This is a genomic window from Phormidesmis priestleyi BC1401, assembly GCF_001650195.1.
In the GTDB taxonomy this organism is placed as follows: Bacteria; Cyanobacteriota; Cyanobacteriia; order Leptolyngbyales; family Leptolyngbyaceae; genus Phormidesmis_A; species Phormidesmis_A priestleyi_B.
This window is the reverse complement of record NZ_LXYR01000021.1, coordinates 1-57671: the sequence shown is the minus strand read 5'-3', so window position 1 is coordinate 57671 and position 57671 is coordinate 1. Positions and strand designations below refer to the sequence as shown.

Genomic DNA, 57671 nt, shown 5'->3' with positions numbered 1-57671 from the left:
CACGGAATCAATTCTTTCGTCTTCGCCAGGAATCACTTGGGTCATCGGTTCTCCTGATTTAATGAATGGGTCTCTATCAAAAAAAGCAGACGAGGGTCTGCCTTTAAGAGGGTTTAACGTCAGTTTCCTAGCTTACCAGCTTAATAGCGTCTAGGAGGACGACCACCGCCACCACCTGATGGTCCTCTGTCTTCGCGAGGCTTCGCTTTGTTTACTTTGAGATCGCGACCCATCCACTCTGCTCCGTCTAATGCTGCGATCGCGGCATCTTCTTCGGCATCGGTGCCCATTTCAACAAACCCAAACCCACGCATCCGTCCAGTCTCTCGATCGGTCGGAAGCTGCACCCGCTTAACCGTCCCATACTCAGCAAAGATCTCAGTTAGGTCCTCTTGCTTGACCTCATAAGAGAGATTGCCCACGTAAATTGACATGAAATTGTCTCCAGAATCCAAAAAAAGTGTGGAGAGTTAGATTCGGAGAGACGCTGATGAACACGAATTACACAGCCGAAAATAATTCCTGGTGACAGCCTAGCACAGGAAATAGGTTAGGGAACACGTCAAATCATCACGATTTGCCTACGACTTTCTTTAAGTCATGGTTCCCACATGGTTCAGAAGAAGCGCTACGCTGAATAGCAAGGTAGTAAAAGAGGTTTTTGGATTCGATGAGTTCTATTCAAGAAGTGTTTCTAGAGACAGACTGGGATGATGCGGCGCAAGCTCGACAGAAGCGAGACGAGCGCATTTTAGACCTGCAATCAACTGGGTTAGTGTGTGTCGGAACCGATCTCTACAATATCGTGAATGGTCGGCGCGTTTTTGTCTTGGCTGCATCGTCGCCACCGCCCCTAGATCCGATTCGAGACGAAAACTCCAGACCTCGATCGCTGCGTCCGCAACGGCGTGACCCTTCAGAATCCCGCAAAATGAATCATCCTCTCCCTCAGTATGAGGTTCGCTAAGAAGATGGGCAGTTTGAGTGGATCGGTCGTGAAAGTTTTGTAAAGTTAGGTTTCTTGTGCTAATAGCTCCGGGAGACTTCTCTCTAAGCTGTAGAAAGAATCATAACTGTTCAGGAAGTCAACATCTTTGCGGAGATGCGATCGAGGGGGTGACAACTCGCTCAGTCAATCCTCAATTCGCAGCAGCCTAAGTCACTTGGGTTTAGGGGTGCCTCTTTCAATAAAGCAGCGGTGATCATGACTGTCCCTATCAACTGGGTTCGGTCGTTTTACGTCTTAAGGAAAATTTGGAGTTTATGAATTCTGATATTGGGCTACCTGCTTCAACCTCAGCACCCCTGTCTGAGAACATCTCTACCTTAAACTCACCCCTTACCAGTGGAGCGATTCAAGATCCGATTTCCACTGGTTTAGCGCTTACGTCCTCTTCATCTCTTAGTGATTCCACGCTTCAACCTTTCACAGGGTCTGCGCACCAAGCTGCTTTAACCAGCTCCACTGATTCGTTGCCGACTGTTCAAGTGCAGGTCGCCCCGATCGATTTGATGTCGTTAGGGATGCCTGCTGCATTGCTTCCTCAGCCGACTTCCAAAATCTCTACAGACCCCATCACGCCTCAATCACTGGATGTAGGAATTGCGCCAGTTGTGCCGCCTCCTCTCTCGGCAACGATTATGGGAGAGATTGCGTTTATTGACTCCAGTTTGCCCAATTATGAAAGCCTGGCGGCTGAAGTTCGTTCAGGAGTCACCGTCGTGATTTTGGAGGGCGATCGAGACGGCATTGCTCAAATCACTCAAGTGTTAAAGAGCGCTAAAAATATTTCTGCAATTCACCTGATCTCACCGGGTGATGCAGGAGTCTTAAAGCTTGGAGTGACTCAGCTAACCACCAGTTCACTCGATATTTATCGAGCTAGCCTACGACGTTGGGCATCTGCGCTAACCCCCGACGCTGACATCTTGCTTTATGGGTCTAACGTGGGCGCAGGGATGGTTGGCGATGAATTTATGAAAAAGTTGAGTAAGCTGACCGCAGCCGATATTGCCGCATCTACTGATCAGACAGGCAGCGCGAAGCTCGGAGGAAACTGGAATTTAGAAAAAACGGTGCTAGAGATTGATACGGGTGAAATTGCGGCGAAAGTTGCGTTTCAAGCCCCGCTGACTTCGACCTATAGCGGAGTTTTCAACCTCTCTCTGGCTAGCTGATGCAGTCTAGAAGAAGTGAAGTATGGAGCCTTACTCACTTTTCACTGCTCATGTAAAGCGATCTCAACGAAATATAGGGATTTTAGGTGTTGCTGAATGCAGATATGAAATGCCCTCCTCACGCAGTGGGGCGAGAGCTTTGCCCAACCCTTCTCCCTAGGGAGGAAGGGAGCCAGAACTCTTGTCCCCTCTCCATTAGGGAGAGGGCTAGGGTGAGGGTAAAACCTGTGCTTCATCGATCGATTCAGCAACGCCGAATTTTATAAGTGAGTTTCCTCAAGAAAAAATTACAGATTCTTCTTCAGTAGTTTCCTGAGTCATCACTGCCCCTCAGGTGGTGTTCTAGACAAGGTAGTCTCAAGATCAGACAGAGCGACCAGACTCAAATCGATTGATGAGTAAGCCCAGCACGATATCGTGCATCTGAATCGACTTGGAAAAGCAAATGGTCTTTCGGGTTAATCGCTTAATTCGAGTTCGTAACGTCAGATGGCTACGTTCGATCTTTTACGTGTTGATTTTCCCGACCTGGTGTTGAGCGTTGAGGTGTCTTTCGCAAGCGCCCCAACCGTCCGTGTAAAATTCTCAATTCCGGATGGCTCCTTCATCCCACTGCAATTGGGGCACTTTACAGGTTCGAGTACCATTAGAGCCTTTCCAGTATTGGAGATAACGTTTCCTGAAACCATGTCTCATTCTAAGAAAACCTTGTTCAGAACATTACAATCTCCCGCTCAACATGATTCGCAGATTGCCAGAACCTTATTGCAATGGGCACCCCTTAAATATCGCGAGTCGCTGTATTGCCTCAAGGCAAGGCGACGCTGGCAATTTTCTTACTCGATATGCAGCGAGTCATGGACGCAGTAGCCGTCAACAGATAATGACTTATAGCTTAAAATCTGGGCTAAGTTCTCGATAGATTTGAATGAGTTGGTCAACAGTTTGAGCAGGAGAAAACTTCTCTCTAACATATTCGGTTGCTCTTTTGCCCCGTTCAATAGCATCTTGGGGACAATCGAGGCAAACCCGCATAGCTGCCGCTAATTCTTCAACGTTTTCTCGCTCACACAGGAAGTTGTGCGACCCTGCCATTTCTGGTAAACCGCCAACATTGGCAGCGATCGAGCAGGTTGCCACGCTAGAGGCTTCAAGCACGACATAGCCAGCGGGTTCTTGCCAACGAGAAGGTGCGACCAGCGCAAGCGACGATCGAACGATCGGCAATATTTTGGGTTGAGAGTAGTTCCCTAAAAACTCAACGCAGTTTGAAATGTCGAGCGCTGCTGCTAAGTCTCGGAGCGCTTTGACTTCTCCGCCATCTCCAATAATCAACACGCGAAAGTCTTTGTTTTGAGCCTGAAGCAGTTGAGTTGCTTTTAGAAGTAAATCAACGCCTTTATCTGAGTTGAGCCGCCCGACATAAACAAACGAATGCGGTTTAGATAATTCATTGACTGTTTTGTGAGCACCTTGATCCTGAGCTTGGATGGGATTATATAAGGTTTCCACCTTCCAAGGGAAGCTGTGGGAATCTGCTAAAAATTGACTACAGGCAGTGTGGCGATCGACAACCAATGCTGTTAAAAAACGAGTCGCTAGTTTAGCGAGTTTTACGACTGTATGCAACTTCCACTTTAAAGGATAGTTAGACTTAGGTAATGAGTGAATAAACTCTGCTTTTAGCCTCTGTGATAAAGGCATTTCTTGATAAGTAAAGTGAATGGATGAGTAGAATAAATAATGATATTTAATGACAACTCTTTTGATGAGAATCTTACACAAACACGCAAAGAACAAGTGATTAGAATTCATGTGAACGAAATCAGCCCAAAGAATAGCGCCGACCCATTGTTGCAACGAACTGTCAGTCGTTGAAATTACTTTAGTTTCAATTCCTCTCAAGTTTAGCTCTGTCTGAATTGACTGAATATAAGTCAGAACCCCAGAAATTTCATCTCTACGATGAGTGTGTTGAATCAATAGTTTCATCTTAAGTTTCATCTTATTTTTTTAAGTTTAGATGACGACTCCAGAGATAAAATGGGCTGGCTACGCTACTGGTCAATAGCTCCATTTGACAAGCGGTGGACAGGTCTTTTTTGAGTAATTTTTGATGTTTGACAAAATAAGAAACTGTTTTGATGAGATCATTGGTGAGGTAAACCGGAAAAGCCAGGGGACGCTGCCAAGCGCTGAGGCGCATCATGCGGATGTGATGTTTGGCTAATCCAATTCCTCGCACTAGGTTTAGAAGATACGTGCGCTCTAATCGCCAAGCCGGAATTTGATGATAGAGGTGCTGTTCTGGGTTATACCAAATTTCCCAGCCTGCTTTTTGAATGTGCACGATCGCTGCAATGTCTTCGCTCGTTAACATTGACTGGGTGGTACGTCCTGACAGAAACGGTTTTTGAGGAACACTTTCTAGCCACGCCTGCCGTCGCACGACGAGTCCTGCTCCGGGGGGAAGGACTTTTGTGTAAAGATGTGGGGTTGAACCTCGCTCGACGATCGCCAAAAAAATAGCAACGTGCTTAAATTCTGGTGATGGTTCAACTTCAAATTCGCCGTGAATCTGCCCTCCAAAGGCTCCTGCTTGTGGATGAGTTTGGGCAAATTTGTAGGCGTTTGCAAGCCAGGTTTCATCTGGGAGAGTGTCATCGTCGAGAAAGCCAACGAGATTGCCTTGTGCTTCTTGAACTGCCCGAAGTCTAGCAAAAGCGACTCCTTGCTGAGGCTCAACCAAATAGCGCAGTGTCGTTGCAGAAAAGCGACTCTTTTGATAATCGTCAATGACTTGCTGAATGTGATCGGTGCTGTTGTTGTCAACGACCACAATCTCCCACTGAATGCCTTGGAGATTGACCTGCGAGTGCAGCCGCTCTAATACTTGCTTGATCCGATTCGCTCCGTTGTAGGTGCAAATAGCAACTGTAAAATCTAGCATTATTTATAAATAGAATTAGAGACTAAAATGCTTGAGAAGAATCGACCAATTAGAGACAAGACTGCGTTTTTGCAACTGGATGGGGCTGCTGATTGACTGGCAACAGATTTTTCTTAAGCAGATAGAAAGGGCTGAACAAGCTACCGATTAAAGCCTGCATCTCACAGGCGGCGACCACATCAGTTTTAAGTATTTTGTGATGGCGAACAAAGGAGCTAGTAATCTTGCAGAGGTCGCTGACTAAATACACGATCGTCATCACAGGGCGCTGCCAGGGCACAAAGCGGAGCATTCTCAAACGATGACGGCTCAGACCTAACGTGTGAAAAAAGTTGAGCAAATAATCTCTCTCCAAGCGCCGTGCAGGGATGTGGTGCTCAATTTGCATCGTCGGATGATGCCAAATTTCCCAGCCTGCTTTGCGGAGGTAGAACAAAGCTTCGATCTCTTCACTTTTTGTCGGTAGCCGATCGCCCGTCGGACCCTGAAGAACGAGATGAGTCGGAACGCTCTCTAGCCACGCTTGCCGCCGCACAACGAGTCCTGCCCCAGCAGGCAGTCCTTTTTTATAAGTGTCGTAGCAATACTGTTGAGTGTTTCCTTTGATTGCTAGATATGCCGAGATTTTCTCAAAGTTTTTCGGGATTTCTGTCTCAAAAACGCCCCGAATCCGACTGCCAAATGCTCCAGCTTTAGGGTTGACCTGCCCAAAAGCAACGGCGGAAGCCACCCAATCTTCAGAGGGCAGATTGTCGTCATCTAAAAAACCGATGAGGCGACCCTCGGCTTCTTGAATAGCGCGGCGACGGGCGATCGCGGCTCCTTGCTGAGGTTCAAACACATAGCGCAATGGGCACTGACCTACCCAAGTGGCTTGATAGCTCTGAATGACTCGTGCAGTGTCGTCGTTGCTGTTGTTATCGACTACGAGCACTTCCCAAGCGATCGTCTTGGTTTGAATCTGAGTTCGCAGGCGATCGAGGACGAGGGGAAGACGCTTTGCCCCGTTAAATGTGCGGATGGCGACGGTGAAATCCAGCATGGTAACTATGGTGAGGGGTTTGATTAGAATCGTGGAATCGCTGGTGACGAATCACGTTGCACCCTACTGATAAGTTGCCCAAGCTGGATAGGTTTCTACACAGGCATCAGCCTTTCTAAATTAGCTAAAAACGGTGACCTTCACCCGATCGCTAAACAAAATGTTCCCTTCGGCATCCATGCTGAAGTCTTGCCCCGGCTCTAGACCTCGATCGATGAGACGTTTGTAGACGGTGATCGAGGTGATTTTTCTGATTTCTCGCATCACATAGCCAGGAACCGTGTTTTCGATTGCCCAGCAAAACGACAGTGGATCTTGCCAAACAAGGCGTTCGAGGCTGACGATCACCATTCCGGCTACGTCGCGCAGAGTCAGCCGACTTCTCAGACTGGCGATCACCTCTTTGCCAATCGTCGTGCTGCGAGTTGCGAAGGCACTGGTTAATCGACTCAGGTCGGTTTCAAGTTCTAGAGAATTACTTTGTTGCACTGCATCTATCTCCAATGGGTGCTGTCTACTCCCTTAAGAGGGAGTTAAGATTTCGTAAAGTATACCCTGGGATAGATTTTCGATGATTAGGAAATAAGCAAGTTCAGTAAGACTTTTTGAGATGAAAGGTCAGAAGATGGTTGTGCACGGCTTCGAGAATGTTGATTAAATTTCATTAAGTAACTCAAAAGCCTTGAAAGTATCTATTGTTTCAATACCCTCAAGGCTTTTTAACTGGATCTAAATCGTTTTATCGACGATTGACAAACCAGCGCACAAATAGCTTCTCCATCTCAATCCATACAAACATCAGGGCGCTGAAACCGATGCAAACTCCAAGCTCGTTTAAGGTGAGGTAGTGAGTGCCAAAGAAGCTTCGCAGGGGGGCGACGTAGATCAACAGCAGTTGCAGAATTGTGGTGATGATGACAGCACCCCAAACATAGGGATTAGTGCGCGGGTCTAGCTCGATCGTCAATTTAGAATTTGAGCGAATGGCGATCGCGTGTCCCATTTGAGCAATGCACAGGGTTGTGAACACCATCGTTTTCCAGCGATCGGCATCTAAACCGTTGCCAAAATGTTGAGTGGTGTATTGGTAAGATCCCACCATGAGAGTGATGGTCAACACTGCCAAGACGATGCCGATGCGAATCATGTAAGCGCCCAAACCGCGAGAAAAAATGTTTTCATCTGGGTGATTGGGAGGACGATTCATCACATTGGATTCGGCAGGCTCGACCGCTAGCGCTAAAGCGGGCAATCCATCAGTCACGAGGTTCATCCACAAAATCTGGAGGGGAGACAGAGGAACGCCCCCGATCGGCAATAGCAGCGGCGAGGCGGCGATCGTCAACACTTCGCCAATGTTAGAGCCGAGAATGTATTTGATAAAGCGACGAATGTTGGTGTAGACCACGCGACCTTCTTCGGTGGCAGCGACGATCGTGGCGAAGTTATCGTCTAACAAGACCATATCGCTGGCTTCTTTGCTGACATCGGTTCCGGTGATGCCCATTGCAATCCCAATATCGGCTTGCTTGAGGGCAGGAGCGTCGTTTACCCCGTCACCCGTCATCGCAACAATTTTGCCTTTACGCTGAAGCGCCTGCACGATTCGCAGTTTGTGTTCGGGGGCAACACGAGCATAGATGCTAACGCGATCGACGTGCCGTTCGAGTTCTGGCAAGTCCATTTTTTCGAGGTCGCGTCCAATCAGCACTTCGTCGCCGGGTTTAGAGATCCCCAGGTTTTCGGCGATCGCTTGGGCGGTGAGTTGATGATCTCCCGTGATCATCACCGGACGGATCCCGGCTGTGCGGCAACGAGCCACAGCATCCCGGACTTCTAGCCGAGGGGCATCGAGCATATCGACCAAGCCGAGCCAGATTAAGTCATTTTCTGCCGAGTCCGAACCTTCAGGTGGAACAGTATCTAACGGTTTATAGGCAAATCCTAAAACTCGTAACCCTCTGGCAGCAAGTTGATTATTGCGTTCTAGAACTTGGCTGCGCTGCTCATCGGTTAGACCCTGAACCCGATCGCCATACTGAATCTTCTGGCATCGTTCTAAAACTAACTCTGGCGACCCTTTGGTAAACATCAAGTAGGGCGTTGCCAAAAAGCCTGTTTCTGATTGCAGCAGGTTAGCGGCATCTTGAACAATCACGCTCATGCGCTTCCGCTCTGAGGTGAACGGAATCTCAGACACACGCGGCAGTTTGCTGTTCCACTGGTCTTGCTCTAATCCGGCTTTGGCGGCGACGACCAGCAGTGCGCCTTCGGTAGGGTCGCCCAAAATTGTCCACTTTCCGTTTTCTGCTTGCAAGAGTGAATCGTTGCAGAGTGTGCAGGCAAGCAGGAGAGATCGCACTTCTGGATACTCGATCGGGTCGGCAACCTGCCCTTGAATCAGAAATTTGCCTTCAGGCACATAGCCTTCTCCGGTCACACTGGGCGAAAAGCTGGCAGTATGAAACGATTGCACCACCATTTTGTTTTGCGTCAATGTTCCAGTTTTGTCAGAGCAAATTGTGGTGACAGAACCCAGAGTTTCGACTGCCGGGAGTTTGCGAATCAGAGCATTGCGGCGCACCATTCGCTGAGTGCCGATCGCCAAAGTCACGGTGATTACCGCAGGCAACCCTTCTGGCACAACGGCGACTGCCATACTCAACGACACTTGCAGCAATTCTCGAAGCGGCGCAAAGCTTCTAGCTGCAATTAGCCCCCCAATCACCACGACACCCACCAGAATCAGCGCCCCAGTCACCAACGCTTGACTGAGTTGATCCATTCGCTGCTGTAGAGGAGTCGGCTCGGTCTCGACAGCTTGCAGCATGGTAGCGATTTTGCCGAGTTCGGTTCGCATCCCGGTGCCTGTCACGACGACGGTGCCGCGACCTTGAACGACTTCAGTGCCCTGGTAGACTAGATTTAAGCGATCGCCGAGCGAAGTCTCTTCTGGCAGGTGCAGGTCGGCTTGTTTGTTGACAGCCTGAGCCTCTCCCGTTAGGGCAGATTCTCGGATTTGCAGGTTTGAGGTTTCGATCAGTCGCCCATCGGCTGCTAATTGAACTCCTGCTTCCACCATCATCACATCGCCCGGAACGAGCTGCTCCGAGTCGATTTCGTGCACTTTGCCATCGCGAAGAATCCGAACTCTGGGAGAAGACAGTTGTTTAAGTGCGGCTAACGCTTTCTCAGCGCGGCTTTCTTGAAAGTAGCCCAATGCGCCATTGAGAAACACGATCGCCAAAATCGCGATCGTGTCTTTAAAAGGAATATCTCCCGGTTTGCCGACTCCCTGCACCAAATCTAGCAAGTCTAAAACGCCAGACACCAGCGCTACGCCGATTAGCAGCAGCAGCATCACGTTTTTAAACTGGTCGATCAAGATCTCCCAAGAGCTGCGTCCGCTCACTTCTTCTAATTCGTTTGTCCCAAATTCTTGTAGCCGTTCATCGACTTGTTGTTGGGTTAACCCCGTTTTGCGATCGCTGTGCAAAAGGTCGAGCGATCGTTCAGGGTCGATCGTGTGCCATGCCGAGTTGAGAGAAAGCAGATTAGGAGCCATAGAATTGAATAAGGGAATGAACGCCTACAGCACTTAATCATAGTGCTTAGAAATTAGATTTAGCACTATTAAATAGTGTAAACTTCTTGACTTAGAGTATAGACTCGATACTCTAGATGTTCAATGAGAGAAAAGGCTCTTTCTTGAGGAGAGGGAGCAGGAAGCTCGTACACCGATTTAATGTGAGATGGTTGATAACCCGTTTATTCCGCAAAGGTTGGTTGGCAGACAGGCTGAATTGCAGCAGGTCAGCGCAATTTTGGCGGCTGATGAAGACTTGCTTTTAGCAGGAGTGCCAGGAATTGGGCGACGAACTCTGATTCGCTGGGCGGCGAAACACTCTGGCGCAAGAGTCGTTGAAATTGACTGTCTGCGGGCAACTAGCTGCGATCGCTTCCTTCAACTGCTGGCAGAAGGCTTACTGTCGGCGTTTGGCTCTGATGAACATCCTCTAATCCAGCGCTGGAGCCAAGATCAGCCTGTAGTTTTGCAATCATCTTCAAGCGGACGGGCAACGCTGGTTTGGCATCTGTCTTCTGGGAAAGAGTGGTCATTATTTCAGGCTTTGCTGACACTGCCGCAAAAGATGGCAGAGTGGCTAGACTGCCGAGTCGTGCTCGTGTTTCAGAATTTTCCGCACCTGCGATCGTGGGATCGCACCAGTAAATGGGAACATCATTTGCGCCAAGAAATTCAGCAGCAAAGTCGAGTCAGCTATGCGCTAATTGCTACGGTCGCAGAGCAACAAACTCAGCCGAGCGATCTAAAAGTTGTTTCTCTAGCACCGCTCACCGATCGAGACTTGCAGCCCTGGATTGTGGACGCGATAACAGCGAAGGGATTGCAGCTTGAGCCTGAGAGTCAGGCATTATTTCTCGGCTATGTGCAGGGTCATTTTGGAGATACGATCGCCCTTGCCCGTCGCATCTGGCAGTCTGAACGGGTAAGTGACGATCTTTTTCATCCTGTAATTATTCAGCCTCATCACGTTCATCGCAGCGCGATCGCTCTCGTCGAAGATCTGTCCGTCACGTTTGAATCGCTGATTTTGCTGTTGCCTCATAGCCAAGTGCGGGTGCTAGAAAGCCTTGCGCTTGACCCGACCGATAGCCCTCATGCGCGGGAATATATTCAAAAACATCATCTGTCGAGGGGCGGCGGCTTGCAGGGAGCGTTAGCCAGCTTGGAGCAAAAAGGACTCGTGTATGGGGCAGATCACGGCTATCAAATTGCGCTGCCGCTTTTGGGGTTTTGGCTTAAATATCGATTGGGCTAACTGGGTTGCTCTCGACGATCGAACACCACGATAAATTGAGCGTCAGGTTCTAAGCGGCGTAATATCTGACAACAACCTTCGGCATCAGATGCGGTGCGACGACGGGCAACGGTGACTCGCTGCATTTTTGGCAGCAGTCGGATGACAGCCCAAGATTCTAGGCGGTCTTTGTAAGGCATAATGATTACGTCTCCATGAGAATTGGAGCTAAAAACCAGCCCAAATGCTTTTCCAGGGCGAGGCTGGTTCTTAACCATTGATAGATAACGTTCGTGTCATCTGACATCAGTTTACACGAGGTGGTGTCAATTAGCAATCAAATTTAGATACGACGCTCTATTAAGATTTGGCGCATGGCAAGAGCAGGGAACGCCCTCAAACAAGTACTCATAAATCACGAGATTAAGCGCAGCCAGCTTGCAAAGACGATGGGTATCAATCCCGCAGTGATGAGTCGTTGGGTGAGTGAAGATAGAGATCCATTAGCAGAAGCGTTATTTGAAATCTATCGGGCGTTGCGAAAGCTCAAACCAGAGGCGGCTGAAGAGTTTATTCGGCTGTTTCTCAGAGATGCCGAGACTGATGAGAGTTAAGACAGGTGAAGACGAGCTATGAAAGACTATCACATCAACATTTTTCATCGCGAAGAAGACGAAGGCTACATTGCCGACATTCCCGATTTGAAATATGCTCGGCGTTTAGCGATACCGTTGAAGAAGCCGTCCACGAACTCTTAAAAGCCAAAGCAGCATGGCTAGAAACGGCTAAAGCAGAAGGCAAGCCTATTCCGACCCCCAAATATCGCCCAGCGATCGATCAAATTGCTTCCTGAATCCGATCGTTCAACAATAACTCACGGCACAATCACCGATAAAGCATTCGGCACCACTTTAAAATGAGCCGGGGTCGAAGTCGTGATCTCTCCATCTGTGTTGATCGATCGAGGTCTGCGAGTATAAACGTGAAACTCTTTGCCTGTCCAAGACTGTGCCCAAGGCGACACGCCCTGCCGTCCCCGCCGCAGCGCCGGAAGCACCGCCAACATCTGCCACCAGTGATCGACCTCCAGACTATAGAGATCTAAACGCTGATCATCGATCGCCGCATCTTCTGCCACTGCCATGCCGCCGCCATAATAGCGCCCATTGCCCACCGCGATTTGAATCGCCCGAACTTTCTGCGATCGTCCTCCCTCAATCTGAATCTCTGCGTGAAACCGCCGACTCTTCCACAGTGCTTGCAAAGCAGTCGCGGCGTAGGCAAAAACGCCCCAGCGCCTCTTGACTTCTTGGGTGAGGCTGCGAGTGATCTTCACACTCAACCCCAAACTGGCGACGTTGAAGAAATATTTGCCATTCACCCAACCCAAATCGATCGCATGAACTTTGCCTGCTGCAATAATCTGACACGCTTCGGGCAACGTCGCCGGAATTCCTAGCGTCCGCGCTAAATCGTTGGCAGTCCCCAATGGCAAGATGCCCAGCGGTAACTGAGTCTCGACTAAGCCTTCTACCGCCGCATTCAACGTGCCGTCACCGCCGCCGATAATCACTAAATCTACCCTGTTACGATAATCACGAATCACATCTGGGAGACGATCGGGGTCTGCGATCGCTTCTTCGCACAACTCAAGCCCCAACGATTCTAATTGATGGACGGCAGCGTCTAACGGCTGCTGCCCTCTGCGAGCATGACGGTTGACCAATAATAAAGCGCGCTGATTCATAAATAGTGATGTCCATAATTCAAATAAAGCTTTCTCACCTCCCATTTTTTGCATAGAGCGTGTCTTGATACATTCATCGTGGGACAGTTTTGTTTATGATTGGGGGCTGAACGCTTATTTAATAACACCGATGCTCAATTTCGGTATCTCTTCTGAGCAGTCTTCCTCGCTGGCTGTCTCATCTCAGCCCATTATGCCACCGCGCACCATTCGTCCGATCGCGGTTTATGCGCTAAATGGGTTGGCAGTTTGGCAAAGTCAACTGCTGGCTCTCGACTCCGTTCGCGGCTATTTACTCCGGCTCGATGCGGCGAGCGACAATACGATCGTGCTCAACGCTCACAGCACAGAACCGTTTGTTGACGCAACGAGTTTGGCGATTTGGGGCGAAACGATCTGGTTTACTCAAGAAAATAACGTTTATTTTTGTGGATTTCATGACTTAACGCCACAGCTTTTTGTGAGTTTGCCTTATGCTGCCGACGGGGTAGGGGTTTGGGAATCTACGATTTATGTGACCTGTCAAAAGTCAGGCTATATTTTCATTTACGAACGCAGCACTAAACGAAAGATTACTCAGTTTCCATTGCTTGGGGTCGGAACCGCCAATTTGACTGTGCGAGATGAAGAACTCTGGGTCTGCGATCGCATTGAGCAAACGGTTTATTGTCTCGATCGGGCAACGGGCGAGCTTCAGTTCAGCATTCTCACGCCGTTTGAGTCGCCGACCGGGTTGGCATTTTTGCCCGACCCAACGACTGGACAGCAGACGCTCTATGTCTCCTACGCCAGCGAAGAGGCATATATTCGCGACAACCCTAATGCCGATCCCAGTCACGAATTGACCTTTCGCGATCGCACCTTTGTTCATCCGCTCTATTTCCACAACGATTCTAAAGGACGCTATGCGCTCTCAAATGGTTACTTGGTTGAGATGTCCTACGCTGAAGAACTGCTGCCCCTAGACGAGGTTGATCTCGAAAATCTAGAGTGGCGCATTGCTCTGCCAACAGAAACCGATCGGCAAAAAGTTAAACACGTTGAAGCGATCGGAGTGCCTTTTACCGAAGAAATCCAGGAAGGGCAAAAGGTCGCGGTCTTTAAGTTTGACTCTCTCAAGCCCAACGAGCGGAATATCTTTGGCTGGAAAGCCCTGCTCGAAGTGAGAGGCATCAAATATCAACTCAAGCCGGACGATATTGATCAAGTCTCCGAACTGTCGCCCGAATTTAGAGCGCGTTATTTGATCGATGACGATGAGCTAGCGATGGATACGCCCGTGATTCAGGCTGCTGCGCGAGAAGCGATCGGCACCGAAACCAATCTGCTCAGAAAAATTCTCAAGATTCGCAACTTTGTCTACGATCGTCTCTCTTATGGCATCAAGCCTCACATCGATCCGCCCGATGTCGTCTTAGAACGAGGTATTGGCTCATGTGGCGAATATGTCGGCTTGCTGTTGGCGCTGTCTCGGCTGAACGGTATCGCCTGTCGCACTGTTGGGCGCTACAAGTGTCCTCCTTACCCTGAGCGTCAGCGCATCCCGCTAGAACCCGACTATAACCACGTTTGGATCGAATTCTATGTGCCTGGGTTTGGGTGGCTGCCAATGGAGTCAAACCCCGACGACATCGTAGAGCGCGGTCCGTATCCAACACGATTTTTTATGGGTCTACCCTGGTTTCACGCCGAAATCGGCAAAGGCATCACCTTCGAGTCGCTGAGAAGTGGCGGCGTTCCGGTGGGCGACTTGTTTGACTTGTCGATCGGTGATCTTGCCATTAATCACATCCGCTTCACCATTTTGGAGGAGCTACCCCCAATTTAAGGCGATCGCCTTCAACACAGGAATTCTGTAGGCTAACATCTGAATAAATCTGAACCCAAGAGGAAAGATTCCGTTCATTGCTGAATGCAGATATGAAATGCCCTCCTCACGCAGTGGGGCAAGCCCTCGCCAACCCTTCTCCCCAAGGAGAAGGGAGCCAGAACTCTTGTCCCCTCTCCTTGGGGAGAGGGCTAGGGTGAGGGCAAACTCTGTGCCTCATGGATCGATTCAGCAAAAAGAAGTGGGCTAAAAATCTCAGCCTAAGAATTGTTTGGTAGATGAAGTTGGAGCGTTCTGCGAGAATTGGTAAGAGCAGTTGTTTAGTTATAGTGATTGAAAGGACGTTGAGCATCTGGCACCTGCTGCCTGACCCATAAATTTAGGAAAATTAGGATGTCTGAGAACTGGAGAAGTAAAGCCGTCACCGAAGGAGTGCAGCGATCGCCCAATCGCGCCATGCTGCGAGCGGTTGGTTTTGGCGATGGAGACTTTCAGAAGCCGATCGTGGGAGTCGCCAGCGCCCATAGCACAATCACGCCCTGCAATATGGGAATCGCAGCCCTGGCAGTGGAAGCAGAGGCAGGCATTCGGCTAGGGGGCGGGATGCCCCAACTCTTTGGCACCATTACCGTGAGTGATGGCATTTCGATGGGCACCGAAGGAATGAAGTATTCCCTGGTGTCGCGAGATGTAATTGCCGACTCTATTGAAACTGCCTGCAACGCCCAGAGTATGGATGGCATATTGGCGATCGGTGGCTGCGACAAAAATATGCCAGGAGCCATGATTGCGATGGCGCGGATGAATATTCCAGCCGTCTTCGTTTATGGTGGCACCATCAAACCAGGGCATCTAGAGGGCGAAGATCTAACCGTCGTGAGTTCCTTTGAAGCGGTGGGTCAATATAGTGCAGGTCGCATTAATGAAGTGCGGCTGATGTCCGTGGAGCGCAATGCCTGTCCAGGAGCAGGTTCCTGTGGTGGTATGTATACTGCGAATACGATGTCCGCAGCATTCGAGGCAATGGGCATGAGCTTGATGTATTCCTCGACGATGGCGGCGGAAGATCCTGAAAAAGCTGAGAATACGGCACTGGCAGGAAAAGCGCTGGTAGAAGCAATTCGCAATAATATTCGTCCCCGCGACATCATCACCCGCCAGTCGATCGAAAACGCGATCGCGGTGATTATGGCAGTCGGTGGTTCTACTAATGCGGTGCTGCACTTTTTGGCGATCGCCCATTCCGCCAGAGTAGCTCTGAAGCTCGATGACTTTGAAACCATCCGCGCTCGCGTTCCCGTCCTCTGCGATCTCAAACCCTCCGGTCGCTATGTCGCCACCGATTTGCACAAAGCGGGTGGTATCCCCCAAGTGATGAAAATGCTGTTGAACCACGGCTTGATCCACGGCGATTGCCCCACCATTACCGGAGATACCATTGCCGAACGCTTGCGGCAGGTTCCCGATCAGCCTCGCGCTGACCAGGATGTGATTCGTCCCTGGACTAACCCCATGTACGCCACGGGACATCTGGCAATCTTGAGAGGCAATCTGGCAACCGAAGGAGCCGTCGCTAAAATCACAGGCATCAAAAAAGCACAGATCACCGGACCCGCACGGGTGTTTGACTCTGAAGAAGCCTGTCTGGATGCGATTTTGGCAGGCAAGATCGTTGCCGGAGACGTGATCGTCATTCGCTACGAAGGTCCCAAAGGCGGACCTGGAATGCGGGAAATGCTGGCTCCCACCTCTGCTATCATTGGGGCTGGTTTGGGCGATGCCGTTGGGTTGATCACCGATGGACGGTTTTCTGGCGGCACCTATGGCATGGTAGTGGGGCATGTGGCACCAGAAGCCTATGTGGGTGGCACGATCGCCTTAGTTCAAGAAAACGACTCCATCACCATTGATGCCGCTGCTCGTCTCTTGCAAGTGAATTTGTCGGATGAAGAGTTAGAACTACGGCGCGCTGCTTGGCAAAAACCAAACCCTCGCTATACCTCTGGCGTTCTGGCGAAATATGCCACTCTGGTATCTTCTAGCAGCTTAGGTGCCGTCACCGATCTCAACGTGTCGCCTTAATGAAGCCGGAGTCACTGCTCCTTCACGATTTCGGATGAGGTTTGGGATTGTGATCGCAGGAGAATCAAGTCTCTTGCGATCGCAAGACCAACAAACCTAGAACCACTCGTAGCGGGTCTTTTTGGACTTGATCACATCAAGGACACCATCACATTTTTGTCCCTCAATGATGTCCTTGAGATGGATTTGCCCATCGACATATTGAACGTGAATGTGCCAACCTGAAACTTTATCAATGTCAGCACGGCAGATCGCCTGCTTCACACCTTTTACTTTGTGCAGCCTCGTTTTTGGAAGTTTTCTTGTTCTATGGCACTCACTGTCCTCAAGCTCTGCCAAGCCTTCAAGAAAACTAATTTTCAGTTGGTCATCTGGCAAGATTTTCATTGCTTGGTAGAGAATTCCGTATTCATCACAAAGAGTAAGGGTTTGTGCCATAAATGAATCTACGAGATCTGGGCAGGTTCTCGATCGTGATGGAGTATATCTTGATATGGGGATTCCGCTATACCTCGATACACGGTATCGATGTCATCATGTTCTACTACTCGAAAAAGAGTAAAGATAACTTGCCCAAAAATAGGATCTTCGTCAACTGCCAAAATTACCCTTAGCTTTTGTGAAACCTTTAACGTATACAGAGAAGATTCGTATCCATTCAGTCCTGACAACAAAGAGAGCCGACGAAGCTTTCGATAAACGTCAACTTTTTGAGTTGGAAACAGACTCGCACAATCGTTGATTTTTTTAACTGTGATCGCCTTCTCTTCGTTGCTCAACCTTTCAAGATCCTGCTCAAAGTTCCTGGTTGACTCTATTAAAATGTCCACTTACGACCCTTTCATCTCTACTCGCTACTTGCCCTCAATCTTTAGCATAGCAACAAGATTTTTCCTAGAGAATCTTGTAGAAGTTTAATCGACCACTTGGGTAGTTGGGCTAGGGGTTAAAAGCCAGCGCTCGACCGCGAACCTGCTCATTAAATTTGCCGCGTTCGTATACCACTTGCCCGCCCACGATCGTCACCACAGACCAGCCCGTCAAATTCCATCCCTCAAACGGACTCCAGCCACACTTCGTCTGAAGTTCTTCGCGCAGGACAGGATGGTAGGTGTCCAAATCTACCAGCACTAAGTCTGCATCGTAACCAGGAGCGATCGTCCCCTTTCCGACAATGCCGTATGCCTTTGCCACTGCCGTAGACATCCAGTGAGACACTTGAGCCACGCTACATCGCCCCTGCATTGCCTGGGTTAGCATCAGCGGCAAAGAGGTTTCTACTCCAGGCATTCCCGATGGCACCTTGGCAGGCTCTAGAAAAACGGTCGTCGCAGATGCTTCCTCATCGACTTGAGTTGTGGGATTCGCCCGACCTTTTTCTGCCAGCGTATGGGGGGCATGATCGGTGGCAATAAAATCAATGACTCCATCCTGAAGTGCCTGCCACAGCACCTCATTGTCGTGAACACTCCGAATCGGCGGGTTCATCTGAATCAGTGACCCCAGTTGTTCATAGAAGCCTGTATTGAGCAGTAGATGCTGAGGCGTGACTTCCGCTGTCACCCACGCTGGCTTATCCTGACGCAACAGTTCGGCTTCTTCCGCGGTTGAAAGGTGCAGGATATGGAGCCGTCGCCGATATTTTTTGGACAGTTTGAGCGCCAGTTGCGTTGCATTGAGCGCCGCCTGATTATCTTGAATCACGGAATGAATCGCCGGATCAGTAATGCCTGCAAATTCTTTCCGCCGTTGAGCAATCCGCGCCTGGTCTTCGGCATGAACTGCGATCAGGCGGGTGCCTGTGGCAAAAATGCGATCTAACGCAGCTTCTTGATCAACCAGCAGATCGCCGTGCATCGACCCCATAAAAATCTTGATGCCGGGAGTTGGAGTCGCTGTTTGCAGGTCAGGTAAGTTTTCTGCCGTGGCTCCGATAAAAAAGCCGAAGTTCACAAAGGACTTTTGGGCGGCGCGTGCCAGCTTATCGTTTAGGGTTGCCTGATTAATAGTCAGCGGTTTTGTGTTGGGCATTTCTAAAAAGGAAGTCACGCCGCCACGGGCACAGGCACGGGAGGCGGTGGTGAGATCTTCTTTGTGCTCTAATCCCGGTTCACGGAAATGCACTTGGGGGTCGATTACGCCTGGTAGCAGGGTTAGATGGTTAGCCTCAATCACAGTATCAGCCGTGCGATCGAGGTTTGAGCCAATCTCCCCAATCAAGCCTCCCTCAACCCAAACATCAGCGGATTGAAACTGTCCATTAGGGAGTAAAACCCTGGCGTTGCGGATCAATAACGTTCGATCGGGCGATGGGGTCATGCTAAACCAGAAAATACTGCTTCCATCATAGGAAATTACGAGCCAAATTTTGTCCATAGTCCAACAACGCCCATGCACATCGATCGCCAAAAGTTGATTGGGTTGTGATACAAAGATTATCTACAGCCGCTCAAGCCAAGCATTAGAATGCTTAATTGGTCAAGAAGACCACCGTTCAAATCAGGTTTGCGTGAAATGAACGATTGTTTAGGAGAACGCGGATGACCCATCCCTTCTTTGCAAATCGGGTTGGAGTACTAGCCACGATGCACCGTAAGGAAAAAGCTATTGCACCCATTTTGGAACAGGAGTTAGGCATCAAGCTTCAGATTCCTGAAAACTTTAATACGGATAGGTTTGGCACCTTTACTCGCGATCGCGACCGACCGGGTGATCAAAGATCAACCGCACGCTTAAAGGCTGAAAGCGCACTGGAGCTTACGGGTGAAAGTCTGGCGATCGCCAGCGAAGGCAGCTTTGGACCCCATCCTAGCTTTCCGATGGTTGCCTGCAATTGTGAGTTAGTCGTCTTGGTCGATCGCGCTCACAACCTAGAAATTTTCGGTCAAGAAATTTCTCTGGAAACCAACTACCGCCATACAACCGTTTGCAGCTTAGAAGAAGCACAGATTTTTGCTCAGACCATCGGCTTTCCAGAGCATGGGTTGGTCGTCATGCCTCACGCATCGACTAAAAATTCAAATGAGATTGTGAAAGGCATTGTCAGTGAAGCGCAACTGCTAACCGTCGTGACCGAAGCGCTGCGGCGATCGCCCACCATTCACCTAGAAACTGACATGCGGGCGCTCCATAACCCAACCCGCATGAACGTGATTGCAAAAGCCACAAACAACCTCGTGAATGCGATTCAAAGCACTTGTCCCAATTGTGCCTATCCCGGCTTTGAGCCAGTCGAATATCAGCCCGGTCTGCCCTGCGCCCTGTGCCATTTTCCCACAGATCTCACCCGTGTCGCCATCCACCACTGCCAGCACTGCGGGTTTCGCCAAGAAAAATTGTTCCCCGATGGCATCGAAGCAGCAGATCCTGCACAATGTTTATACTGTAATCCTTAATGTCGTTTCTATAGAAGCGATATTAAGATCTTATGTAGCTTCAACTCATCCTGTCTAACGGCTTAGCTGAGCGGCGGCAGATAACCTTGGCAGCAACGCCAGAACCTCTCGCCCGTCCGCTCCAGCGCGTTGTTATGCCGCGCCGCTACGAAGGTTAAACTTATAAAATAGTCTAACCTACCCTTGTTTTGGCTGCTACGATCTAAGCAGTAGATTTAAGAGCTAGGGGTATAATCATGAGTTTGGTAATATCAGACGATCTTGTCAGAGCAAGTGGTTTATCAGAACACGATTTATTCTTGGAGATTGTACTTATGCTTTTTCGCCAAGACAAAATTAGTTTGGGAAAGGCTAGCGAGTTGATGGGAATGCATCGAATGCAGTTTCAAAAACTACTGGCTGATCGAGACATCTGTGTCCACTATGATGTAGCTGAGTTTCAAGAAGATCTCAAGACCTTACAGGAAACGGACTGATAGTGAAAATCGTAAGTAACACTTCACCAATCTCTAATTTGGCGAAGGTTGGGCAGCTAGAACTTATGCAGCAAATATATGGGATGATTCTGATTCCAACTGCGGTTTATGAGGAACTGTTGGATGAAAGGGCTGGTAAAACTGTAATTACAGCAGTCCAATCGGCGATATGGCTGGGAATTCAACCAGTACAAAATCAAGAATTGGTGAGTGAGTTGAGAAATCGTGTGAATTTAGGAGAGGCTGAAGCAATCGCACTTGCTGTCGAAGTAGAAGCATCTCGATTGCTAATTGATGAGCGACTGGGCAGACAAGCCGCGACAGATTTGGGAATAAGAATCACTGGAGTCCTAGGAATTCTTCTATCAGCAAAACGCCAAAGTCTAATTATGGCAGTTAAACCTATAATGGATGATCTCATGCTCCAGGCAAGTTTTCGGATAAGTACTCAACTGTATTCAGACGTTTTGAATACAGCAGGTGAGTAAATCGTTTATTGATTACATGATTAATTCAGGGCTGATATTTTTCTCAACATAAAGAATGCCCTTAGGAAGAACTACACAGAGACCATTTTCATAATGGATAAGAGCTTCATCATCCAGTAATTTCAGTATTTCAGTTCGATATCTACTTGTGTTCGTATATCTAACCCACTTCATTAAATCTGCATCGCTAACCTTGGCCGGCTGTTTATAGTAAAGAATAAGTAAAGTTTTTTGATCAGCTTTTAGCTTTGTGTTTTGAACTCGTATAAAATTACCAATTTCTACTATCACAGGAATTTTAGTTTCAGTAATACTTTCAACGATTTTTCTTGCCTCGTCAATGCTGTTTGTGTGGTAGTTGCGTATTAGCTCAACTAAGATCCAATCTGCGGAATGAGATACAAATAGAGAATCGGAATAGTTGGGGTCTACTTCTCCACCAACATGAGCAACATTCCTTTTATTTCTAATATCGAGAAGGACTCTCGTAAGTTGAGGGATAAAGAAGCGAATACCCTCTGGCAAGCCTGTATTGTTAGCAGCACGATTTATTATTTTTTGCGTGTCTAGTTGCTTCCCTAAAGCTGTGTAACTGCCTGTGTCTAAGAACTCAATTAAGCGAAGAACGCATTCACTAAAACGAGCAGCATTTAGCTCAGTTGGCTGAAATCTCCTTAAAAAGAACTGTTGCTTAATATGTTGATATTCATCCAGTAATGCAACCAGAACATCTTTTGGAAACTGTGTAGATAAAGTCGCCTCAAGTTTGGATCTTTGAATACTCATGCCTAAATACTACCTTTGCTAATCCAGCTTTCTGCAAGGCTTTCAGATTCTTGGGTGAGGTAGCATAACCCTTCAGAGGTGCGCTCAAAATATTTCTTGTATCTCTTGTCAGATAGCGTATCACTGAGATTTTTATTGGTTATTGAAACTGTTTTGTACCTTTTAGTAAGATACTCATATGCCAAAGACGGTTTCACAGAAGTCTCAACCTTTAGTTCTTTCGTAATGTCATAGAGTGCAAGAATTGCAAGGTCAGACCTAGTGTTTAGTCCTCTCACATCAAAGCTATCAAATTTTGACGGCATCTGAACCCACTGCTCGACTCTCTGTGCATCTTCTTTTGTTGCACGAGGACTTCGGCTGGATTTTTTCCGAGTTGAATTCCAGTACTCTGAACCGCTTAAATCCGAGTCTTGCATCTCTGCATGAATCTTGCTTAGTTCAGCACGCCCGCTAGGATTAAGCTTGAAAGTGCCATCCAATTTAGTGAAGAAGCGATTTGCTGCTTCTTTAAGATAAGTAGGATAATTCTGATCATAAACTCCATTTCTTTGAGCAGCCTGTGTTAAATGATCATTAGGAACTAGTTCTCTATTAAGAGAGTTGTAAGCCCATACGTAAAGAATGCTAAACCTTTGCTGCTGAAGCTTCTTATTCTTACCTTTGTAGTCATGATTATTTGAAATAAGGAAACCCTGCCCATCTTTCTCAAAATAATCGGAGGGAGAGTTATTATCTAAAACGTTTTTCGCTGTGGTCTCTACAGCTTCATCAGTCATTATTTCAGATTGATCCAGTTGCTCGTTCTCTTCTGATGTCTGTAGAAAAGGTAAGGCAAGTTGTTGTTGCGCAACGGGTTTCGGACTTTTAGGTGGAACTAAAGGAACGTAACCACCTAAAACAGATGCGACCTTATCGATCGCGTTATCAGTAAAAGATAGATTTAGCTTTCTTGAATAGTTGCTATCCGATTGCTCCTCTTCTAATGAAAAATTATTCATGGGAGTAGCAGCAGTTTGAGGCGTGTTCAGGAAGTTACCGCATTTGAGGCACTTGCTCTTATCTTTAATCAGATAACTGCCACATGTCAGACACTTAACTTGCTGCTCACAGCTAACACAGAAGTTATAGGCTTCATCAATTAGAAAATCGCAGTATGGGCAGTTTGGCACAGTCAGATCTTCCTAAATTCTCTCAATATTTGGCTACTAGTATAGCTATACTTTTTATACAGCGCTAACATATTTGGGGGCGCTTGTTCCCAATGTCAGATTCAAAACACTGTTCTATCGAAAATTTATCGGCAATTTAGCTTTGAATACTAACAGATGAGATTTCGGTTGCCCTCCACCGATAACCCAGCGGCGTAACAATTAATAGACAGAAAGTTTGGCTCTCCTGGGTATTGGATGATAAGTGAAACTTATAAGCCTCCTGACAAGGGTTTCAGCCCTTAGATTTGGTCAATTTTGTAGCTTTTACTACGGTTTCAACCACAAATCCAGGAGAGCCGAAAGTTTCCGCCTAAGATCCCATAGGAGGTGAATAGGGAGAATGACTCGGCATAACACCCCAAATTTGGTACTTAGGTAGAATCTTTCTGCATAATACACCGCTCAAGCTGGATAGCTGGAATCTTTCCGCATATTTTCAGATTCACTACGGGCGCGGACGCGTGTGCTATTAGACACATCATACAGTCCTCCTCTACACTCGCTATGTAAGAGCGCCCAAAGAACCTGCTCGATCTGCCACGATATATCATTCAGCTCAAGCACGGCGATCGTGGTATTCGAGGTAACTCTGCGAATGGTTTGAGTTTTTCTTGCCTGACACCAACAAAACATTTGAATCTTATGAAGGAGTGTATGGGGCGATCGCTGGCTCTCTCATCCTGATTGAATTAGCAAAGTAGCAATTTGCTTGCTCATTTTGCCTGTTTGCTTTCTCATTTCAGTAATTTCTGCAAGCAAAACGACAAATTGCTTTCTCATTTCAACCATTTGCTTTCTCATTTCAGTAGATCGCGCATTCATTTTGGTGTTTTCCGCAAGCAAAAAGGCAAATTGCTTTCTCAAACTGCGGTTTGCTTACTCATTTCAGTCGATCGCGCATTCATGATAGCGATCGCCCTTTTACTGTCGCTGTAGGGAGGTGAAAGCGCATTCATACGACACTTGCGCCTCCCTACAGCGTTCTGTCTCTTACCGCTCTACTGCTAAGGCAGCGATCGCTGGCATCGCAAGAGCAGACAAGAGGGTGAGTGGAGGATTGTGCTGGACTTCGTAACATCCAAACCAATCGATGAGGTTGGCGATCGTACTCATAACGATTGAGTTGAGCGGCGAAAAGTAGCCTTGAAACGTAGACAGGGAGACTTGATTCGCTGCTCCAACGACTTGTTAGGCTGTGGCAACTACCGTAACTGAGAGCTTGAAAGTCAAGCTCGACCTCGAACAGGCGTATTAAATTCAATGCACCTGTCAAGCTAAAGCTGAGCAACAATTTTGTAAATAGCACGAGTAATGGCTGTGAGTTCTGAGGGTTGAATAATGTAAGGCGGCATTGTATAGATCAGTCGCCCAAACGGACGTAACCAGACCCCCTCTTCTACAAAGCGCGGCTGTATCACTTGCATATCCACTGGCTCGTGCAGCTCCACTACCCCGATCGCCCCTAACACCCGCACGTCCTTCACTGCCGCCAGACTCCGGCAAGGTTCTAACTCAGCTTTGAGCTGGGATGCGATCGCTCGGATCGTGGATTGCCAATCATAACTTTCCAGCAAGACCAAATTTTCTAAAGACACCGCACAGGCTAAGGGATTTGCCATAAACGTTGGACCGTGCATAAAGACCCCTGCCTCACCTGCTGCAAAACTCTCACTAATCTCCTGCGTCGTCAGCGTGGCTGCCAGGGACATAAACCCGCCAGTCAGCGCCTTGCCTACACACAGAATGTCTGGACATACCGTCGAATGTTCACAGGCAAACATTTTGCCCGTGCGACCAAACCCCGTAGCAATCTCATCTAAAATCAGTAGGACATTATATTTTTCACATAACGCCTTGGCTTGTCGCACATAGTCTGGATGATAAAATCGCATCCCCCCAGCATTTTGCACGACTGGCTCCAAAATGGCTGCTGCGATTTGGTCGTGGTGAGCGGCTAGCAGTGCCGCAAAGCTGTCAATATCTCGTTCCTGCCAGTCTCGATCGAACGAAATCTGCGGTGCCTCGGCGAAATATTGCTGGGTCAGCAGATTACGAAAAAGATGGTGCATCCCATTCACCGGGTCGCAGACCGACATTGCGGCAAAGGTGTCCCCATGATAGCCATGACGAACAGTGAGAAAACGCTGCTTCTGCGGCAACCCGCGATTGTACCAATACTGCACCGCCATTTTCATGGCTACCTCTACCGCTACTGAGCCAGAGTCGCAAAAAAAGACCTGCTGGAGTGCCTCTGGCGTTATGGCAATCAATTTCTGTGCCAAATCCACTGCTGGCTGGTGGGTCAGACCACCAAACATGACGTGTGACATCCGATCGATTTGCGCGTGGGCAGCTTGGTTTAAGCGGGGATGGTTATAACCGTGAATACAAGTCCACCAAGAAGAGATGCCATCGATCAGCGATCGACCATCCATCAATTGAATATGTACGCCCTGCGCTGACTCTACTGGAAACACGGGTAGAAGACTGGGCATGGCGGCATAGGGGTGCCAAACATGTAGTCGATCAAAATCAAGGAGTTGCTGTAAAGACTGCATGGACTGTGAGGACTGATTTGACAAGGATGTTCAGACGTTGCAGTTTAATAACGCCCACGCACACCGATCGCCGAAAGTTGATCGACTATGAAGCAAAGGTTGCTAGCGGCGGGTGATGGGCAACGTTGGGCTGCTCCAAATTATTGGTGGAGGCAGTAGGTAAGTCAAGGCAGCGATCGCCCACTCAATAGACTCACGATCGCCACCACCAACTGGTCGGGTTCGATCGGCTTGGCAATGTGTTTCTGAAAGCCTGCCGCGATCGCGTGTTGCCGATCGATTTCTCCAGCGTAGGCAGTCAGAGCGATCGCCGGAACCTGCCCTCCTTGCTCTAGTGACAGAGACCGCACCTGTCTAAGCAACGTATAGCCATCGACCTCTGGCATTCCAATATCACTCACCGCTACATCGGGCTGAAATGACTCTAGAGCAGCGAGAAATTCGGCGGCAGAGGCGACGGACATCACTTCCGCTCCAGCCTGGGTCAGCATCACCGCGAGAAGTTCGCGGCTGTCTGGCTCGTCGTCGATTACCAGCACGCGGATGCTGGTGAGATCCAGGTTTTGCTCTCGCGATGGGCTAGATTGATTTTTCTTTGAGTTGACGTTGAGCAGGGGGAGCCTGACCGTAAAAGTAGCGCCTTTTCCTTCTCCAGGACTGTCAGCGGTGACGGTGCCGCCGTGGGCTTCGACCAGTTGATAGACGATCGCCATTCCTAACCCTAGCCCACCGTGGTTGCGAGTCACAGAAGCATCTTCCTGGCGGAACGACTCAAAGATGTGGGGCAGAAAGTCTGGACTGATGCCTTTGCCCGTGTCTGTGATGGTGATCTGTGCCTGGTTGTCGATTTGCTCTAGCCGAATGTCGATGCGTCCGCCGCTGGGCGTGAACTTGACCGCGTTGGTTAGCAAGTTCCAGATGATCTGCTGGAGCCGAACGGCATCTCCAGATACTTGTCTGATATCGGAAAGCACCGCATGGATCTGAATGGACTTGACGATCGCAGCAGTCTGCACGGTGTCGATCGCGGACTCAATCACCAATAACAGATCGACAGGAGCCATATTCAGACTCAGCTTGCCGCGCAGCACACGAGCCATGTCAAGCAGGTCATCAATCAATTGACATTGCGCTTTGGCATTTCGCTCAATTGTGGCTAATGCTTCGGCGGTTTTGGGTTCATCAAGTTTGCGAGTTTGCAGCAGTTTTGTCCAGCCTAAGATCGGGTTGAGCGGCGATCGCAATTCGTGAGAGAGCACAGCTAGAAACTCGTCTTTGATGCGGTTGACTCGTTCCGATTCTGCCAGAGCAGCTTGTTTTTGTTGTAGGATACGCTCACGATCGCGTTCAAGTTGAACGCGATCGGTAATATCATTCGAGATGCCAACTAGCCCGATTACCTCTCCAGCTTCGTTATAGTAGGGTGCTTTCATCCCCAAAAAGATGTGAATGCCATCGGGAGATTCTTCCACTACTTCCATTTGCCCCGATGCCATAATCCGCTGATCATTTTCCATCACCCGCCTAGCATCTTCAGGTGATGGGTAGAGATCGCCATCGCTATAGCCAATTACCTCAGCAGCCGTTTTGCCCAGGGCGGCAAGGGTGGCTGGATTGGCATAAATAATCCGTCCTTGCCGATCTTTGACAAAAATTGGGGTCGGTGCAGATTCATTGATCACATCCAAAATGGCATTCTTTTGCCGCAACTCTTCTTCGGTGCGTTTCCGCTCTGTGACATCCCGCGCAGTCGATAAAACCTGGACGACTTGTCCCGCACCATCCCGAATTGGCGTGACCACTACATCCCACCATTTTGGTTTGCCTTTGACGGTCGGACAAAAGCCCTGAAATTTGCCCACTTCGCCGGATTTTGCTGCTGTGAATGCCGCTTCTGCCGCTTGCCGATGGTCACCTTCCCAGAAACAGAGCCACTCTGAATTGAGGTAGGGAGTTAGGTCGTCAATCTCCAGCAGACATATGCCCCCAGCATTCATGTATAAGAGTTGTGCATCCAGATCAAGGACTTTGATGCAGTCGCTACTGCTCTCCAACACCCGTTTTCTAAACTCTTCACTCTGACGCAGAGATTCTTCGATCAGCTTGCGATCGGTAATATCCTCCGCAATGCCAGCAAATCGATAAAGCCTCCCAGTCTGATCGTAAAGGGGAAAGCAGCGATCGTTCACCCAGCGAATCCTGCCATCGTCTAAGACAATGCGGTAGTCTTCATCAAATTGACCCGCAGCAGCTTTTGACTGAAAGGCTTGATACGTCCATTCGCGATCGTCTGGATGAATATGATCAAACCAAAATGAGTGGTTTTCATACAATTCCTGCGGCTGCCATCCCCACAGGCGTTCATAGGCAGAGCTAACGTAGGCAACACGACCTTCAGGTTCTTCTCTTAACCAGAACACTGCATCAATATTTTCGGCAAGCTGACGAAAGCGGGTTTCACTCTCCTGCAACGCTTCGCCTGTCCGTTTGCGATCGCTAATATCCAGATCTACGCCCGACATCCGAATCGGTTGACCGATCGCATCGTAAAACACTTTTCCCTGACTCAGTGCCCACCGAATGGTGCCATCTGGATAAAGCACCCGAAATTCGATGTCGTAGTTTGCACCAGGGGTCATTGCCGCATTGATCGCTTTTAGAACGCGATCGCGATCGTCTGGATGCAGCCTTGCCACAAACTGCTCATAAGAGCCATCAAATTCTCCAGGAGCCAACCCAAATAGGGCTTCCATGTTGGCTGACCAGATAAATCGGTTTTCTGGAATATTCCAATCCCAGGTTCCCATCCGGGCAGCTTGTAGCCCCAGCCGTAGTCTTTCTTCACTGTCTCGCAGCACCTCCTCTGTACGTTTGCGCTCCGCGAGTTCGTCTTGGGCTTGCTGATAAAGCTCTGCCTGTCGAATGGCAACGCTGACCTGTGTGGACAACTGCTGAAGTAAGTCAATGTCCAACGATCGCCACTGACGAGGCGCAGCGCAGTGATGAGCAATCAGCACACCCCAAAACTGATCGTCGTGCAAAATGGGCACCACTAGATTTGCTCTTACTTGAAGCCCAGCCAAGAGTTGGACGTGGCACGGATCGATGCTGCCATCATAAATATCGGCTTTGACAGTCACTCTTCCTTGACGCTGGAGATCGACATAGCTCTCGGCAAAACAGGGATCATAAATCTGCTCTGCCAGAATCGATCGCCACTCCGCCCCCACAGATTCTGCCACCACCCTGCCGTTACTGTCCGGCTCCACCTGGAACACAACCACCCGATCGGTCTGAAGAAATTGCCGCACTTCTGTGACGGTAGTCTGCAAAATCTCGTTTAAGTCAAGCGATCTCAACACTTTCTGAGCAATCTGGGCGACGACTCGCTCTCGATCGATGCACTCTTGGAGTTGAGTTTGAAGCTGCACCGTCTTAATCGTTGCATCCAACGCCAGCTTCAGACCCTCCGACGTGATTTGTCCCTTAACCAGATAATCTTGTGCGCCCGCTTTAATCGCTTGAGCGGCGATCGTTTCGCTTCCGGCTCCCGTCACCATCACGATCGGCAGAGGCGTTTGCGACTTCTGAGTTTGCAGGGCGGCAAGAAATTCTAGCCCGTCCAGATCGGGCAGTCGATAATCGAGCAACATGGCATCGGGCTGGTGCTGGTGCCAGAGATTCAATCCTTCTTCGCCTAGACTCGCCTCTACGATCGTATAGTCATAGTCGCGATCATGTATCAAATATCGTCGATACAGCTCGCGGTCTTCTGGGCTATCCTCCACGATTAAGATGGTGCGATGAAGTTGAGTGTTCATGGGCGCTGATCTATCACGCTGGTAGGGAGAATCGTCGTATCAAACCAGTAGTCGATTAAGATTTGGATACTATGCTTTAATCGATTAAAATCCATCGGTTTGACAATATAGCTGTTAACACCCTGTCGATAACACGCTTCAATATCTTTGGGGTTGTTGGAAGTCGTAAAAACAACGACCGGAATTACCTTCAGAATCTCATCTTGTTTAATTTTTCGCAACACTTCTCGTCCGTCCGTTCCGGGTAAGTTGAGATCGAGCAAAATCAGCCCTGGACGCGGGGCGCTTTGGGGATCAGAGTAGCGACCGGTGCGATCCAGAAATGCCAGCGCGTCATCGCCATCTACACAGTGATAAATCGGGATCGTTAACGGCGATCGACGAACATAGCGTTGGAATGCCTCAAAATCTTCATTGCTGTCTTCAATCACTAATAAGAGCGGGGGTTGCTCGATCGAAGTCACAGATGATTCACTCATGACTGCCTTGCTGCCAGCGTGAAGTAAAACGTGCTGCCTTCACCGATCGTTGATTCTACCCAAATTTTTCCACCATGTCGCTCGACGATTTTTTGGACGATCGTCAGCCCTGCCCCCGTCCCGCCGCCAAACTGGTCTTGCGTATGCAGCCGCTTAAAAATCTGAAACACTCGTTCTAAATGGTGCGGGGGAATGCCAATCCCGTTATCGCGGACATAAAAAGTGTAAAGTAACGGGTCTTCAGGATCGCCCTTGCCTGACTGCGTGAAGCCGATTTCCACCCATTTCTCAGCTTTGTCGTTGTATTTGATGGCGTTGGTTAGCAGGTTGGTGAATAACTCACTGATTTGGGTGCGATCGCAGTGAATCGTCGGCAAGGGGCGAGGCAACCGAAACTCGATCGAGCTTTGGGGCTGGCTGATTCTCAAGGTGTCGATCGCCTGTCGCGCCACTTCATTCAGGTTGGTGAGTTGGCGAGAGAGTTCGGCGCGTCCGAGTCGAGAATAGTGCAGCAGCGAATTAATCAAATCTTCCATGCGCTGCGTTAGACGCACAACGGTGTTTAATTTGGCAACTCCATCGGCATCCAACAATTCTGCATAATCCTCCATCAAGAAATTGGAGTAATTGTGAATCCCTCGCAGTGGCTCCTTGAGATCATGAGACGCAACATAGGCAAACGAATCGAGTTCAGTATTGCTGCGCTCTAGCTCTAGGTTAATTTCTGCCAAATCGTCTGCCTGCTTGAGAATCACGCCCACAATCAGGCTCCGCAGTTCGGTGACAATTTCAATCTCACACGCTCTCCAGGGCAAAGAGCAACCCTGCACCGTTTCTTGCCATTTTTCAAATGATTTGCGCGGCGATAGCCGTGTTTCTCCATCGTCTGTGACTTCTACAGGTTTGTTGGGGTTGCCGCCCCAGTCAACAGTTTGAATCACCTCTGGACGAAACCAGAAAATGTAATTTTGATGAAATTGAGAAATTTATAACGCCAACACGCCACTGGCAACTGCTTTAAAGGATTCTGCGGCTGGGCAAAGCTGAGCGAGCGATCGGGTCTCAAACTGGTTGTGTTGAATCTGAGTTTTGACCCAATCTCGCAGGGCTGGCAGTTCAGCTTCTGGGGGCGTTTGACCGACACAAATGATTTGATCTGCCGCACAAATTGCCACTCCTGATGCGCTGACGAGATCAAGCAAATTTGAGTCTAGTTGAACCAACCCATCTAAAAAGCGTTCTGACTGAGACAGCGATTCGACCAGCTTGCCTTGCAGCGACTTTAGCGTCATTTTGTAGTCTAAGTCTTCATGATCTTCCTTGTTAGACAGTTCCACCGACATCACCTGCCCCACAAACTCACAAATCGTTCGCACACTATAGGGCACACGGCGAGGTGTTGAATGATGACAGGCGATCAGTCCCCACAGTTTTTGATCCTGGATCAGAGAAATTGACATGGAAGCCCCAACCCCCATGTTGCTGAGATATTCCAGATGCAAAGGAGACACATTCCGCAGCACCGATAAACTCAAATCTGTGGGGCGATCGTCCACTGGATTGTGCGCCGGGACTAACGCGATCGGCTGATAGGTAGAGTTAGGAATCAACCGCAGCCAGTTGTGTAAAGCTGCTTTGCCTGCTTAGGAATGTCACTCGGAGGGTAGTGCAAGCCCAGATAAGGAGTCAGCGCGTCTGCCCGATCTTCTGCGATCACTCGTCCAGATCCGTCTGCGTCAAACTGGTAGACCATGACGCGATCGAACCCGGTGACTTTTCGCACTTCTTTGACCACCGCCTCAGACATCTCAAGCAAGGTGGGAGCCTTTTGAATCTTAGTAATCGTGCCTTTAACCCGCTGGTAAAACTCAAAACAATCCGCCTTCTGGCTTTTCTGTTTGGGTTCTAGTTCCAAAACAATCAGCGCCTTCTGGCGATGCACAATGCCATCAAACCGCAACAGTTTGGCTGCACGTTTGATGGCGATATCTAACGGATTCACATGCTCAAAGTCTTCGCTTAAGCATTGCCGGATGGTAGCAATCTGCTTGGGAGCGAGTAAGGTTGATAACGGTTTGCCTAATAGGTCTTGAGGGCGCTGACCGATTGACTCAAGCGTGTTGCTGCTGACCTGAATGATCGTCAAGTCTGGCTCTTGCAAAACCAACAGCGCGCCGTGGGGCTGAATTAGCCCTGGAATGTGAATTGGTTCGCGATCGCAGTTGGTCAAATCAACAGATTGATGGGTCATGAATGATTATAGGTACGAGGCAAAAGCTCAAAAGCCGAGAATAAGAAGGGGCATACAAATGCTTCGTTTCCCCTAAAACCCTATGTACTAGGATAGTGTACTCGCAAGGCTTGTGAACACGCGGAGGCTATCAGGGCACTCAATGAAACTTCTTCACTGATATTGAAGTTCAGGGCGCGATAGAATCGCAGCGAAAGAGGTTCAAAACACGCCCTCAGCCCGTTGTTGCTTCGACAGCAACTCAGCGTCCTCATGCAACTTCGTAGTGCTATATCTGCGATTCGAGGTTGTCTGCCGCCGCACAACTTCACCGTTAACTCATCAGACCTGAAAGCCAACATTGAGTTTTAGGTACGATCGCCCCATTCCCGCTCATTGGTGGATGTCAACGGCTTCCGTTTAACCCGGTAGTGCAAAAACACCTCCTCATCTGCGGGTCGAACGTCTAGCAGCTCTAAGCGAGGAGCCACACCCGCTAAAAAGCCAACTCCCTCAACCGGAGTCGGAGCCATTGCGCCCCCCAAAATCAATGGACAGACCGTGAGCCAGAGTTCATCCACTAAATCGGCAGCGAATAGTGAAGCCACCAGTTCACCGCCGCCCAAGACCGCCAAATGCTCCAAACTCAGCGCATAGAGTTGCTCAAAGGCTTCTTGCCAGTTGATTTTTGAAGCATCTTCTTTTGACTCCGCGACTAAAACTCGTTCAAATTTGTCTGGGTGCCAACGCGCCCCGATCGTCGTCGTCAACAACCAACGTGGCACAGGCTGCGAGAAAAATCGCGCCTCAGCGTCTAGTTTTGCCGATCCCGAACAAACGATTTGCACGGGTTGAAGCGGCTTCCCTTGCTGCTGGCGTTGGTTTAGTAAATCAGCCTGGGTAACTTTAAGAGTCGTGCCATACGCCCATAGAGTTCCTGCCCCAAACAAGACGGCATCGGCTTGGGAAATTTGCGCTTCGAGGTGGAGTTTGTCGATCGCGCTACCAAACCGGGCTGGGGCACGAGTCGCATCTGCGATTTTGCCGTCAGCGCTCATCGCCAAAATCACGGTCGCATGAGGAACTTTTCTCAGAAGTGGAGTCACCTGCATCAGTCAAATTGTTAAAATAGACTTCCTGTGTGAATCTGAACAGCCCTCCTCACGAAGTGGGGCAAGCCCTCGCCAACCCTTCTCCCCAAGGAAAAAGGAGCCAGAACCTCTTGTCCCCTCTCCTTAGGGAGAGGGCTAGGGTGAGGGAGAGGGCTAGGGTGAGGGCGAAGTTATTCGTGCAGGGGGTCTAATGTCCAATGATGTCTTAATTTTTATATTCAATGGTTCATTGGTTTATATTCAGGCACCCCGTCTACTTCTGAGCTAAAAACAGGCTATTTTGGGAACATATCGACTAATCCTTTCTTGAGATAGATCGTTCGTGACCTAGTTCTAATCTGACTTAGAGCGGCTCCTGTAGGGTTTGAGTAAATTGCGATCGCGATGGGGTTATCCGTCTCAGGTTACACGCTTCTATGGCTAAACTCCGTCAGTCCTCTTTTCGTCGCATTTTGCTGGCGCGTCTGTTGCTCCTCAGCATCCCCGTCTTAGTGACTGGAGAAATCGTGGCATATCGTAAAGCTCGATCGGGGCTACTCGAAACGGCGCGGGCTAGCTTGACTGCTAGTGCGGTCAGAAAAGGAGAAGGAGTTCGCGATGCCCTTACGTCTCTAAGAACCAATTTAGCGACGGCAACCACGGCGGCGGCTCTGCAATCTCAGCCGTCTGATGAACTTCAAGGATTTTTAGGGCAGTTGCAGCAGGCTTCAGCGATCGAGGTGCAGTGTGTGCAATTGACCGATGCTCAAACCCAGCAGGTGGTTGCCAGCACCTGTGGTCGATTAGCGATCGCTCAGCCTTCAATAAATTCCTGGGCAAAGCAGCAGCGCGGAGTGCTGATCAACCCGGCAGCGGTGCAGGTGGTCGCTCAACCTCTAAAGTTGCCAAACCAAGATGCTGATCAACTTCGTCTTATATTGAGCGCTCCGGTTTATGTGCCGCAGACTTCTAAGAGCCAAGTCAGTCCCCTTCGCTATGTCTTGAGTCTCCAGTCTGCGCTGCATCAACATGAGATTAGCTCCACGAAGATGACCTTTGGCCATACGGTCGTGATCGACGAAGACGGCACTATTTTGGCACACCCTAACCCCGATCGAGTGGGGCAAACGATTGATCAAGCAGGCAACGATCATCTGCAAACCCTAGTCAGAGACGCGATCGTCAGCAAACAAGGCTCTCTCTACCTCTCCACGTTTGAAGAAAATGGAGCCGATTGGCTAGCAGGTTACAGTTTAGTGCAAGTTCCGATGGATGGCACCGTCACCCGAACCTGGGTCGTCTTATCAGCCACGCCTCTGACAGCCGCGCTGTCTAGCCTTAATGAAATTCAGCAAGTTCTCTCAATTCTGATGATCGGATTCTTGACGGCAATTCTGCTGGCAACGCTCTATTTAGCCAGAGATTTAGCCCGTCCGATCGAGCAACTCAGTGACTATGCGCTACAAATTCGAGAACGCGATTCGTCCGATCGTGCGCCCAAAAATTTCAAGGTTCGAGAACTCAATCACCTGGCAGAAGCCCTCGATAGCATGGTAGAGCGGCTAGAAAAACGGACAGAAGAACTCGAAACGGCATGGCAAGAAGCTCAGGTTGCCAACCAGCTAAAAAGCGAATTTTTGGCAACGACATCCCACGAGTTGCGCACCCCGCTCAACGCGATCATTGGCTGTGTGCGGCTGGTCAGAGATGGGTGCTGTGACGATCGAGACGAAGAGCTAGAATTTTTGCAACAAGCCGATGATGCCGCTCTTCATCTGCTAAAAATCATCAACGACTTGTTAGACATCGCAAAAATTGAGGCGGGCAAAGTCGAACTCAATCTGCAACCTGTGCCGATTCAAGACCTCTGCCGTCAGTGTCTCAAAATGGTCGAGCCAGGATCAGAGATGAAGCGATTAACGCTCGTTTTGGAGTTGGACGATCGGGTCGATCGAGTGCCCATTGATGAACGCCGTGTGCGCCAAATGGTGATCAATCTACTGTCTAACGCAGTCAAGTTTACGCCCGAAGGCGGACAGGTGAAACTGAAAGTTTGGCTAGGCTATGGGCACCAGTTAGAACATGACAATCGCCCCGATCGCAGTCCTGTTAACCCCAACACGCCCTATCTGTGTCTAGAAGTTCAGGATTCAGGCATCGGCATTCCTAAAGATCGCTGGCATCTGTTGTTCCGTCCTTTTCAGCAGATTGACTCTTCTTTAACCCGCAAACACGAAGGCACTGGGCTGGGATTATCGCTGACAAAACGCCTCGCTGAACTGCACGGTGGCACGATCTCATTTGACTCAGTTCAAAATAAGGGCAGCACCTTTCGGATTTGGCTCCCTCTGCTAGAACAGATGCCGCTTAATAAGTCCGTCGGAGCGATCGACCCACGAGACCTCAGCAACTCGACCAATCAACCCACCGAGCCACAGCCTATCACGTCTCAAAACTAACGAGTATAGTGTCTAATCAGGGGTTGAAGAGACACCGATCGTCCATTTTGCTGCATCGATCGAGTCAGTCCAACGAGACAGTGAACTAACTCCGCTCCTAGCCAACCTGACGAAATCTCTGAAGGCTGGTTGTGTCGAACACAGGTCAGAAAGTGATCACACACCTGCTGAAGTGGCTCACCCAATGGCAAGCTGAGACCTTCACGACGTTGATTAGTTGGGACGAAATGCTGTTCTTGCCGTGCAAGCTGCCCCCACTGAATTGAGAGCGACTCTGGCGAAAGCTCATCAAAAATCAGCGTTCCCTGACTGCCCACCACACACAGTCTGCGCTGCTTATCAGGGTTTAGCCAGCCTAGATGAATCGTTGCCTCAAACCCACTCGGATAAGTGAGCGTCACCCATACCACATCCGATAGTCCTTCTTGAAGCCATCCCGTCCCTCTGGCTTGCACCTGACAGGGCGTTTCTCCGAGCCAGTGGTTAAATATGGCGATGTCATGAATCGCTAAATCCCACAGGGCATCGACATCCGATCGCACGGGGCTGAGATGAGTTCGAGTCGCGTAGCCATAGCGCAAATCGCCTAATTCTTTCGCCTGTATCACCGCCTTTCCACGCAAAACGGCAGGATGAAACAAATAAGTATGATCAATCACGAGTTGACGGTGCTGCTGTTCTGCCAGACGACAAAGCTGAACGGACTCTTCCACGGTCAACGTCAGCGGTTTTTCAGATAGAACGTGTAACTTTTGCTTGAGAGCCGCCGTAACGAGAGAAAAATGGGTTTCGGCAGGGGTTGCGATCGCGACGGCTTCAACGCCTTCTGTTTCTAAAGCGGTTTGCCAATCGTGAGTTAACGCAACTCGATCGAGGCTAAACTGAGCGGATGCCCTGCTCAAATTTTCTGGGTTGGGGTCAGCGATCGCCACCACACGAGCCAGAGGGTTTTCTAGAAAATTTCGCAGTAAATGAACACCCCAGCGCCCCACCCCCAAAATCGCAATCCCAGTTCGTGCCATCTTCAAGCTCCTTCGATTGACCCGCAGATTGGGCGGCGCTACTGACCACTCAACTTCAGGAATGCGATCTGGGCAGCCGCTTGCTCTGCCGCTTTGCGCGATCGCCCCGTGCCCCAACCCAAACACTGTCCTTGAACCCACACTTCAGCAGTGAAGCGATTGGGGTCATTGTGAGTTTGCCCAATTTCTTGAGTGCGATAGTCAGGCAGCGTTTTTTGATGTGCCTGAGTCAAGGTTTGCAAAGCCGCTTTGTAGTTCTGTCGAGCCGGATCAGCCAAAATATCGGTTGCGAGCGGCTGAAAGCGCTGGTCGAGCCAGGGTCGAATCAGTTCTAAAGTATGGGTGCTGAGATAGAGAGCCGCCAAAACTGCCTCTAAAGAGTCTGCCATTCGCGACTCTTGCCCTGCCACATCTGACAGCGCGCTTGCCGAAACGAGCAGATAGCGATCGAAGCCATAGTCGTCTGCAATGGTTGCGAGAATACGATCGCTGACCAGCACCGATCGCAAAGCGGTAAATTCGCCAACTTTTAAGTGAGGATAGACTTCTAGCAAAAACTCCGCCGACGCTAGTTTGACGACGGCATCTCCCACAAATTCGAGCTGCTCATAGTTTTCTTCTGCTGAAACGGTCGAGTGAGTCAATGCTAAATCTAGTAACTCCCACTTAATGGGAGCCGTTTCGGGCAAGCCCAATCGTTGAACGACTTGCTGTAGCTGTTGTTGACGGCGAGGGTACGGTAAAATCATCCTAACGTGCGGGAGATGAAAGCGATCTTCTCCACCCTACACCTTCTCCACTCTCGATGTCTGATGCTTAAGCCGATCGCAACCCATCATAGGTGCGCTGAATCTCGCTAATGGTGGCAGTGGTCAGCAGAGGAACCTCACTGACTTCTGGAACTGCCCGATCGAGCGTAATCGTCGTCACTTTGAGTTGGTCAGAACTTGAAAGGAAAGCGGCATTGACTAATTTGCCTGATTGCCAATGCTGCGCTCGCACGGCATCGATCGTGCTCGGAAAGACTCCTGCTAGCATGGCTAACACATCGCTCGGCAGGCTAGTTACCACTTGACGACCAAAAAACTCTTCAAACCCAGCCAAAAGCCGCTCTGCTCTCAGGGTCGGCTCAGCGTTTTCGATGATTTTCTGCAACCATCGTCCCCATTGAATTCGTCGCCCGTAGGCTCTCCGACGATCGTCAAACGACTTAACAGGGACTAACTCTGGTGACCCGATCGCAATCACCGCTCGATAATGTGGCTCAACGAGACTGCCGATTACAGCACCCGGACCTGCAAACTCGGCGTGAAATTCTTTGCAGAGGATTAGCCCACTCTTTTTTTGTTCGCTAATGGCAACGAGGTGCTCAGACGGGAGGGCGACCTCTGAACGACTAAATGGGGTGATCAGCATCAAAGTTTGACTATTCACAGTGTCATCCTACGATCGTAGGTAAAGCAAGTGTCTTTAATCAAGTAAATTCTCAAGTCATCTCATGGTAATGCAGGTTACAAGCATCCTGTTCATTCACTCAGTGACTTTGCTGAATCTACATATTGTCGATCAAACTTTAAAGAATATCGAGAAGTCAAGGCTTCCCCGTTAGGCAGCGAAAAGAATGGTTAGCACTTCCGGTTGAAGAATCATTAGTAGAGAAGAGCCAGACATAAGCCGGGTTCTGTTCTCTAAGTGCAATGCACTCAAAGGGCAGTTATCTATCTGGGACATTTGTTACCAAATACCTCAAGCGGCTCTCTATGGCGGCAGTCGTCTACCGCCATCACACAGAACAGGAAAAAGACCAACCCTTGTTCCTTGACCTTGCTCCCAACCGGGGTTTACCGAGCCAGCACCTCTCGATGCTGCTGGTGCGCTCTTACCGCACCTTTGCACCCTTACCGAAGAAAAGGTTTTATCCCTCTCGTGGGCGGTATCTTTCTGTGGCACTATCCTCACGATCGCTCGCACTGGGCGTTACCCAGCAGGTTTGGTCTTTCGGGAGTCCGGACTTTCCTCAGACGGATGGAGATTCCACCGTCCGCAACTGCCTGCGCTGACTCTTCTCCTTTTTCAGTTTAGCTGGAGATGGTTAGGATCATTTTCTGGGGTTCCAGGGCAATCCGGCAGTCCAGTTGAGTTTGGTGAGGGTGAAGTTGCAGAGGACGCGAGTCCGATCGCCCGTTGGAGAAGTCTTTGACCCTTTAAGCCGCATTGCTAAATAGAGCGAAAACTTTAGTTCTATTTGCCTATCCACGAAATCTTTGTAGCGTTTTCGCTGAGGTTCACTCGATTTTTTAGGGTCAGGCTTTGTCAGATCGATAATCGTCTTTTCTGCGACCAAAAGCCCGTTGTCTCCTAGTCGGGCAAGCATATCTTCAGAGGCGATTTTCTCTTTAAGAGTTTTGCCGGGGGCAATGACGCTAAAAACCTGATTTTGAAACAGATCGAGAGTGGTGCCGGGAGGCAAGCGGGTGACTCGACGCGATCGTCCATCGAGATCGGTTACTGAGCAATCGTCCCAATCAATGTAAATGGGATAGTCGTCAGATTTGTTATTAATGCTGATCGATAGCTCTTTGAGCTTGTCAAATTCGTAATGGGTGTCAAATTTGAAGCTAACGCTAACGATGTCTTGCAGGTTGAGAGACTGAAGATATTGGTCTAACTCTTTTTGATCGAGTCGAATCGTAAACTCATCATTAAACGAGTCAATAACTTCGTATAAGCCATAGGTGATGCACAGAAGATAGACCGTCAAGAGCACAAAATCGAGTTCAGTCATGGTTGACCCTACCAACGAAATAGACTAGACCCAGAACTGTAGACCTTATACCATTTATAGGGCATCACGATCGAGGGACAGAAAACTCTTAAATTCTGAGCGGCTACGATCGAGCATCTTCTCTATTAGAAGCACGATGCAGTTTGTGTGTTCTGGCTGAATTCATCAAGCAACAGTGGTTGGTGATATTGCTGTAGTAAGTGCAGATCCACAGTTTGAGATATCAGAAGAATTGTGGAAATTTACTGATGAATTAGATGTCGATGAGTAAAGCGATCGGCAATTATGGCAGGAGAGAGTTTAAACGATCGAGCAGCCAACCGATCGCGCCCTCGACATCTGCCACTTGCTCAACGGTTGGAGTAGGCGATCGCTGCACCATGACGATCGGAATCCCCAACTCCCGCGCAGCAACAATCTTTGCGTAAGTTGCATTGCCACCACTATTTTTGCTGACGATCGTATCAATGGCGTGATCAAGGATCAGTTTTTTTTCCTGCTCGATCGTAAAAGGCGCACGATCGAGGACTGTGATTCCGTTAGGAATGGCGATATCGGGTGAGGGCGGATCAATCGATCGCATCAAAAACCAAACATCATGGAGTTGTGCAAATGGGGCGAGTTGTTGCCGCCCAATCGTCAGAAATACCCGTTTAGCCATCGGTTTGAGAGCAAGGACGGCTGCCTCAATGCTTCCGACTTCGAGCCAGCGATCGAGGGGCGTTTTTTCCCACGCGGGGCGGACGAGCATCAGGTGAGGAATGCCCACATCATGGATTGCGATCGCGGCATTGTGAGACATTCGAGCCGCGAAGGGATGAGTCGCATCAATCAGGTAGTCGATTTGGCGATCGCGGAGATAGTCACTCAATCCAGTTGCGCCACCAAAGCCGCCGACTCGAACTGAACCCGCGATCGCCGTTGGCGTTTGAGTGCGTCCTGCCAGTGATGTAATAATTTCAACGTTGGCAATCTGAGACGCTTCTGCTGCGAGTGCGATCGCGTCACCCGTTCCGCCCAGAATCAAAACTCGTTTCATAGCTGGTTTTCAATAATTTCTTCTGCCTCTAGTGATAAGTTTTGCAATCGGTCTAACGTCTTTTGTGAAGCGTCTTTCCATAGCCCGCGTTGATGTGCTTCTAATAATCGCTCTGACATATCTCGCAGTGCCCAAGGATTATTTTCTTGAATGAATTCTTGTACTGAAGAATTGAACAAGTAAGTCTCCGCAATGCCTTGATACATAAAATCCTGGACACAGTTTGTTGTCGCATCGTAGGCGAACAAATAGTCGAGGGTAGCCGCCATCTCAAACGCGCCTTTGTAGCCGTGGCGCATGGCACCCGCGATCCATTTAGGGTTGACGACTCTCGATCGATACACACGGCTAATTTCTTCGGATAGTTGACGCACTTTCGGCTGATCGGGTCGTGAGTTGTCACCGAAATAGATCTCAGGTTGCTTACCAGAAATCGACTTAACCGCCGCCGTTAACCCTCCCTGAAATTGATAATAATCATCAGAGTCGAGTAAATCATGTTCTCGATTATCCTGATTTTGCAGAACGATTTGCATCGTGTTGAGACGTTGATTAAACGCTTCGGGGGCTGATGTTCCGTTTGATTTGCGGGTGTAGGCGTAGGCACTCCAGTTGATATACGCCTGTGCTAAATCGTTTTCGTCTGTCCAGTTTTGTGACTCGATCACTCCCTGCAATCCGGCTCCATAGGCGCTGGGTTTTGAGCCAAAAATGCGATAGAGCGATCGTTCTTTTGCGTCTTCTGAGGTCAATCCTTGTGATTCCCAGTGCGTTTGTTCTTGTGTTGCTTGTGCCGATAACGGATTTTCATCATCCGATTCGTCTAGCTGTGCAACGGCTGTGACGGCGCTATCAAATAAATCGATTAAGTTAGGAAAGGCATCTCGAAAAAATCCAGAGATTCGCAGCGTCACATCGACGCGGGGACGACCGATCGCGGAGAGGGGCAAAATCTCAAAATCCACAACTCGACGAGATACCCCATCCCACACGGGTTTGACTCCGAGCAGGGCGAGTGCTTCCGCAATGTCATCTCCGCCCGTTCGCATTGTCGAGGTGCCCCACACAGACAAGCCTAGCGTTTTGGGATAGTCGCCGTTTTCCTGGGTGTATCGCTCGACGAGGGCTTCTGCGGCTTTTCTGCCAATTTCCCAAGCCGTCTCAGTGGGGATGGCGCGAATGTCAACCGAGTAGAAATTGCGTCCGGTGGGCAGCACTTCGGGTCTGCCACGAGTCGGTGCGCCAGATGCACCACTGGGCACATACTGTCCGTTGAGTCCTTTAAGGAGATTGAGAATCTCTTGATCAGTTTTTTGCAACGCTGGAAGTAAGCGATCGTGAATCCAGTTTAATTCTCGAATCGTCGCCGTCCCAATTTCTAAAAATTCGTCACTTTGCATTAGTTGAGTGATCAGATCTGCGGCAAAGTCTTCAATGACTTCTACAACATCGCCGTTAATTCGACAGTGATGAATTTTGGGATGGGACTTTTCCCGAATTAGTTCACCTAAATCAGACGTGAGCGGATCTAATTCGAGTTGCCAATCTTGAGCAATGGCGCGGGTTAAGCCTAGTCGATTTGCGCTGGGATTACGAGCGATCGCCACGATCAAATCCCGTAACTGCCGATCTTGAGGACACTGCCCCAAAATGTGAAGCCCGTCTCGAATCTGAGATTCTTTTAGCTCACACAAATAGCCATCTGCGGTCTTGAGAAAGCTCGCTAAACTCGACTCGTCTAAACCTGCCCTATCGATGCCCAAATCTTGGTGAAGATTCTCTTGAATGATCAGTTGAGAAAGCCGATCGCTAATCGGTTTCAGTCGCGACGGATCTAAGGTTTGTGCCTCATAATATTCGTCGATCAATCCTTCGACTTGATGCAGATTGCCATATAGCTCGGCGCGAGTCATCGGAGGCGTTAAGTGGTCGATAATCACAGCTTGAGTGCGGCGTTTTGCCTGTGCCCCTTCGCCCGGATCGTTGACGATAAACGGATACAAATGAGGCATTGCCCCAAACACCGCTTCGGGATAGCACGCTTCAGAGAGTGCCACGCTTTTTCCGGGAAGCCATTCTAAATTACCGTGCTTGCCGACATGCACGATCGCATTTGCCCCAAACTGAAATCGAATCCAGTGATAAAAGGCGAGATAGTTGTGCGGTGGTTCTAAATCGGGGGCGTGATAGTTAAGAGAAGGGTCACGATCGTAGCCCCGCGCGGGCTGCACGCCCACAAACACATTTCCTAGCTGAATGCCTGGAATTGGAAATGCGGCTTCTTCGGGCGAACCCCAGCGAGATTGAATGCCCGTTTGAACAGCGATCGGCAACTGGTCAAACTGAGTTTGATAGTCTTTCAATGCGAGAGATTGGCGGACATTTCTCAACGTCCAACCCTCAGGATCGTTGGTGACTCCAGTGGTTAGTAATTGAATCAATTCTTTATCACTTGTTGGGATATTTTCGACGTGATATCCAGCGAGTTTTAAGGCTTTAAGAATCTCGATGCAGCTTGCCGGAGTGTCTAATCCAACTCCATTCGCTAATCGCCCATCGCGAGTCGGATAATTGGCTAAAATCAGCGCAATCTTCCGATCGTTTGGCGAAGTTTGACGCAGCTTAATCCAATTAGCAGCTAGCTCTGAAACGAACTCGATTCGAGATAAAACAGGTTCATATCCAACTACATCCGTTTGCAATAACGGATTCTGAGTTTGCACCGCCTTAAACGAAACGGCTCTCGTAATAATTCGTCCATCGACTTCGGGTAGAGCGACATTCATCGCCATATCTTTGGGCGATAATCCTTGAAAACCCGATGCCCATTGCTCCTGAGTTCCGCCACTAAAAATTACCTGAAATACAGGGACATTCAGCGCTTCCCAGAGTTCGACTTGAGGCGTTTCTGACTCTAATCGAGCCAGCGAAAAACTGGTCGTGTTGAAGAGTAGCTCAATGCCCCGATCGCAGTAAGTCAGCAGTTCTTTTTGCACATCAGGCTCTTTTAGCGACGATACAAAAATAGGAACGGGCGTTAGATTTCGTTTGATTAACGCGTCGCACATTGCATCAATGACTGCCGTGTTTCCAGAGAGGTAATGTGCCCGATAAAATAAGATGCCAACTCCAGAATGAACCGTTGATTCTGCGATTGTTTGCTGTCCCCCATAGATGCCAATTCGCGGGACAGGCTGGGGCAAATTAAAGGCGTAGGTTTGATTTAAGAAATAGGTTGAGACGAATTTAAGAAGGTTGCAATAATTATCAACGCCGCCTTCTAAAAAGTATTTCCAAACCTGATTAACTTCGGTTAATGAAACCGTTGAATGACTCATTAGATTGGGATCAGGTCGCTCATCTCCTGGCAAAATAATTAGTTTTGCGCCCGTTTGCTTTGCCGTTTCTTCAACGACTTCTAGTCCATAGCTCCAATACGATCGCCCCCCAATCACCCGAACGATAATTACCTTTGCCTGACTCAACACATCCTCGGCGTAAGTGTCGATCGTGAGTTGTTGTTGCAGTTGCAGCAGATTGACAACTCTCAGGGCTGAAAACCCATCGGGTAGACGATTTGCTGCCGCTCCCAGTGTTTGAATATCAGTGTCAGCCGCCGTAATCACTACGATCGGAGCGGGTTGCTGTTCGACAAAAATCACGCCTTCTGCGGCGGGGTTCCACCCTCCAGGAATCGTTGTGAGACGGTGCATAAGCGTTGGAGATTGCGTTTATAGTGAGGAAGTGCGATCGCCCGAAGGCTTTTCCATCTTACAGGTAGTCACGATTGATGTATGGCACTGATCATTGCAGGAGAACGAAGCGGAGTTGGCAAAACCACAGTTACGTTGGCGCTGTTAGCCGCGTTGCAGCGTCGCAGTCAGGCGGTGCAGTCGTTTAAGGTCGGTCCTGATTACATCGATCCGATGTTTCATCGCCATGTGACAAAACGGGCTTGTCGCAATCTCGATCCGGTTTTGACTTCAGAAGATTACGTGCAGCAGTGCTTTATTCAACATAGCCAAAACGCTGAATATGCCTTGATTGAAGGGGTGATGGGTCTGTTTGATGGAGCCAGTGGATCAGATGATTTTGGCAGCACGGCTCACATCGCCCGACTGCTGAATTTGCCTGTTTTGCTGATTCTGAATTGCAGCAGTTTGGCTCGATCGATTGCCGCGATCGCGCATGGTTATCGCAGTTTTGACCCGCGTGTGCAAGTTGCGGGAGTGGTTTTAAATCGAGTTGGCAGCGATCGTCATTTAGAGCTTTTGACTGCCGCTTTAGAACCGCTCAATCTGCCAATTTTGGGCGTTTTGCGTCGTCAAGATGATATTACAATCCCCGATCGTCACTTAGGTTTAGTGCCTTCTGCGGAACTTGAGAATCTGAATCCATTGCTCGATCGGCTTGCAGATTTGGGTGAAACTTGCTTCGATTGGTCACAGTTGTTGCCGCTGTTGAAAGGTCAGCCTAGCGAACGACTCGTCGCTGCCAAAGTTGTTCGCCCCCTAAATCCCCCAGAATGGGAGACTTTGAAACAGACAGAGGTTCAGAGTTCACAACATTGCTTCGATTCAAAGTCCCCCAACCTTGGGGGATTTAGGGGGCATAAGCTGACTGAACCGCAGCGGTCAACCCTTTCAACCTTAGACAAAACGCAGTTTAGCAATACTCAAAAAGATTCTAATATTCATGGTTCAATCTCTAAAGTTAGAGTCGCGATCGCGTATGATTCTGCGTTTAATTTCTACTATGCTGACAACTTGGATCTATTAGAAAAACTCGGTGCAGAACTCGTTTATTGGAGTCCTTTAAAGGATTCTCAATTGCCAGAAGGGACACAGGGCTTGTATTTCGGGGGTGGCTTTCCAGAAGTGTTTGCGATCGAACTTGCCAACAATCGGTCTGCGCGTCATGCGGTTAAAGCTGCTATTCAGTCCAATATGCCGACCTATGCAGAATGCGGCGGATTGATGTATTTGTGCGATCGCATTGTCGATTTTGCAGGACAGTCTCACGACATGGTCGGCATCCTACCTACAACTGCAACAATGGGGAAAAAGTTAACACTGGGCTATCGGCAAGCTACCGTGATGCAAAACAGTCCGATGATGAACATCGGCGATCGCGCATGGGGTCACGAATTTCATCGATCGACGTTAACCCACGAATCGGATCAGCCGCTCTTTCAGCTTCAGGGTTATCACTCCAGCATTTCGCTGCGATCGGAGGGTTGGCAATGTCATCAAGTTCACGCGTCTTACACGCATCTACACTTCGGCGCACAGCCACAGTTTTTGACGCGATTTCTACACCATTGCTCACAGTTTGAGTGTCTGTCTCTTAGTTCCTAACGATGGCTCAGTCTGGCTACACCTTGCCCGTTTTTGCGGTTGCCTCTGCAAAGGCTGCCCTACTCCAGTTGTTGAATAGGGACGATCGACGCACGACGATCGAACTCGATATTCTGCCCGGAAATGCCGACGTTGCAATTCAACAAATCGCTGCGCTAGACGAAATGAGCGCACTAGCTGTCACCCTCAGCGACCCTGGCGACAACCTCGATTTAACTCGCAACACACCGATTTGGGCATGGGTTAGACTCTGCGATCGACAGTCTCAGCCGCTAATTTTAGAAGCAGGCGAAGGACTCGGACGCACCATCACGGGCGAAGCAGCAATTTATCGCTATGCTCAACGATTGTTTGATGCCAATCTTCTGCCTTTGATTCCGGCTGATAAAACCGTCACCGTGCGGATTATTTTGCCCGAAGGTCGTCAACTGGCTCAGCGCACCTCAAACGAGGCGTTTGGCATTCTAGAAGGCTTATCACTGTTGGGAACAAGCGGCATTTCTAAACCGCTGTCAGCCGCCGATCACCTGGAAGAATTTCGGGTTATTTTGCAGCAAAAAGTCCGTGAGTCACCCAATCTCGTGTTTTGCATTGGCAGCAATGGGCAGCAGGTTGCTCATTGCTTAAATATTCCCGAAGCGACGATCGTGCCCACCGGAAATTGGCTCGGTGCCCTACTCGTCGAAGCCGGATTACATCACGCCCGATCGGTCTTACTATTGGGCTATCAAGGCAAACTCATCAAACTAGCAGGCGGAATTTTCAACACATCAAGTCATTTGGCAGACGCGAAACTAGAAATCATCAGCGCGGCTGTGATCCGATCGGGCGGCAGTTTAGAAGCAGCGAACCGAGTTCTCAACGCCAAGACCGCCGATGATGCCCATCAGCAGCTTATTCAACTCGGATTGGCGGAACAAGTGTTTTCTGATTTAGCAGTATTAATTAGTCAAAAAGCGACGAACTATGTCAAAAAGTATGCAGATGTGTCTCTAAAAGTGGGTACCTTTTTGTTCGATCGCAAAGGTCAACGAGTCAGCCAAGACTCGATCGCTCAAGAGCTAATTGACACGATCGCTTCCTGACATCCTCATTTAGACAGAGAAGCTCAGTGAGAAAACTGCCTGATAGCATCCCGTTTTCTCACCTGCGAGGGAAGATGAAACGGTTGCTCTCGACTAATCTGGCGTAAGCAATAAAAACTGGCTATCAACCATTTTTATTGTTACTTGAGTTCGTTTGTCTATAGACGAATTGATTAATGGTTGTGATTTCATCACCACGATATCTAGGATAAATTTAAGGAGATTTCTAATGAACCGAGTTACAAATTGGCTACAAACGGTTGGATTACGTGCGGCGGTCGCAGTCATTTTTATCGCGTTGACTGTTCTTTTCATTCCTGCTGTTTCTTTGGCAGCCTCTATGCCGAGTCAGACCTCCTCTGGTCAAGATATGATCCAGAAAATTCAGAGAGACGCTGAGGATCTAGGAGATAGCCCCGATCGCCCGATCGGAAAAACGGGGTTGAAGAACATCAAAAAATTGGGAGAAAACATCAAAGAAACCGTCGATCTAAACGTTCGTCAGAAGGGCGCTATCTATAACCCTAAAGAGTCAGACAAAATAGGCGCTCTCAAAGAGGCACAAGAAAAGGCTGAAAAAGCAGCGAAGTAGTGAATCAGATCTCGATGAAAAGTCTTGGGGATCGGAGCAGAGCTTGATCCCTAAAACTTTTTTTAGCTTGGGAGTATAAAAAGCTGGTAATGTTGTTAACAAATGCCAGACTTTCCTGTAGGTTGCTTCTATAGTCCCTAACTCTTTCTACAGATATTCTGATTAAAAAGGTTTATTTTTTGATTGCTTCCTCATAATAAAAGTAGAATTTTAGTGACCTTTCAAGGGGCGGCTCGATCGCAACTTATCCCCTCCTGATTCAATTGTCGCCCCCATAATAACCGTTCATGAATCTACCTATTTCTAACTCTGATCCGCCTATCGTCTTAATCGTTGATGACGATCGATTTATGCGATCTCAGCTTAAAGAACTGCTAGAACAAGAACACTATCAAGTCGTAGAAGTCACAAATGGTCAGCAGTGTCTCGACCTCTATTTGCAGCTTAAGCCAGACCTGGTGCTGCTAGATACTGCACTGCCCGTGATGGATGGCTTTACTTGCTGTGCTGAGTTGAACGCGCTGTCAGATATTCATGCTGCTCCTATCTTGATGATGACAGCGCTGGACGATGTGGCATCGATCGAGCAAGCATTCAGCGTTGGGGCGACTGACTATGTGACCAAGCCGATTAACGGGGCGGTGTTTTTTCAGCGTTTGCGTCGTTTAATCTACCAGTTTCGGCTTCAGCAGCAACAGGCTTTGTTATGTCAGCAGCTACAGTCAGCCAATCAGGTTTTAAAGCATCTCGTTCGGTTTGACGATTTGACTCAGATTGCTAATCGGCGATGGTTTAACGAATATATAAACCAAGAATGGCGGCGAATGAGGCGCGAACAAACGCCATTGTCTTTAATCTTGTGTGATATTGATTTCTTTAAAGGGTTTAACGACACCTATGGGCACCAGGCAGGCGATCGCTGTTTACGTCAAGTTGCACAGGTGATGCAATCAGTAGCAAAACGTCCATCTGATCTCGTTGCTCGCTATGGGGGAGAAGAATTTGCGATCGTGTTACCTAACACGACGATCGCAGGTGCTGAAGAAGTCGCCGCAAGAACTCGCACGGCTGTTAAAGCGTTGCAGATTTCTCATATCAAGTCTTCCGTTCATACATCAGTGACGTTGAGTTTAGGGGTGGCAAGTCTAATCCCCGATCGCGCCCTCTCTCCAGAGCGTCTAGTGACGTTAGCAGATAAAGCACTTTATCAGGCAAAAAGAAGGGGACGCGATCGGGTGGTTGCTTCAGAAGCAATGGCAGTAAGTCTAAAGAAAATCTGCTAGAACCTTGAGACATCGCTGCACCTGAATCTCCCAAGTCCAATTTTGCATAAACTGTGCGGCAGCAGTTCCTCGACGCTGGGCTTCTGAGCGATCACGGTACACCTGCTCTAACTGCTCGACGACTTCCTCAACATCCGATTCTCCCCAGCCCTCAGTGCCGTGATAGTGTTCGCTTCTAACCACTTGACGTTGAGTGCGGAGAGGATAGCAGCGATCGGGCTGAATCAAGTCTAAATGTCCTGTGTTGGCTGAGAGAATGGTGGGAATGCCGCAAGCAAGGCTCTCCATTGCAACTAAATTGGTGCCACCTTCGGCACGATTAGGAAACACGGCGACATCAGCTTCTCGGAGAATTTGAGGCGCGATCGCATTCGGAATCCTGCCCACATCTAACACCGCGTCGGCAGGAATACCATTTTTGGTCAGCCAGCGAGTGATCTGCAACTGCCCACGAGCATCAACGGTGGGCAATCCGATGACGTGTTTGGCGCGATCGAGTCCCGTCATGGTGTGCAGCCAGTGGTTGTGCCATGCCATCAACAGCAGCGCTTCAGGGTGACGTGATCGAAAAATGCGGAAGGCAGCCACCACAATGTCTTGACCTTTGCGATGCTCTAACTTGCCGCCCGAAAAAATGACGAAGCGATCGTGCAGCAGTCCCGACTTGGAAGCCGGATGAAACAAGGTCGGATCGATTCCCTGCTGAACAGTTTCAACTTGAGTCAGTCCATAGCTTCGCAAGATTTCTGCATTCCAGTCAGACCCGGCAATGATGCGATCGTAGCGTTTCGCTTGCTCGATTTCGTGCGGCAAAAACTGCGTGTCTTCTGAGAAAATAACGCCAACATTATGAGATCCCTGAATGCGATGATTGTCGTCACTGGTTGCAAAGTGATTTCCTAAAGGCTTGAGTATGAGAAGGTTTGTGTTCAATATCTTGTCAGGGCTCTGAGCCAGAAGAGTTTGAATTTGTTGGGGATAGTGAAGCACTGAGTTGAGCCGCGATCGCAACACCGGATTCAACTCTGACAATGCGGAAATCTCTATCAATGGTACAGGTTCTAGATGGGGAATTTTTAGTAACTGTAATGCTAGATTTAATCCATAAACGCCCCAGCCGAGACTTCCACCGATCGGAAAACCAATGCCAATTTTCTTAGCTTTGAGCGGTTTATTAATTCCTAAATTACTACTTTGATTTGAACTAGAGGTAAACTTTTGAGATGAGTTCTCAATCATCTTCGACAATCGATCTACAACAGATTGAGTGACGCTAGACCAATCGCTAAGGCAATGCTGTCGAAAAAGTTGAGCCGTAGGATACCAGGGACTATCAGCCCGATCGAGAAACCATCGCCAATCAGGAACAGCACACAGCAAAATCCAGACCGATTTGCCCATTGCTCCGGCTAAATGGGCAACCGATGTATCGACGCTGATCATTAAATCGAGCGGAGCGATCGCCGCTGCCGTGTCTGCAAAGTCTTCAAGCTGCTCGTCTAAATCGACGATCGCGATCAGCGGGTGCATCTCTCGAAACTGCTGCAACTCCTCAGATCTGTCTTTCTGCAAACTGTAAAATTCTACTCCAGATAAGCTTAACAGCGGCAGCAAATCGGTGAGCGAGATAGAGCGATCGCGATCGTTTCCATTTTTAGAATTTCCACCCCAGACAATCCCGACTTTTAGACGTGCATTAGGGTTCGGAAGATCAGGAGCCGAGAGATAAGGAATCGCCGCCGGGATTGCGTCTAAAGTCGTGCCCAGTAGATAGGGCAAACTCAGCAACAGAGCATAGCAATCAAACGGCGGAAGTGGCTCACCTTCGAGAACAAGCTGATCAATACCAGGAGCCGTTTTAAGCAATCGCATCAATGGGGCTGAACACCCGACGATAACCCGTCCGCCCCGTTCTGCAACCAATGGCGCATAGCGAATAAATTGAATCGTATCTCCAAAGCCTTGTTCGTGACATAGAAAAATTGTTTTGCCGTTGAGATTAGCGCCATCCCACTGAGGCTGAGGAAACGACGGCGGCGTTAGAGATTGTCCTGTCCAGCGTTGCTCATAGTGTCGAAATCCCGTTTGCAAATCGCCTTTTAGCAGCAATAAAAACCCATGATTGAGTTGAGCATTTGCATAGTTAGAATCGAGTCTCAGCGCATTCTGATAGCAATCGTCTGCCTCTTCAAACTGCCCTCGATAGTAGTAGGCGACTCCTAAATTGTTGTGTGCTTCTGCAAAGTCGGGGTCAATCGCGATCGCCCGTTTGAGATGCTCGATCGCGTCATCCACTCGCCCCAGTTTTCGCAAAATTTCGCCTAAGCTGTTGTGCGCGATCGCGTGGTCGGATTTGAGCGCTAAGGCTTGCTGATAGGCGATCGCCGCTGCCTCAAACTGGTCTAAACTTTGCAGACACGCCCCTAAATTATGCAGCGATTGGCGATGGTCAGGCCTCAATCTCAACGCTTGACGATATGCCGCGATCGCCTCCTCATTGTGGTGTTGGGCGAGATAAGCATTACCGAGATTGTAGTGACTTTGATAGAACGTTGAGTCGAGAGCGATCGCGGCTTGATAATGCTCGATCGCCGCCTCCATCTGCTCTATTTTTGAGAACGCTGTGCCTAAATTGTAGCGAGCAGACGCATGATCAGGCGTGAGAGCGAGAAAAGACTGATAGTGCTCGATCGCGCGGTCAAATTGCCCCACTTGACAATAGACCATGCCCAACATCTCCAACGCTTCGACCTGCTGCGAGTCTTGTCGGATGATTTGCAGACAGATTTGCTCGGCGGTGTCCCAATCCTCCGCTTGAAAGGCGTTTTTTGCCAAGGTCAACTGCTCAGAAGCCTCTTTCATCGACATCGCAACCTGCACAAACTGTTGATCATTTTGCGTCAACCTAACCCATTTGCATCAAAGATTTTAATTAGATTTCCTGCGTGAATCTGGACAGCCCTCCTCACGCAGTGGGGCAAGCCCTCGCCAACCCTTCTCTCTAGAGAGAAAGGAGCTAGAACCTCCTGTTCCCTCTCCTTGGGGAGAGAGCTAGAGTGAGGGCGAAGTATTTGTGCATGAGGTCTATTGGACAGCCTAAAAAGTGTTCGGTTATCCAAAGTCGCAAGACCTATCAGAACCCTCTAAAATGATGGTTAGAGAGCCAAAGATTTAGCCGGAGCGCAACCAAGATGACAACCTCAAACAGTGAGTTTGAAATCAAAAAAACAGACGATGAATGGAAAAAGCTGCTTACGCCCGAACAGTTTCAAGTTTTGCGGAAGCACGGAACCGAACGCGCTCGCACCAGCCCACTAGACAAACAATATGACCCAGGCACTTACGAGTGTGGCGGGTGTGGGTTGCCCCTCTTCACCTCAGACACCAAGTTTGATAGCGGCACTGGATGGCCCAGTTTTTTTGCACCCCTTGAAGGCGCGATCGAGACCACAACCGACAAGTCACTCTTTATGACCCGTGTTGAAGTCCACTGCCGTCGCTGTGGCGGGCATTTAGGGCACGTCTTTAACGACGGTCCGGCTCCAACGAGACAGCGCTATTGCATGAACGGAGTCTCCCTCAAATTCGAGCCTAACTAAAATCTGGGCGCTGCTGAAGGCAAATATATTGCCCTCCTCACGAAGTGGGACAAAGCCCTCGCCAACCTCTCTCAAGGAGAGGGGAGCTAGAAATCTTGTTCCCTCTCCTCTTGGGAGAGGGCTAGGGTGAGGGCAAAATCTGTTTTTCATAGAGCAATCTTGTGCGTAGTGTCGATTAGTACACCGCTAGACAAAGAGGCAGGATTCAGCCGTAGGATTGAAGAAATTTTCTGTGCGATCGCTACCATATAGCAGTTGATCAGAGCCACTCTCATCTAGACATCTCAGCACAGGAATTCAATTTATGACTCAATCACGATGCCGCCTTGACCTTCAAGTGTCAAATCAGCCGCCTTCAATGCATTCTTTTTTACGAAAATTAGGGACTCAAGTTGTTACTTTTCTGGCGATCGTCAGTATTCTTTTTATCGGTGCTGGGTCGAACACTGCTCAGGCAGCAGGGGTTAACTCTTTGTTTCCAAGTTCTGACTCTAATAACTTTGTCACCGCAGTAGTTGAGAGAGTCGAAGGGGCAGTCGTTCAGGTCAACGTGTCTCGCACAATGGGCGGCGATATTCCGGCTGCGCTCAGACCTTTTTTAGGCAGACCTCAAGGGGGATCGCCTCAATCGGTTTTGCGCGGCATCGGCTCTGGATTTGTGATCAGTTCAGCAAATTCGATGGGGCAAATCATTACCAACGCCCACGTCGTCGATAACGCTGATATGGTCACAGTGTCGTTTCAAGACGGGCGCATTTTAGAGGGGAAGGTATTGGGCAAAGACCTCGTGACCGATGTAGCGGTGATTGAGGTGCAAGGCGATAACCTGCCTGCTGTGAGTGTGGGCGATTCTGACAAGGTGCGTCAGGGGCAGTGGGCGATCGCAATCGGCAATCCGCTAGGGCTGCAAGAAACGGTTACGGTAGGCGTGATTAGCGGCACAGAGCGATCGAGCGCTGATATTGGCGTACCTGACAAGCGCGTGGGGTTCCTTCAAACCGATGCGGCAATTAACCCCGGCAATTCTGGCGGACCTCTGCTGAATGCTCAAGGGGAAGTGATTGGCGTGAACACGGCGATTATTCGCGGCACTCAAGGGCTTGGATTTGCGATTCCGATCAATACAGTTCAAAGTGTGGCTCGGCAGTTGATCGCAACCGGAACGGTACAACATCCTTATATTGGGGTGCAGATGGTGGCACTGACTCCGCAGGTAAAGCAGTTTGTGAATCAAGCGCCCAACAGCAAGATTCGAGTTGAGGAAGACAACGGAATCTTAGTCGTGCAGGTAGGCAAGGGCACTCCAGCGGCAAAAGCGGGGCTGCGGGCAGGCGACGTAATTTCAGAAGTCAATCAACAACCTATGAATAAAGTTAATATACTCCAGCGGTTAGTCGATCAGGTGGGGGTTAACGGTCAGCTAGACGTGACGGTGAAACGGGACGATCGCTTAGTAGCGTTGAAGATTTCGCCAGAACAACTTCCCATGGCTGAAGCGCAATAAGCAGCGATCGTGCCACGCTAAATACAACAAAATCTGCTCTACACAAGGTACATTAACCCCTGTTAAAACTTGCCAAACAATGTTTGGGTCTACAAAATTGTTGTTGAGGTTTACAAAACGATTCATAAGGGTTAAAAACGATCGTTGACTCCCTAACCAGAAGAGTTTACGAAAGTCAAACGCAACGGCAACGACAATAGTGCGTGACCTGCAATTCATTTATACAATCGATAAAAATCAGGCGTTGCTGAGTCGATCTATGAAGCACAGATTTTACCCTCACCCTAGCCCTCTTCCTGGGGAGAGGGGACAAGAGTTCTGGCTCTCCTCTCCCCAGGGAGAGGGATTGGGGGTGAGGGCACTTCAGCAGCGCCTGTTATTCTTTACGATCGAAATCCATCCTATGAAAACTTGGCGACTCATTCCTCTAATGCAGGCATCGGGTCGGGTGCAGATGGCGATTGATCAGTGGCTTTTAGACCAGCATTGTTCAGGCAATCATCCACCCACGTTGCGCTTCTATACGTGGTCGCCTGTTGCCCTGTCGTTGGGCTATCATCAGCACCGATATCCCGATGAGTGGAAGCAGCTAATCTGGCAGGGTGACCCGATCGAACTAGTGCGCCGACCGAGTGGAGGACGCGCCGTTTTGCATCAGGGAGATTTGACTTACGCCGTGATCACATCGGGGTTGTCTGGCAATCGAATGCCGGCATATCAAACCATCTGTGAATTTTTGATTGCGGGGTGGCGATCGCTCAACGTTGATCTCCATTACGGGCAAGCAGGACGCAGCTACATCCAAAATCCCAACTGTTTTGGGACGGCAACGGTTGCAGATTTAGTCATGTCTGATGGCGCAAAGCTAATTGGCAGTGCTCAATTGCGAAAGGGAGATGCAATTTTGCAACACGGCTCAATGCGATTAGAACCAGATAGAGAATTATTCGATCGCGTGTTCGGCTCAGAGTCGCTGATTCCAACCCTCCCGTTCCTCAAAGGCGACGGGCTGATTAGAGCGCTCGTAGACGCTCTAACCCGATCGGCAACAGACTGTTTTGGGGTTGAATTTGAGACACGATCGCTGACGGAATCCGAGTGGCGGACGATTTACACCCTGTTAAATTGACAAAGGGCGGGACTAAGACTTCTGTTTTTCATAGCTTCTCGCTAAAAATTGCTGCAAAGCCTTGCCCTTTGACCCTATATCAGGGTAAATGAAGACGCTACCGGAAAGGCTTTTTGTGATGAGCATCGACTTTGGACGGGAGATCTGCGGCACCCTCGCGGCTGCGGAAACACGAGAATGGCTCGTCACCAACGGCATTGGAGGATATGCAGCAGGCACGATCACAGGGCTTTTGACTCGTCGCTATCACGGGTTACTCATCGCTGCGCTTAAACCGCCTCAACAGCGCACGCTTCTGGTCACAAAGCTCGATGAAAGCGTTCGTTATGGCAAAGAGTTCTATTCTCTCAGCACCAACCGTTGGGTCGGCGGCTTTGTCTGCTCAAACGGCTATCACCATATTGAGCGGTTTTTTTTAGAAGGAACGGTTCCGGTGTGGCGGTTTGCATGTGGCGATGCCTTGCTCGAAAAGCGCGTCTGGATGCAGCAAGGAGCCAACACCACTTATGTGCAATATCATTTGCAGCGAGCCGCTCAACCCTTGACGCTGACGCTGAATGCAATGGTCAACTATCGCGACTATCACAGCGATACTCAGGGCAACAACTGGCACATGAGCGTGGACTCGATCGGAAAAGGCGTTTGCATCTCTGCTTACCCAGAAGCCACGCCGTTTTATCTTTTGTGTCGGGGCGCAAAGGCAACCCCAATGCACAATTGGTATTATGACTATGAATTAGCGGTTGAGCGCGATCGCGGGTTAAACGATCGAGAAGATCATCTTCACGCTGCCACCTTTGAAGCGACGCTGCATCCGGGCGAATCAGTGACCTTCATCGCTAGCACCGATGCCACACCTAATTTGGATGGTGAGACGGCTCTACGCGCTCAACACGCCCACGAACAAAGACTGCTCGATCGCTGGAAAATTGACCAGGGTAAACAAACCGATGGTGCCCCAACTTGGATCAGACACTTAGTGTTAGCCGCCGATCAATTCATCGTGAACCGATCGCAGCCCAACAACCCAAATGGGAAAACGATCGTAGCGGGATATCCCTGGTTCGGCGACTGGGGGCGAGACACGATGATTAGTCTACCGGGATTGACGCTAACAACGGGTCGCCCAGAGATTGCTCGATCGATCATTCAGACCTACGCACTGCACATCGATCAAGGAATGCTGCCAAACCGCTTTCCCGATGTGGGTGAAACCCCAGAATACAATACCGTCGATGCAACCTTGTGGTATTTTCTAGCGATTCAGTCTTACTACAACGCGACGGACGATCGAGACTTGCTGCACGATATCTTTCCCGCTCTGGCAGAAATCATCGATTGGCACTGTCGCGGTACTCGCTATCACATTCATCTCGATCCAGCAGACGGGCTGCTTTACGCTGGAGAAGCCGGAGCGCAACTCACCTGGATGGATAGCAAAGTGGGCGATTGGGTGGTGACTCCACGCATCGGCAAGCCTGTCGAAATCAATGCTCTGTGGTACAACGCTCTGCGAATTATGGCGAAATTTGCCCGTCAAATCGGCAGACCCTATCGAGAATATGATGCGATGGCAGATCGAGTGCTAGCAAGGTTTTCCCGATTTTGGAACGAGTCTGAGGGCTATTGTTACGATGTGCTAGACAGCCCCGATGGCACTGAGGCAGCGCTGCGTCCCAATCAGATTTTTGCGGTGTCTCTGCCCGAAAGTCCGTTGACGACAGCTCAACAAAAAAGCGTCGTCGATGCCTGTTCACGATCGCTGCTCACGTCTTATGGGCTACGATCGCTTTCCCCCTCGCATCCTAGCTATCAGGGACACTATGGTGGTTCTCAGCTTCAACGAGATGGAGCTTATCATCAAGGCACGGCTTGGGGTTGGCTGATGGGGGCGTTTGCGATCGCTCATCTGCGCGTGTATAACAATCCGGCTAAGGCGCGTGAGTTTTTAGAGCCGATGGCAAACCATCTCACCAATCACGGGGTCGGTAGTTTGAGCGAGATTTTTGATGGCGATGCGCCGATGACTCCACGCGGATGTTTTGCTCAAGCGTGGACGGTGGCGGAAGTGTTGCGGGCTTGGTTTGCGATCGGGCAAGTTTAGATAGTAAATGAAACTGGTAGACAGTCAAGGTTGAATTGAGGGATAAAGCCGCTTCAGTCTGACGCGAGCATCTGCTGTGGTAAAGTGCCAATCGACCGTGTGGTTCTGAGCATTTCTCGACTGTTGCCAAGCCGCGAATCCTTGCTGTAAGGGTTGTTGATCAGGAATCCGACGATCCAAACATTGACGGGCTAAGACACTCAGTTCAATAAACTTCTTGCAAAAGTCCGAAGATGCCCTCATCCTCCATCGGCGTGATGCTCATCCGCTTTCAACAAAATTCGAGCACGATTCATCTTGTAGGCGGCGGTTTTGCCCGTCGTGGTCAGTTGCTCAAGGATTTGTCGTTCTTCGCCGCTCAGCGCTACTTTATATTTCTTAGCGGGCATGATTCAGTCCTCAATTAGGAAAATCGTGGGTCTTCGTTATCTGAGATCTTGCACCTGAACTAAAACTCTCTCGTTTCTGGCATTCACCCGCCCGTGATTGAACATCACGGTCTAACGGTGCGAAGTCCACTCAAGGGAC

The 57671-nt window shown here is 49.3% G+C and carries 47 protein-coding genes, 1 other RNA gene and 3 pseudogenes (1 of these 51 running past the window's edge); 19 read left to right on the top strand and 32 right to left on the bottom strand.

Translation table 11 applies throughout. The features are described from left to right. Both rpsU and A8707_RS13005 read right to left on the bottom strand, forming a co-directional pair. Nucleotides 1–45, bottom strand: the 5' portion of a protein-coding gene (gene rpsU / locus A8707_RS13010) for a 30S ribosomal protein S21 (protein WP_068817640.1). The gene continues 138 nt to the left of window position 1, outside the view; the window shows 45 of its 183 coding nt (coding positions 1–45); its start codon is at nt 43–45; the stop codon falls past the left edge of the window. Nucleotides 46–140: 95 nt separating this feature from the next. Then, a complete protein-coding gene (locus A8707_RS13005) occupies nt 141–434 on the bottom strand; it encodes an RNA recognition motif domain-containing protein (RefSeq protein ID WP_068817638.1) in 294 nt (97 codons plus the stop codon). A gap of 236 nt (nt 435–670) precedes the next feature. Here A8707_RS13005 and A8707_RS13000 point away from each other — a divergent pair, with 236 nt between their 5' ends. After that, on the top strand, nt 671–967 hold the full coding sequence (locus A8707_RS13000; RefSeq protein ID WP_068817636.1) for a hypothetical protein: 297 nt from the start codon (nt 671–673) through the stop codon (nt 965–967). Between the two features lie 506 nt (nt 968–1473). Beyond that, a complete protein-coding gene (locus A8707_RS12995) occupies nt 1474–2178 on the top strand; it encodes a DUF4347 domain-containing protein (protein WP_231948051.1) in 705 nt (234 codons plus the stop codon). A 363-nt stretch (nt 2179–2541) separates the two neighbouring features. Here the strand turns inward: A8707_RS12995 and A8707_RS26870 are convergent. The 6 genes and pseudogenes from A8707_RS26870 to A8707_RS12970 all read right to left on the bottom strand — a co-directional run. After that, nucleotides 2542–2760 (bottom strand): annotated as a pseudogene (locus A8707_RS26870) (IS1 family transposase); the annotation flags it as partial. A gap of 306 nt (nt 2761–3066) precedes the next feature. Continuing rightward, nucleotides 3067–3882 carry a glycosyltransferase family 4 protein gene (locus tag A8707_RS12990; RefSeq protein WP_231948050.1) on the bottom strand — a complete coding sequence of 272 codons (816 nt, stop codon included), beginning with the start codon at nt 3880–3882 and terminating at the stop codon, nt 3067–3069. Nucleotides 3883–4183: 301 nt separating this feature from the next. Then, on the bottom strand, nt 4184–5128 hold the full coding sequence (hpsE, locus tag A8707_RS12985) for a hormogonium polysaccharide biosynthesis glycosyltransferase HpsE (RefSeq protein WP_068817629.1): 945 nt from the start codon (nt 5126–5128) through the stop codon (nt 4184–4186). Between the two features lie 49 nt (nt 5129–5177). Next, a complete protein-coding gene (gene hpsE, locus A8707_RS12980; RefSeq protein ID WP_082906350.1) occupies nt 5178–6170 on the bottom strand; it encodes a hormogonium polysaccharide biosynthesis glycosyltransferase HpsE in 993 nt (330 codons plus the stop codon). A 120-nt stretch (nt 6171–6290) separates the two neighbouring features. Further along, nucleotides 6291–6659: a hypothetical protein gene (locus tag A8707_RS12975; protein ID WP_068817626.1), complete on the bottom strand. Its 369-nt coding sequence runs from the start codon at nt 6657–6659 to the stop codon at nt 6291–6293. Between the two features lie 250 nt (nt 6660–6909). Continuing rightward, nucleotides 6910–9735: a cation-translocating P-type ATPase gene (locus A8707_RS12970; protein ID WP_068817624.1), complete on the bottom strand. Its 2826-nt coding sequence runs from the start codon at nt 9733–9735 to the stop codon at nt 6910–6912. A gap of 187 nt (nt 9736–9922) precedes the next feature. Here A8707_RS12970 and A8707_RS12965 point away from each other — a divergent pair, with 187 nt between their 5' ends. Continuing rightward, nucleotides 9923–11011: an AAA family ATPase gene (locus A8707_RS12965; RefSeq protein WP_068817622.1), complete on the top strand. Its 1089-nt coding sequence runs from the start codon at nt 9923–9925 to the stop codon at nt 11009–11011. Here A8707_RS12965 and A8707_RS12960 read toward each other — a convergent pair. Then, entirely contained in the window at nt 11008–11268 is a 261-nt protein-coding gene (locus A8707_RS12960) for a hypothetical protein (RefSeq protein WP_197484757.1), read from the bottom strand. The two genes, A8707_RS12965 and A8707_RS12960, sit on opposite strands and share 4 nt — an antisense overlap. A gap of 96 nt (nt 11269–11364) precedes the next feature. Here A8707_RS12960 and A8707_RS12955 point away from each other — a divergent pair, with 96 nt between their 5' ends. Both A8707_RS12955 and A8707_RS30235 read left to right on the top strand, forming a co-directional pair. Continuing rightward, nucleotides 11365–11604, top strand: coding sequence for a helix-turn-helix domain-containing protein (locus A8707_RS12955; protein ID WP_068817621.1), 240 nt, complete (start codon nt 11365–11367; stop codon nt 11602–11604). An 18-nt stretch (nt 11605–11622) separates the two neighbouring features. Beyond that, nucleotides 11623–11748 carry a hypothetical protein gene (locus tag A8707_RS30235; protein ID WP_269452723.1) on the top strand — a complete coding sequence of 42 codons (126 nt, stop codon included), beginning with the start codon at nt 11623–11625 and terminating at the stop codon, nt 11746–11748. A 116-nt stretch (nt 11749–11864) separates the two neighbouring features. Here the strand turns inward: A8707_RS30235 and A8707_RS12945 are convergent, their stop codons facing one another. Beyond that, nucleotides 11865–12737, bottom strand: a complete 873-nt coding sequence (locus A8707_RS12945) for a lipid kinase (protein WP_068817619.1) — start codon at nt 12735–12737, stop codon at nt 11865–11867. Nucleotides 12738–12867: 130 nt separating this feature from the next. On the opposite strand from A8707_RS12945, the gene A8707_RS12940 reads away from it, so the two are divergent. Then, nucleotides 12868–14565, top strand: a complete 1698-nt coding sequence (locus A8707_RS12940) for a transglutaminase-like domain-containing protein (protein ID WP_068817617.1) — start codon at nt 12868–12870, stop codon at nt 14563–14565. Between the two features lie 393 nt (nt 14566–14958). Continuing rightward, on the top strand, nt 14959–16647 hold the full coding sequence (gene ilvD, locus A8707_RS12935) for a dihydroxy-acid dehydratase (protein ID WP_068817615.1): 1689 nt from the start codon (nt 14959–14961) through the stop codon (nt 16645–16647). A gap of 96 nt (nt 16648–16743) precedes the next feature. Here the strand turns inward: ilvD and A8707_RS12930 are convergent, their stop codons facing one another. Both A8707_RS12930 and A8707_RS12920 read right to left on the bottom strand, forming a co-directional pair. Continuing rightward, nucleotides 16744–17085 (bottom strand): hypothetical protein, encoded by a 342-nt coding sequence (locus A8707_RS12930; RefSeq protein WP_068817613.1) that lies wholly within the window; start codon nt 17083–17085, stop codon nt 16744–16746. A 501-nt stretch (nt 17086–17586) separates the two neighbouring features. Further along, nucleotides 17587–19023 (bottom strand): dihydroorotase, encoded by a 1437-nt coding sequence (locus A8707_RS12920; RefSeq protein WP_231948049.1) that lies wholly within the window; start codon nt 19021–19023, stop codon nt 17587–17589. A 164-nt stretch (nt 19024–19187) separates the two neighbouring features. Here A8707_RS12920 and A8707_RS12915 point away from each other — a divergent pair, with 164 nt between their 5' ends. From A8707_RS12915 to A8707_RS12905, 3 genes are all read left to right on the top strand, one after another. Then, entirely contained in the window at nt 19188–20042 is an 855-nt protein-coding gene (locus tag A8707_RS12915; RefSeq protein WP_068817609.1) for a DUF6671 family protein, read from the top strand. Nucleotides 20043–20278: 236 nt separating this feature from the next. Continuing rightward, nucleotides 20279–20518 (top strand): UPF0175 family protein, encoded by a 240-nt coding sequence (locus A8707_RS12910; RefSeq protein WP_068817608.1) that lies wholly within the window; start codon nt 20279–20281, stop codon nt 20516–20518. A gap of 2 nt (nt 20519–20520) precedes the next feature. Continuing rightward, nucleotides 20521–21006: a PIN domain-containing protein gene (locus A8707_RS12905; RefSeq protein WP_068817606.1), complete on the top strand. Its 486-nt coding sequence runs from the start codon at nt 20521–20523 to the stop codon at nt 21004–21006. A gap of 12 nt (nt 21007–21018) precedes the next feature. Here A8707_RS12905 and A8707_RS12900 read toward each other — a convergent pair whose 3' ends face one another. From A8707_RS12900 to A8707_RS12865, 10 genes and pseudogenes are all read right to left on the bottom strand, one after another. Then, nucleotides 21019–21792 (bottom strand): hypothetical protein, encoded by a 774-nt coding sequence (locus A8707_RS12900; protein WP_068817604.1) that lies wholly within the window; start codon nt 21790–21792, stop codon nt 21019–21021. A gap of 2 nt (nt 21793–21794) precedes the next feature. Next, the gene (locus A8707_RS12895; RefSeq protein ID WP_068817603.1) at nt 21795–22793 is read right to left on the bottom strand and encodes a hypothetical protein; all 999 of its coding nucleotides are present in this window, start codon (nt 22791–22793) and stop codon (nt 21795–21797) included. Nucleotides 22794–23681: 888 nt separating this feature from the next. Next, nucleotides 23682–23870, bottom strand: a complete 189-nt coding sequence (locus A8707_RS28110) for a hypothetical protein (RefSeq protein WP_068817601.1) — start codon at nt 23868–23870, stop codon at nt 23682–23684. Nucleotides 23871–23996: 126 nt separating this feature from the next. After that, nucleotides 23997–24119, bottom strand: a complete 123-nt coding sequence (locus tag A8707_RS30230; protein ID WP_269452721.1) for a hypothetical protein — start codon at nt 24117–24119, stop codon at nt 23997–23999. 161 nt (nt 24120–24280) lie between these two features. Beyond that, nucleotides 24281–25564 (bottom strand): adenosylmethionine--8-amino-7-oxononanoate transaminase, encoded by a 1284-nt coding sequence (gene bioA, locus A8707_RS12885; RefSeq protein ID WP_068817599.1) that lies wholly within the window; start codon nt 25562–25564, stop codon nt 24281–24283. Between the two features lie 164 nt (nt 25565–25728). Beyond that, nucleotides 25729–29385, bottom strand: coding sequence for a PAS domain S-box protein (locus A8707_RS12880; protein WP_068817597.1), 3657 nt, complete (start codon nt 29383–29385; stop codon nt 25729–25731). Beyond that, nucleotides 29382–29864: a response regulator gene (locus A8707_RS12875; RefSeq protein WP_068817595.1), complete on the bottom strand. Its 483-nt coding sequence runs from the start codon at nt 29862–29864 to the stop codon at nt 29382–29384. Before A8707_RS12875 ends, A8707_RS12880 begins: the two co-directional genes overlap by 4 nt. Further along, nucleotides 29861–31375, bottom strand: a pseudogene (locus tag A8707_RS29690) (GAF domain-containing sensor histidine kinase). The gene A8707_RS12875 and the pseudogene A8707_RS29690 overlap by 4 nt, the downstream one beginning before the upstream one ends. A gap of 95 nt (nt 31376–31470) precedes the next feature. After that, a complete protein-coding gene (locus A8707_RS29685; protein WP_231948047.1) occupies nt 31471–32115 on the bottom strand; it encodes a hypothetical protein in 645 nt (214 codons plus the stop codon). A 347-nt stretch (nt 32116–32462) separates the two neighbouring features. Further along, nucleotides 32463–33206 (bottom strand): RibD family protein, encoded by a 744-nt coding sequence (locus A8707_RS12865; protein WP_156518540.1) that lies wholly within the window; start codon nt 33204–33206, stop codon nt 32463–32465. A 416-nt stretch (nt 33207–33622) separates the two neighbouring features. Between A8707_RS12865 and A8707_RS12860 the strand changes: the two genes are divergently transcribed. Next, nucleotides 33623–35644, top strand: a complete 2022-nt coding sequence (locus A8707_RS12860) for a sensor histidine kinase (protein WP_068817592.1) — start codon at nt 33623–33625, stop codon at nt 35642–35644. Here A8707_RS12860 and A8707_RS12855 read toward each other — a convergent pair. The 7 genes from A8707_RS12855 to cobN all read right to left on the bottom strand — a co-directional run bounded on the left by A8707_RS12855 (nt 35641) and on the right by cobN (nt 44203). After that, nucleotides 35641–36807: a Gfo/Idh/MocA family oxidoreductase gene (locus A8707_RS12855; protein ID WP_231948046.1), complete on the bottom strand. Its 1167-nt coding sequence runs from the start codon at nt 36805–36807 to the stop codon at nt 35641–35643. The two genes, A8707_RS12860 and A8707_RS12855, sit on opposite strands and share 4 nt — an antisense overlap. After that, complete coding sequence (gene rnc / locus A8707_RS12850) at nt 36705–37415, bottom strand: ribonuclease III (RefSeq protein ID WP_068817588.1); 711 nt, start codon at nt 37413–37415, stop codon at nt 36705–36707. The genes A8707_RS12855 and rnc overlap by 103 nt, the downstream gene beginning before the upstream one ends. 67 nt (nt 37416–37482) lie before the next feature. Further along, on the bottom strand, nt 37483–38100 hold the full coding sequence (locus A8707_RS12845; protein ID WP_156518538.1) for a hypothetical protein: 618 nt from the start codon (nt 38098–38100) through the stop codon (nt 37483–37485). A 221-nt stretch (nt 38101–38321) separates the two neighbouring features. Continuing rightward, nucleotides 38322–38730, bottom strand: an RNA gene (rnpB, locus tag A8707_RS12840) — RNase P RNA component class A. 34 nt (nt 38731–38764) lie between these two features. Beyond that, complete coding sequence (locus A8707_RS12835) at nt 38765–39451, bottom strand: hypothetical protein (RefSeq protein WP_068817585.1); 687 nt, start codon at nt 39449–39451, stop codon at nt 38765–38767. A 283-nt stretch (nt 39452–39734) separates the two neighbouring features. After that, complete coding sequence (locus tag A8707_RS12830; RefSeq protein WP_068817583.1) at nt 39735–40490, bottom strand: cobalt-precorrin-6A reductase; 756 nt, start codon at nt 40488–40490, stop codon at nt 39735–39737. Next, nucleotides 40487–44203 carry a cobaltochelatase subunit CobN gene (gene cobN / locus A8707_RS12825; RefSeq protein ID WP_068817581.1) on the bottom strand — a complete coding sequence of 1239 codons (3717 nt, stop codon included), beginning with the start codon at nt 44201–44203 and terminating at the stop codon, nt 40487–40489. The genes A8707_RS12830 and cobN overlap by 4 nt, the downstream gene beginning before the upstream one ends. Nucleotides 44204–44284: 81 nt before the next feature. Here cobN and A8707_RS12820 point away from each other — a divergent pair, with 81 nt between their 5' ends. The 4 genes from A8707_RS12820 to A8707_RS12805 all read left to right on the top strand — a co-directional run bounded on the left by A8707_RS12820 (nt 44285) and on the right by A8707_RS12805 (nt 48807). Next, nucleotides 44285–45847 carry a cobyrinate a,c-diamide synthase gene (locus A8707_RS12820; protein ID WP_068817580.1) on the top strand — a complete coding sequence of 521 codons (1563 nt, stop codon included), beginning with the start codon at nt 44285–44287 and terminating at the stop codon, nt 45845–45847. A 2-nt stretch (nt 45848–45849) separates the two neighbouring features. Continuing rightward, nucleotides 45850–46932, top strand: a complete 1083-nt coding sequence (gene cbiD, locus A8707_RS12815) for a cobalt-precorrin-5B (C(1))-methyltransferase CbiD (RefSeq protein WP_068817578.1) — start codon at nt 45850–45852, stop codon at nt 46930–46932. Nucleotides 46933–47161: 229 nt separating this feature from the next. Continuing rightward, a complete protein-coding gene (locus tag A8707_RS12810) occupies nt 47162–47524 on the top strand; it encodes a hypothetical protein (RefSeq protein ID WP_068817576.1) in 363 nt (120 codons plus the stop codon). A 287-nt stretch (nt 47525–47811) separates the two neighbouring features. Next, complete coding sequence (locus tag A8707_RS12805) at nt 47812–48807, top strand: response regulator (RefSeq protein WP_068817574.1); 996 nt, start codon at nt 47812–47814, stop codon at nt 48805–48807. Here the strand turns inward: A8707_RS12805 and A8707_RS12800 are convergent. Then, nucleotides 48790–51711 (bottom strand): tetratricopeptide repeat protein, encoded by a 2922-nt coding sequence (locus A8707_RS12800; RefSeq protein ID WP_068817572.1) that lies wholly within the window; start codon nt 51709–51711, stop codon nt 48790–48792. The two genes, A8707_RS12805 and A8707_RS12800, sit on opposite strands and share 18 nt — an antisense overlap. A 287-nt stretch (nt 51712–51998) precedes the next feature. Between A8707_RS12800 and msrB the strand changes: the two genes are divergently transcribed. The 4 genes from msrB (at nt 51999) to A8707_RS12780 (ending at nt 57143) form a co-directional block, all read left to right on the top strand. Next, complete coding sequence (gene msrB, locus A8707_RS12795; protein ID WP_068817571.1) at nt 51999–52406, top strand: peptide-methionine (R)-S-oxide reductase MsrB; 408 nt, start codon at nt 51999–52001, stop codon at nt 52404–52406. Between the two features lie 304 nt (nt 52407–52710). Continuing rightward, on the top strand, nt 52711–53910 hold the full coding sequence (locus tag A8707_RS12790; RefSeq protein WP_082906349.1) for a trypsin-like peptidase domain-containing protein: 1200 nt from the start codon (nt 52711–52713) through the stop codon (nt 53908–53910). A gap of 352 nt (nt 53911–54262) precedes the next feature. Then, complete coding sequence (locus A8707_RS12785; RefSeq protein ID WP_231948045.1) at nt 54263–55039, top strand: lipoate--protein ligase family protein; 777 nt, start codon at nt 54263–54265, stop codon at nt 55037–55039. A gap of 118 nt (nt 55040–55157) precedes the next feature. After that, a complete protein-coding gene (locus tag A8707_RS12780) occupies nt 55158–57143 on the top strand; it encodes an amylo-alpha-1,6-glucosidase (RefSeq protein WP_068817567.1) in 1986 nt (661 codons plus the stop codon). A gap of 24 nt (nt 57144–57167) precedes the next feature. On the opposite strand, the pseudogene A8707_RS12775 reads toward A8707_RS12780, so the two are convergent. Together A8707_RS12775 and A8707_RS28105 are read right to left on the bottom strand one after the other, a co-directional pair. Beyond that, nucleotides 57168–57353, bottom strand: a pseudogene (locus A8707_RS12775) (IS630 family transposase); the annotation flags it as partial. Between the two features lie 29 nt (nt 57354–57382). After that, nucleotides 57383–57532, bottom strand: a complete 150-nt coding sequence (locus A8707_RS28105; protein WP_156518532.1) for a hypothetical protein — start codon at nt 57530–57532, stop codon at nt 57383–57385. Nucleotides 57533–57671 lie beyond the last annotated feature (139 nt).

Coding starts and splice junctions, on each gene's coding strand:
- A8707_RS13005 (WP_068817638.1), bottom strand. CDS start 434: ATGTCAATTTACGTGGGCAATCTCTCTTATGAGGTCAAGCAAGAGGAC.
- A8707_RS13000 (WP_068817636.1), top strand. CDS start 671: ATGAGTTCTATTCAAGAAGTGTTTCTAGAGACAGACTGGGATGATGCG.
- A8707_RS12990 (WP_231948050.1), bottom strand. CDS start 3,882: ATGCCTTTATCACAGAGGCTAAAAGCAGAGTTTATTCACTCATTACCT.
- hpsE (WP_068817629.1), bottom strand. CDS start 5,128: ATGCTAGATTTTACAGTTGCTATTTGCACCTACAACGGAGCGAATCGG.
- hpsE (WP_082906350.1), bottom strand. CDS start 6,170: ATGCTGGATTTCACCGTCGCCATCCGCACATTTAACGGGGCAAAGCGT.
- A8707_RS12970 (WP_068817624.1), bottom strand. CDS start 9,735: ATGGCTCCTAATCTGCTTTCTCTCAACTCGGCATGGCACACGATCGAC.
- A8707_RS12965 (WP_068817622.1), top strand. CDS start 9,923: ATGGTTGATAACCCGTTTATTCCGCAAAGGTTGGTTGGCAGACAGGCT.
- A8707_RS12960 (WP_197484757.1), bottom strand. CDS start 11,268: ATGGTTAAGAACCAGCCTCGCCCTGGAAAAGCATTTGGGCTGGTTTTT.
- A8707_RS12955 (WP_068817621.1), top strand. CDS start 11,365: ATGGCAAGAGCAGGGAACGCCCTCAAACAAGTACTCATAAATCACGAG.
- A8707_RS30235 (WP_269452723.1), top strand. CDS start 11,623: ATGAAAGACTATCACATCAACATTTTTCATCGCGAAGAAGACGAAGGC.
- A8707_RS12945 (WP_068817619.1), bottom strand. CDS start 12,737: ATGAATCAGCGCGCTTTATTATTGGTCAACCGTCATGCTCGCAGAGGG.
- A8707_RS12940 (WP_068817617.1), top strand. CDS start 12,868: ATGCTCAATTTCGGTATCTCTTCTGAGCAGTCTTCCTCGCTGGCTGTC.
- ilvD (WP_068817615.1), top strand. CDS start 14,959: ATGTCTGAGAACTGGAGAAGTAAAGCCGTCACCGAAGGAGTGCAGCGA.
- A8707_RS12930 (WP_068817613.1), bottom strand. CDS start 17,085: ATGGCACAAACCCTTACTCTTTGTGATGAATACGGAATTCTCTACCAA.
- A8707_RS12920 (WP_231948049.1), bottom strand. CDS start 19,023: ATGGACAAAATTTGGCTCGTAATTTCCTATGATGGAAGCAGTATTTTC.
- A8707_RS12915 (WP_068817609.1), top strand. CDS start 19,188: ATGACCCATCCCTTCTTTGCAAATCGGGTTGGAGTACTAGCCACGATG.
- A8707_RS12910 (WP_068817608.1), top strand. CDS start 20,279: ATGAGTTTGGTAATATCAGACGATCTTGTCAGAGCAAGTGGTTTATCA.
- A8707_RS12900 (WP_068817604.1), bottom strand. CDS start 21,792: ATGAGTATTCAAAGATCCAAACTTGAGGCGACTTTATCTACACAGTTT.
- A8707_RS12895 (WP_068817603.1), bottom strand. CDS start 22,793: ATGAATAATTTTTCATTAGAAGAGGAGCAATCGGATAGCAACTATTCA.
- A8707_RS30230 (WP_269452721.1), bottom strand. CDS start 24,119: ATGAGTACGATCGCCAACCTCATCGATTGGTTTGGATGTTACGAAGTC.
- bioA (WP_068817599.1), bottom strand. CDS start 25,564: ATGCAGTCTTTACAGCAACTCCTTGATTTTGATCGACTACATGTTTGG.
- A8707_RS12880 (WP_068817597.1), bottom strand. CDS start 29,385: ATGAACACTCAACTTCATCGCACCATCTTAATCGTGGAGGATAGCCCA.
- A8707_RS12875 (WP_068817595.1), bottom strand. CDS start 29,864: ATGAGTGAATCATCTGTGACTTCGATCGAGCAACCCCCGCTCTTATTA.
- A8707_RS29685 (WP_231948047.1), bottom strand. CDS start 32,115: ATGACCCATCAATCTGTTGATTTGACCAACTGCGATCGCGAACCAATT.
- A8707_RS12865 (WP_156518540.1), bottom strand. CDS start 33,206: ATGCAGGTGACTCCACTTCTGAGAAAAGTTCCTCATGCGACCGTGATT.
- A8707_RS12860 (WP_068817592.1), top strand. CDS start 33,623: ATGGCTAAACTCCGTCAGTCCTCTTTTCGTCGCATTTTGCTGGCGCGT.
- rnc (WP_068817588.1), bottom strand. CDS start 37,415: ATGATTTTACCGTACCCTCGCCGTCAACAACAGCTACAGCAAGTCGTT.
- A8707_RS12835 (WP_068817585.1), bottom strand. CDS start 39,451: ATGACTGAACTCGATTTTGTGCTCTTGACGGTCTATCTTCTGTGCATC.
- A8707_RS12830 (WP_068817583.1), bottom strand. CDS start 40,490: ATGAAACGAGTTTTGATTCTGGGCGGAACGGGTGACGCGATCGCACTC.
- cobN (WP_068817581.1), bottom strand. CDS start 44,203: ATGCACCGTCTCACAACGATTCCTGGAGGGTGGAACCCCGCCGCAGAA.
- A8707_RS12820 (WP_068817580.1), top strand. CDS start 44,285: ATGGCACTGATCATTGCAGGAGAACGAAGCGGAGTTGGCAAAACCACA.
- cbiD (WP_068817578.1), top strand. CDS start 45,850: ATGGCTCAGTCTGGCTACACCTTGCCCGTTTTTGCGGTTGCCTCTGCA.
- A8707_RS12810 (WP_068817576.1), top strand. CDS start 47,162: ATGAACCGAGTTACAAATTGGCTACAAACGGTTGGATTACGTGCGGCG.
- A8707_RS12805 (WP_068817574.1), top strand. CDS start 47,812: ATGAATCTACCTATTTCTAACTCTGATCCGCCTATCGTCTTAATCGTT.
- msrB (WP_068817571.1), top strand. CDS start 51,999: ATGACAACCTCAAACAGTGAGTTTGAAATCAAAAAAACAGACGATGAA.
- A8707_RS12790 (WP_082906349.1), top strand. CDS start 52,711: ATGACTCAATCACGATGCCGCCTTGACCTTCAAGTGTCAAATCAGCCG.
- A8707_RS12780 (WP_068817567.1), top strand. CDS start 55,158: ATGAGCATCGACTTTGGACGGGAGATCTGCGGCACCCTCGCGGCTGCG.
- A8707_RS28105 (WP_156518532.1), bottom strand. CDS start 57,532: ATGCCCGCTAAGAAATATAAAGTAGCGCTGAGCGGCGAAGAACGACAA.